This is a genomic window from Bacillus sp. MN7755 (assembly GCF_054771475.1).
This window is the reverse complement of record NZ_BTRL01000027.1, coordinates 57,672-109,563: the sequence shown is the minus strand read 5'-3', so window position 1 is coordinate 109,563 and position 51,892 is coordinate 57,672. Positions and strand designations below refer to the sequence as shown.

Genomic DNA, 51,892 nt, shown 5'->3' with positions numbered 1-51,892 from the left:
TAACAATTGGGGTGCAGTTCACTTTTACAGATGCTCTTCTTCATTACTTAATACGTAAATGTAATTGTCGCTAATGAATAATCTGCCATTGCACTATATGGTGCTACTTGATAAGATACACGCTTTGCACCTTTTGGCCAATTTATTTCATTTAACACTTTCTTTATATCTTGCATTGTTCCATCCATAGACTGCTTATATCGTACTTCTACCTTTTCTGGCTTAGAAGCGAATTGTTGCTGTAATTTTTTCTTAAATTCACTGTAATTGTCTGCTCCGTATTGTGCAGACAAATATTTTAAATTTGTTTCTTTTAACATTTGCTCATATGCTGCAGTTTTTGAACTACCAGCTTTTATTTTGTTTGTTAATTCATTAAAGTAACTTGTAGTTGCTGCTGGATATTTACTACGATCCCAGTCGTGATCTTTACTTAATTGCTCATCAGTCATATTAAAATATGAATATGTTACGCGCCCAGCTTTATCTGGTACTGGATCATCGAAAGTCGTATCAAGATGATACCATTTGTTTTCAATGTTCACCAAATTCCATGCATGAGCTTGTCCATTTCCTGTGCCTGTTACAATATGATTTTGGATACCCGCTTCTTTTAGCAATTCATATGTTAATAACGTATAGCCTTGGCAAACAGCAGAGCGATTCGCTAACGCTTCATATGCTGTATATGCTTGATAAGACGTGTCATACGATACATGTTTTACAACGTAATCATGAATCGCTTTTACTTTCTCATGCTCATCCATTCCTGGTTTTACAATCGAGCCGATAATTGCTTTTGCCTGAGATTTTACATATTGTGTTTGCTCTTTTGTTTCACGGTATTTCACTTGCAGTGTAAACGTATAGTTTCCTGGTAACCCTTTAATAGAATATCTAGTAGACGCTACATTATATTTTACATACTCATCCGCATCTACAATTTTATTAAACTCACCATACAATTGGTCCATAATATTTCTAGCATTTCTATCTTTTGTTTTATATGTGATTGTAATATTTTCTTCTCGATTATCAATCTGTTTTTTTAATTCTTTCCTAAAATCATTTAACAACTTTACATCTAATTGTGTTGTCACTGTAGTCGGATTCGTAGCTGCATAAGATACAGATGACGCCTGTAAGCCTCCCATTACTATAGTTGAACAAAGCAGGGTAGCTGTCACATACTTACTTGTCTTTCCCATCATGTCACTCCTTACATTCTATAACTATACGAAAAAGTATCGTATAGTTTCAGAGTATACAATACTTTTTCGTATAGGTCATATGAGATTATGCATATTTAACATTGTAAAAAGGTTGTTCTTTTTACAAGAACAACCTTCTTCATTAACAAGTTTGTAATACACAACATACATTTTCAAAACGTCGATTTTTCAAGTCTTCATTTCCTATACAGAAATAAAGCATCCCTAAATCTCCCCACATCATATTACAATTTTTAGTATCTGAATCAATTTGGAATAAAAGCGTCATTTGCTGCGGATCTATGTCCATATATTGTCCCGTCTCGTACAATACCTCATCTTGTACAGAGAATGGCTCACCAAACATTTGATGGTTATCGTAGTTATCTGGAATTAGCTCTTCAAGTAATTGCAAGAAACGATCTGAATCAGCCTCATCTTCAATGAAAAGCTCTGGCAATTTATACGTTAGTTCAAAAGTAGTTGCACACTGGTTATAATTCGTTTGCCATTCATCTGCTCTTCGTAATTGCTCTACAGGAACATCATAATAAAGTACACGCCCCGCTTCAGTTGGATTCACGTCTTCTTCAAAGTAATTTTCAATGCTGAAAAAGTATAACATTCCTGTCTTAGGTAGATTGTGATCTATACCAACATTTTGTAAATCATTTAAATTAAATTGAGCGATAAACTGTAACGGATTTCCTTTATGCGTTGGGTATTCAAATGCAGCTGGTAAATCAGGAACTCCTCCCATTTTTGAACTACCTATCGTAACGGTTTCCTCCTGCTTTGGCACAACTTTTATACAAGAAAATACAGTATTAATAAGTTCCTCTTTTAAATGTGTCAGCCCATATTTATCAATTAATACTTCAATTTGTTTATTCATAAATTCTCCTTATATTTACATACTTATTTGTATCATCGCACAAAAATTATACTCCATTCTTTGTAAAAACAACAAGCCTTCAAAAAAACGGGCTCTTCCTCCATACGCGAACAAGTTTAAAAAAGCATAGTATACATTGTTCCTACAAACACGATAGTTCATTATTTCTTCCAGTACATTTTCCCCTCGTTCATTTTTATTTTTAATTTAAGGAGGAATTCCACATGGGTTACGGATATAGTTGCTGTGGTTACGGATACGGTGGCGGCGGCGGTTGTGGTTATGGAGGTTTCGCTTTATTAATCGTTTTATTTATCCTTCTAATCATCATCGGAGCTAGCTGTTGGGGTGGCTTTGTAGGCTGCTAGTAAATTTAAAAACTATTGTAAAAAAGCACGTACAATACGTGCTTTTTTGCCATTTTCAAATTTTTTATTCGAAAGGAAGTATGATTAATGAAGATTGATGGTGTTTTTGAAGGAGGCGGTGTACGCGGAATTGCGCATGTAGGAGCAATTTGCGCGTTAGCTGAAAAAGGCTATGAATGGGAGCGTGTAGCTGGAACATCAGCTGGTTCCATTATTGCTGCGCTCCTAGCAGCAGGATATTCTTGTTCAGAGTTAAAAACGATTATAACTGATATTGATTATAATAAATTTACGAAGAGAACCTTCATTGACAGAATCCCGTTTATCGGAAAAGGATTAAGCGCATGGACTACTCTTGGTATTTACTCTAATATTTTTATAGAGGAATGGATTGAAGAATTGCTTCGAAAAAAAGGAGTTCACTTATTTACAGATTTACCTGATTTAAATAAGCTTAAAATTATCGCTTCTGATATAAGTAATGGTAAAATGGTTATCTTTCCTGATGACTTACCGAACTACGGATTTTTAAATTATCGCTTCTCTATTGCTAAAGCTGTAAGAATGAGTAGTACAATCCCCTTCTTTTTTGAACCAGTAAAATGGAGAACCCCTAAATGGAAGCAACCTTGTTATATGGTTGATGGAGGGATTTTAAGCAATTATCCAATTTGGATTTTCGACTCACCTACCTCTCCTCGCTGGCCGACTTTTGGATTTCATTTCGTAAAAAATGAGATCCAAGCTGACCCTGCCCACTATAATGAGCCTATCTCCATGTTCAAAGGACTATTTAAAACAATGATGCAAGCCCATGATTTACGTCATTTAGACAAAGAATCAAAAGCAAGGACAATTACAATTCCAACAGGGTCCATTACTAGTACAAACTTTGAGTTAACAAAGGAAGAAAAAGATTGGCTTTACAATTCTGGTTATAACGCCGCAAATAAGTTTTTACAATCGTGGAACTTCAGACAATATATTGATGAATATAGAAACGGAAATCAGGACCGAAAAACAAATCGGTATTTCCGTCAACTTGACTCATAATAATATTATTTTTCATACGAGAACACGTAACGCTTTCAAAAAAAATAAGCCTAGTAATATTATATATTACTAGGCTTATTTACTTCCTGTATAATTTATTATACGTTGGTTACGGATACGTTAACCCTTCAGTTTCCTCCGCAGTAATAACTGTGTATCGATTTCCTGTTCGTAATCCTAACAATTCCGCTTTTTCAATTGCCTCTTGCTTCGTCTCCGCATAAGCAGCTAAATATTTTTCTCCATTGATAATTTGGCAAATTACATATTGTTTCATTACTTTCTCCTCTTACTTTTTCATTAATTGTGCAAGTTTTTTTATACCTATTTCAATTTCTTCTAACGTTGCGTATGAATAGGATAGGCGCAAAAATTGATTTGCACTTCTATCATACAAAGTACCTGGATTTAATAAAATCTTTTCTTTCAAAGCTTTGTCAAATAAGCTACGGTTCGAAACGGGTACATTCATATGTAACCAAATATAAAAACCACCTGTCGGTTCATACCATGTTGCTATATCACGACAATATTTCTCTAACATTTGCAACATAAAATCTCTACTTTTTTTCAACTTAGTTCTTACAAACTGTAAATGTTCATCATACGATCCATCCGCAAACCATTCCGCTGCAATTTGCTGAGAAATAGAACTTGAACCATAATCTGTTTGCATTTTTATGTCTGCCAACCTTTGAATAACAGGCTCAGATCCAACAATCCATCCAATTCTTAATCCTGGACTAATGACTTTAGACATACTCCCGATATGTAGTACAATTCCGTTTTTATCATATGCTTTTAAAGGCTTTGAAACAGACTCATCAAACCATAAGTCTTGATATACCGCGTCCTCTATAATAGGCAATCCAATTTCATTACATATTTCCATCACTTCTATTCGTTTCTTCGCATTCATACTAAAGTTCGTCGGATTATGAAAAGACGGGATTGTATATAAAATAGATGCATTAAATTGCTTCTTATATTTTGTAATATATGATGTATTTAAACCGTTCTCATCCATTGGTATTCCAATGAAACGCATTCCTGCTGATTGAAAAACATTAAGCGAATATAAATAGGATGGTTTTTCTAATAAGATGGATGCCCCTTTTGGAAGAAGCCCCATAGAGATAAGTTGCAATGCTTGAATTGCTCCTGAAACAATTAATATAGAATCAGGAGTTACATAAATACCATGTCCTTTTAAATAGTCCGCAATCTTCTCCCTTAAAAAGAGATTTCCTTTCGGCTCTTCATAGCCAAGTGTCATCTTTGATCCTAAAAGCTTATTCATAATATCTTTCATCTTTTTTTCAGGTAAAAGACTTGGCGCGAGCTCACCTGTTCCTAAACGAATTACATGCGGACAAAATTCAGCTTGATTAATCTCTTGAATAGCAGGCAGATTCGGATAATGAAGTCCTGTTTCTACATAAGACTGCCAATTAGGTGGGGGTGCGTATGTTGAAGCATTCTCATTATTATTTACAACAATTGTTCCTTTTCTGCCATTCCCTTCAATGTATCCCTTTGCAACTAGTTCATCGAAAGCCATTACAATTGTGCTTCGATTCACACCAAATGTATATGCCAATTCTCTTTGTGAAGGTAATTTCGTTCCAACAGTCCATTCTCCATTAACGATTCTTTCTTTTATATACGTTTCTATTTGTTTATACAGAGGCATCGCTAGAGACATATTCGGTTTCCAAACGAATCTTTCCATCATATCACCTTATATTCTTTTTGGTTGGTAACCTCCCCAACCATATGGATGGATACAAATTTTCATTTCTTCTATACAATATACACTATCATAACGAATTAAAATAGGAGGTAATATGATGAGTGAAGCAATTATTCATGGTATCATTCTTGCATTTGGCCTTATCATTCCATTAGGAGTCCAAAATGTTTTCGTCTTTAACCAAGGTGCGAGCCAACCAAATATTTGGAGGGCAGCCCCTGTAGTATTAACTGCCTCTATATGTGATACGTTACTCATATTGATAGCGGTGCAAGGTGTCTCCCTTGTGCTTCTTACTTTTTCTTGGCTAACTAACTCGTTATATATAATTGGATTTTTCTTTCTCCTATACATGGGCTTTGTTATTTGGAGAAGTAACCCTTCCAACGATGTAAAACAAGAAAAAAGTATGCCCTTAAAAAAGCAAATCCTTTTCGCCGCATCGGTTTCGTTATTAAACCCACATGCAATTTTAGATACAATCGGTGTAATTGGAACAAATTCTATCCAATACATAGGAAACGAAAAATGGGCTTTCACACTTGCAACTATTATCGTTTCTTGGATTTGGTTTATAAGCTTAGCTTTAGCGGGGAAATTTCTAAAAAGACTAGACTCAACCGGAAAGACAATCGTATTATTAAATAAATTTTCTGGTCTCATCATATGGGGTGTCGCACTTTATATGTTAAAACAAGTTATTTATTCCTAATGAACGAAAGAGAATTGCATGTTACTGAAAACATCATGCAATTCTCTTACAAATTATGAAGTAGGTTCCGGTTTCTGTTTTACCGTCTTTGCATCTTTTGCTGGTTTAATCCAAATGATTGCTATAGCAGCACCGATCCCAGCGAATATACTTGTTAAATAAAATACTTCATGGTCAGCACCTTTCATGAAAAAAGAATATAGAGGTGGTCCAGCTGCTACACCGATAAATCGCATTGAACTATAAAATGACGTAACCGTTCCCCTTTGCTCCTTTTCAATTCCTTGTGTAATTAAAGCATCTAAACATGGGAGTGCCATACCAATTCCTATCCCCATAATAACGAGACAAAGAAGTAGTAAATAAATCCCTTTTATAAATAAAGGAATGATGACTGATGCAGCTGCCATTAAAAAACCAATATAAATACACTTCTTCATCATATTTTGATTATCTCCAATTTTTTTACCAGCCATATATGAACTAATTGACAGTACAAGTAACGGAATCGCAAGTAGACACCCTTTCCATATACCATGAATGTCATACTTTGATTCCAGTATAGTTGACAAATAAAAGAGAATTCCGAATAAAATAAGCATAATAATTGCACCTAATGCAAAAATGGCAATTAACCATCTTCCTTTTTCACGAAACGTAGCAAGAATTGATTTTATAAACTCTTTAAGTGGTGGTACTTCTCCTTCTTGTTTCTTTGCCTTTACTAGAACAAGTAATAAAACAATTGATACTACGCATAAAACTGGAATCGCCCAAAACGGTAAGAACCATACAATGGCAGCAAGAGCAGAACCTAAAATAGGGCTCAGCACTTTCCCAAATGTATTGGATGTTTCTATGATTCCTAAACCTGTACTAACTTGTTTTTCATCCTTGTATAAATCACCAACACACGGTATAACAACTGGCATTGCACCAGCAGCACCAATACCTTGAATCGCTCTACCAATCAATATCCAAGTGTAGGGATTATCAACTTTCCAAGATACCCAACCAGTTATCGCTCCTCCTATAGCCGCAATCAGCAAACTCGGAACCATTACCATCTTTCGCCCCCATCTATCTGATAAATAACCAGCAATCGGTATAAGTAAAATGGCTACAATAGAGTAAATTGTAATAATCATGGATACTTGAAACGATGAAATATGTAATTTTTTTTCGATAGTCGGTAGGATTGGAATGAGCATTGAATTCCCTAATGTCATAACAAGTGGAACTGATGCAAGCGCAATTAAACAACAGTTTTCTTTTTTTAACATGTCGGCTTCGGAACCTTTCATCATATATTTCTTACCATATAATAGCCCTGCTGGAACGTAATTGTTCATTCCACCAGGGCTATTACATCTTTACTACTTCCCATTTACAACAAAAGAAATTGGGGAAAATATAGTATTATTCCTATTCTTTGAATCCAGTTCGCAATATATCCATACCAATTAATTGAAAAAAAAAGAAAGGAAGAATCCTTCCTTTCTCCTATAACCTTCTACAATTAGCGAGTATATCCGCCACCAAGTTGTTGTTCTGCCATCGCTACTAGGCGTTTAGTGATTTCACCGCCTACAGAACCGTTTGCACGTGAAGAAGTGTCAGCGCCAAGTTGTACACCAAACTCTTGTGCAATTTCATATTTCATTTGATCTAAAGCCGCTTGTGCTCCATGTGATGCTAATTGATTAGAATTACGATTTCTAGCCATTACCAATCACCTCCTTATTTATATATAAATTGTGTTAAATTCGAATTAAGATACATGGTAATTTTTGGTTATTTTTCATTATAAAAAAAGAGTCTCTTAACGAGACTCTTTCACCATTTCACTTTACGAAGTTACTACTACCAAATTTCTATTTGTTAATACTTTCATTTCTTCTCTTAATATCTCTTTCGCGTTATGTCCAAACCATTCAAGTGAAGCGAAATGGTCAGTATCTCTCACTTCTTGAATAATCTCATCATAATTTACGATACCTTCAAATAATGGAACCATACCAGTACGACTTCCAGCTGCTGCATATACATTATTCGGTTCAAACACATGTAAATAATCTGCTGACGATATATTCTTAAAATGGTAATGTTGTATCCACGGCCTTAGTCGTTGGAAGCTGTCAACTGGATCTGCACCAGACTCCCATATATGAAGAAAATCAAGATTTATTTTCAAATTCGGATGATCTACTTCGCCTAATAGTTCCAAAGTAGAAGGCAACGTATCCGTTAACGTATTTGGATGTGTTTCTAAAAGTACATACATATTATGCTGAGCAAATAATTCACAAATCATGCGAATACGATTCACATACTCTTGTCTCTCTTGTTGCGAAAAATCTGCACTACCTTTTTGTCCAGCAAACGTACGAATTTTGTTCGTTTTAAACCAATTAGCTAGTATTGCAAGTTGTTCACATTTCTCTATCGTTTTTTCAAAATCTGCCGATAATGATATGTCTAAGTAATCACTTATCATCGTAATTTCTAAGGTTTTATCCTTTAAACAATTCAATTCTCGTTCTGTCGTTTCATACTCTTGTATATGCAAATTTTGCGCATGAGTCCCCCACAATTCAATTCCTTCAAAACCGTTTTCATATGCAAATTGAACAATATCAGTAAATGAAATTAATTGATGGCGAAATGAAATGGTACATAGTGAATATTTCATAGCTTTAAACTCCCTTGTCTTAAATTCAGTAAACTTTTTAAAGAGTTACGACAGACTGATTTATTTTTATAGCTTTCCAAGATAGAAATTGTTTCTCTAATTCCTCCTTAATTTGCAGTTCAATTGCATTCATTTCATCCAGCTTTTCAACAATTGATAATAACATACCTTTATTATTCGTCATTGCCATTTTAATTGCACGATACTGTACATTTGTAAATCCTTGTACAATATCTTCTACCCGATCACACCAATAATCAAATTCTCGCTCCGAATATTGCAACGTTTCACGGAAGTATGCAAAGGCATGTTCATAACTATATTTACGAATTGCAAGTACTGGTATTTGTTTTACTGCTGCTACAAGACCAGAAAGCGCATATCCATCTTCCTCATTTGCCATTTTTATAATTAAGTTTTTTAGCTCCATAGTCAGTTCATTGTCGTTCTTTTTGAATGTTTCTGTGAAATAACTAGCTACCATTTCTTGTGTTGGTTCTTTAATTCCTTCTACATCAATGAAATAGCCTCCACCAAATGGGTTATCTTGAACAGAGTGAAGCACTTTTTCTCTTTCCATATTCCCTTCCCAGCGAAAATCAGGATCTAGCATGAACCATTCTTCTTCTTTCTCTGTCTTCGATATCATTAAATAATGCGGAAATGGCTTTTGATGAAACTTATTTTCTCTCTCTGGTAATAGAGACATATCAACCATTACAATTACGAAACGATTTTCAGGCTTATTTTCTACTAATTCTAAAAACGTTTCTACATTGCTATCTTTATCTTTTGCATGATCATACCATTCGTTCACTTTAATACCGTATAATCTTTCATACCATAATAAATAATTATCATGGTTAATATTTTCGGAGTGATACGAAATAATGCCACCATCTGTTATATCAAAATCTCCATCCCATAAACCAAAATAAAATGGACGAAAATCTATATCACTTCGTCTTTTTATAATTTCACAAAAACAACTTACTAAACAATGCACTTTTATTGAAGTCATACTCTCATCCACTTTCCTAAAGGTTAGTTATTCACATTTATATCCTGTAACGGCTGTAACTCTTCCATAAAATCAAGCAAAGATCCTACAGTAAGAAATGCCTTTGGATCTACCTCATCCTCTGGAACGCATAGCTTTAAATCCATTTCTATGTATACAATGAGTTGTAACATCATTACCGAATCTATATATAAATCTTGATTTAAGTGCATCGTTTCTTCTAAATGCGTTATATTCTTCAGTTCCATTTTTTCTGTCATAATTTTTAATACGGCATTCTTTAATGCTTCCCGTCTCATGCTGTAACCTCTCCCATCTCTAGTAACTTTCTACTTACTTTTCCAGTTTTATTTTTCGGAATTTCAGTTACACTTTCAATTTCATGCGGAACTTTATAAGATGGTAAATGCTGCATACACCATTCTCTTATTTGCACGGGATCAATTTGAGAGATTACTTTCGCTTTAACAATTTCACCCATCACAGGATGTTTCCCTCGATATACAATTGCCTCTTGAACACCTTCCAATCGAAGCATTGTTTCTTCTACCTCTATAGGAAAGACTTTTAATCCTGAAACGTTAATCACATCATCCATACGCCCCATAAAATGAATGCCACGTTCAGATTTATACCCTAAATCTTTCGTAAAAATTTCCTTATCGTTCATTTTCACTACAATTTCTTCAGGCATATTTTCATCTGAACCTATGCTTATACTCGCATGAGATAGCGGATTTCCTAAATCTAAATGGCTTTTCATATCATGACATATACTAATACAACCTGCCTCAGAACAACCGTATTGTTGCATCATATATGTTGTCGTTTCTTTTAGTTTATAAAATAATGCTTCTGGTAAAGGCGCTCCGGATGTCATAATTTTATGAAACTGAAACGGTCCTTGCGGGAAACTCCCCATAATATGTAGCATAAGTGGTACTGCATATATGATATGTTTTTCTGTATTGCGAACGATATTTAATGCGAATTTAGGATTTTTATTCGTAATGATGATAGGCTTGCTTCCCCTCGTAATTGCAGATAACGTACCACATATTAGTCCGTATGAATGTGAAACAGGAGCCATAACAATCGGCACTTCATCCTCTTTGCAGTTTAAAGCTTCATTATAAGCAGTAATTTCTTTATCAACTTCCGTCCATGCTCTACGAATCAGTTTCGGTTCCCCAGTTGTTCCAGAACTATATTGCAATAAAGAAGGCTCTTCTAGTAAAAAATCCTCTACTTCTAGTTTTGTAAAATCTCTATATTCTTCATATAAAACCCCTATACAATTTGCACGCTTTGCCATTTCAATAGCCGTTTCTTTTGGCGTATCTTCATGTATAAGTAATACTGATGATTTCTTTTCTTTTAAGTAAAATACAAGCGTAATAATGTCAAATGGGTCCTTCAGACAAAGCGCAAATCTATTTCCTTCCGCTTCTTGAAATTGTTCCATTTCTTCGTAAACTTGTAATCTCAAATCAAAATCACTTTTGCTATACTCTTGTTTATTAACGATTAGCATAATTTCCCCCTGTAACAACTGATTTTTGTATGTTAAGTTGCCTTGCTCTATACAATGGATTTGGAACTTCATGAACTAGCGATTCCACATCCATATACAATCGACGCTTCGTTAATTGCTCCGCATAGAATGTAGGAGTGTATAGCTGAACACTTTCAAATCTATCTTTCAAATGTGGATATTTTCTAAAATGATTTTCAATTTCTTCAACCACTATCATCCAAAAACTTGCTTCTTTCCATTCATATTCATCCGCAAGTACGAAAGCTAATTCCCCTACATTAAATAAGAACAGTGCATCTAGTACCATCTCTTGTAAACATTCGATACGATCCATTTCAAAGAAATCATTCATTTTTCCATTCGCATACGTTTTATGCATTTTAGTAAAGTCCGGACATTTATTCATTTCTTTTAAGAATGGACGATAAAACTCAAGTCCTTCATGGAAATCCTTTAATGCAATACGGACAGGTAGCCCTTCTTTATGAACTAAAATCATATTTTGACCGTGTGATTCGAGTGAAATTCCGTGCTCTACAACAAGATGTAATACAGGTATTATCGCTTTTTGAATAAGTAATCGCAGCCAATTTTCTATCCCATATTTGTTTAACCATGCATCAATAACTGGTGTCCCATCTTTCTCTTTTGCATATAAGCCGTTAAAGGGAACTGCATCCTCTTGCTCATCTAAATAATTATGAACACTTTCACGCCAAATGCATCCTAATGAACCATATGTGGCTTTCTTATTCGTATCATACGTTACACTCGAAAATTCCTTTAACAAAATTACACGTGATTCATCCCTTAAATAAGAATCTTGACTTACGACATCACTTAACCAATTCGATATAGCTGGTGCACTCGCAACTGAATATGGTTTCAGCGTACGGAGTGTCGAAGTGTTAAGTATATTCAGCGATACCTTTACATATGGCCTCTTTGGATTCGTAACATTTCTTAACGTTCTCATAGATTGTTGCGCACAATAATCGTCCACTGATTCCCCTAAATAAATAATACTTTTATCCTGTATATACTCAGCGTAATTTGGAATGATGAAATTCTCCCATTGCCAAGGATGAACAGGTATAAACACGTACTGCTTTGGATCACATCCCGCACTGTGAATTCGTTCCTTATACGCTTCTAATTTGTGCTCGCCTACTTCATCTTTTAAAATTTTGTCATAAATCACTTCATTTTCATAACCTACAGCCGCATATTTCTTATGAGCTGCAATCCATATAAGTTTTATTGGCCTCATAAATTCATATCCATATTGAAAATTGTCACGATATTGAAACCCAATGCGTGCTTTATAGCTTGGATGATATGGGTGACCATCAATTAAATGGCTTTCAAAGTCATCGTATGATTTTTGAGTAAATTTCAACTTATTACGTCTTTCATATTGTGCAATCGTGTCTTTAAATATCGTTTGTTCTAATTCGTGAATAAAAGAATCTAATTTCGTTTGTTCTACGTTAACAACCCGAAAAACTTCTTCCAAAAATTGCGAAACTGATTGTATTTCTTGTTTTTCCTCTTGAACTCTTACTATTAATGAATCTATAGAGATACGTCCAAATGTCATTCGTTCTCTTCCGTAACATTCGTACGTGACACTTTTGTTTTCCTCATCAAGTCCTTGTATAAGAAAAAGAATTTGTTTTTCTTTTTCTATACGAACTGGTATAATGATCCCCTCATAAATTAACGACTCTACTAATTGACATAAAACTCTTCTTCGTACTGAAATGTAATCTTCTGACTCAAGCGCTTTCAATATTTTCGTATGATACATGTCCATTCTCATAACCTCCTCTACCTTACGAAAAATACCATTAATTGTATTACGTGAAATTTTAATACTATTTATGAACGAACAGCCACTTCTCTAACGAGCGGATTCTGTACCTGTACGTAAATTGCTTGTTCTAAAGGATTACTTAACTCGTCGACATCAAAAAATCTCGTTAATAAATTTGCTTTACATGCCAACTTATCCTCTTCCAACAATTCTCTTAAAAAGGTAGAAGGTTCACGATTATAAGGAAGGAACGATTCAAGTACAGATCTTAATTCCGTGAGAAGAATTTCCTCCTTAATTAATCCAGCTGTACCAAATCCGTTAATGAGTCCAAACATATGATTAAAAATTAAGTAGTAACGAAATCTTTCATCTACAATATAGTCGTCATACAAATTTCCAGTACGTTCTCCAATACCAGCTAACTCATTATTAAGCATTTCTTTCATTGAATTACAGAAATAAAAACCTTGATTATCACGGAAATAATATTTGACCGGATAACCGTCCTTTAGCTGAACAACGCTATTTTGCTGATGAGCTTCTAATGCAACACCATACTGTAAATACATCCATACCATCGGCTTTAAAGAAATATTCATATATCGTCTAAACCACTCTAAACTTACTTCTTCACAACTTCTACTTTCTAAATCTGCTAGGCGGTGAATAATATTTGATAAGCGAGTACGTTCTCCAGGTATAGCATCTTGAACTAGCCCAGCAATTAATGTAGCGTCATTGACATGTTCGCTATAAAAAGGATTCTCTCGTATAATTACTTCAAATCCTGATTCTTGTGTTCCATAATTTAATGTAATAAATGCTGGATCACAAATAAAATCAAAGCCGGGAAACTTTTCTAGTACTTCACCAATAGCCGTATTTAACATTTCCTTCCCTTCAAGACCACTCTCAAGTTCCTTCAATTTATTAATGCGCATTGAATTTGTTACTTTTACCGGAAATGAAAACTTAAGCATATACTTTGAATCGGGATGATATAACGTCCTAAGTGATGATGTTGCCATATAATACTTACCAGCAGGACCAATATATTCAAGTACTCCTTGATCTATCCAATCCTGGACGTAAGATTGGTGTAATAACCATTCTGCCTGAAGCGGATGAATTGGAATTAATGAATATTCATCTTTATTACAATACTTTAAGATAAATTCCTTACTAACCATCTCATCATTACGTAACTCTTCTTTTAAAATTACTGTTGTAGAATCTAATAATAATGATTTTTCATTCACTATACTTTTATGTGCCCGAAAATAATGCAGCTGGCATTCTCCTTTTAATTCTGGAGAATACATTGCACTTTTCCAATCCAATATACCTTGTCTACTCTTTGGTGTAGGGTGAGTTAAATGTCCAAATAATAAAGACTGCTCCGCCTCTATAAAAGTTGTATGGAAACCGTATAATGCAGATGTGTCTTCTATTCTCGCTTTTGTAAATCCCTCAATATTTTGACAACTACGAATAACTCGAAGCATAAGTTCAGCAGGATTCGTCCCTTCTCCGTAGTTGATAGACATCTCTTTTATTAAGAAAGTAATAACTGTTACGTAATCTGCTTTAATAACAGAATTACTATCTCCAATTTGATAATAAAATTGTTCTCCAAACAAATGGCGATCTGTTGATGATTTATAAATAACTTCTCCATACAAAGTAACGTTCTGTGCCGATAGCCGACAACATAAATATGTGGGGACTGTATCTCTATTCAACGTATTACTGAAGATACTTTCCATTCCTTCATCCTCTGTAATCCATTCTCCACTCCCTGTTTCTCTTAAATAACAGTTTAAAAAGCTTTGTAATGTTGCATGTTCTGCGATTTGTTTCGCATGCTGCATACTGGTCCTCCTCTTTATATTAAAGCTATCGAAATTTTATATAATAAACGATAATTGAATGTCGTTATCAATTATGATTCTAATTGATAATGATATTCAATTCAAGAGTATATTTCAGAATTTTTTTATGAAATTTAATTTTTCTTTTTTTCTTTCTTTTATTTAACCTAGTTAAAAATACGCTAAAAAAATTCTTGTTTTCAAACTAATTACCTACTATTTTTTATTAATCCATCAAAAATGGATTAATAAAAAGGTATACCTTATTTGGTATACCTTTTCTCGCGATTTGTTTACATAATATTATTATTTATATCAATCTATCTAGCTGTTCATATAACAAATTCAAATCTCTCCAACAATACGCTGTCTCTTCTATCTGTACTCTCTCTAAAAATTTCGTATCAATTTTTTCAGGATTAAATTTTTCATAAAACTTTTTAGAAGGATTATTCGTAACGACCCAAACTAAAAGGGATTGCATATCATTGTTTATACATTCCGATAATAAAGCTTGAAATAACTTTTGTCCTATTTGCATTCCTTGATACGTTTGTAAAAGGTAGATCGCATATAATTCCCCATCACAATTATATGTACCGCTTCTTTCTATTCCCCCATCAATGAATCCAACTATTTCTCCATTTAACGTCTCTGCTACAAATCTAAATTGATGATTACCTTCTTGTTGAAAAATGTTTTCCCACTGTTTTTCTCGTTGCTCATATGTTATATTCCCCAAAAATCCGTTAGGGAATATCCCTTTATATGTTGTTTTCCAGCTATCAACGTGTACCTTTGCTATACCCGGTATATCATCTTTTATCGCTCTTCTAATATGTATCTCCATCATTTCCCCCCTCGTTTACTCATCATTATATCAATTTACTTCCTTAAAAACCCAAATAAAAAAAGAGTGAATTGACTTCACTCTTTTTTCTTACAATTATCTACTTTCCACTTCAACTGAAACAACACGATCTATCTCTTTTAGTGAACTATATAGCTCAGTTGTATATAAATCTTCTGGAGCTAAAATGACCATCTCTAATTGTTGAAATGCTCCACTATCTATATCTTTAATCTTCACTCGTTTCACATGCATTCCTAAATTTTTTATCTGCTTAAATATACCATCTAATTCATGATGCTCTTTTACAGTAATTTTTATAGATAAGTCCTTTTGTCTTAATGAATACGGTCCTGCAATTTTCACAAGTTGCGGAAGTACATTAATTGCTAAAATAATTAAAACCATAGCAACCGTCGCTTGTAAATAAAATCCTGCCCCAATTGCTATACCCAAAGCTGAAGCAGCCCACACCATAGAAGCTGTCGTTAATCCAGAAATAACATCATTACTTCTTCGTAAAATAACACCTGCCCCAAGAAAACCAATCCCACTCACAATTTGAGCAGCTAGACGCATTGGATCCATATTTGTATGCCCTGGAACAGAATATACATGTACGGATTCAATTGAAACCATCGTAATTAAACAACTTGCTACAGAAATAACCATACTTGTTTTCACACCAAGTGGTTTATTCTTTAGCTGCCTATCTATTCCGATGAATAATCCTAAAAAGAGTGCTAAACCTAATTTGAGTAAAAATTCATATGACATATTTCAATCTCCTTACTTTACAATGTTTCCCTTGGAATAATTCACTATAACTCTTTTATGATATCAATTCCAGTCTTTTCTATTCATTTAACGTAAAAAACCGAAAAAACATTTGTGACGATGTTTCTCCGGCTTTTTATTACGCTTATTATTTCTGGTCTTTAATCTTAATCTCTGCATCTTTGTAAAATGCTAATTTACTGTCATTATACTCTTTTGTAAAATTGTTAAATTGCTCTTTTGATTTTTGTGCTTCCACATTTAATTCATTAACAGCCTTAACTTTTTCACCAATCTCTTTTAATTTCGTTTCTTTTACCTTTAATTTTTCATACAGTTCTTTTTCAGTCGCTAACGCCTTCGTATAATTTTCATTCATCTTTTGGAATGCATCATAACGATTTTTATACGACTCTTCTACTGCTTTCGCTTGTTTTTGTAACTTTTTATCTTCAAGCTTCTCTATATTTCCTTGAACGGATTTCGTTTCTTTCTGAGCTTTTTCTAGCATTTCTTTCTCATTTTTTAATACTTTTTCACGGTCATCTACATTTGCAGTAGCTTGCTCGATTTTTTTCATAACAGCTTCATTATGATCTTTACCTTCTTGTAAAATTTGAGAATATAGATCTTGACCTTCCTTCTCTAACTTCTCTAGTTTCTTTGCTTCATCAACTAAAGATTTTTCTTGTGTCGCTGCTGTTTCAAAAGCTGTATATAGATTTTCTTCTGGTTTTTCACCGAAACAACCTGTTAATAGTCCTACTGATAGTGCTCCAACTACTGCTACTTTTCCATACTTCAACGTTCATTCCTCCATTACATACGGTTATCATGCCAGAAGTTCACTGGGAAGTGACTCTCTTCATGATAAGCTTCAAACTCATAACCCTTTTCTTTTAACCCTTTTAAAATTGCTGGCACAGCAGCAACTGATTGCGGGTGGATATCATGCATTAAAATGACTTCCTGTGGTTTTGTTGCATTTGTTAATACATTTTGAGCAATTTGTGCTGCAGCTGCATCAACTTGCATTTTATTATATTTCCAGTCTAATGAATCAATTGTCCAATCCCACACTCTAAAGCCGCCTTCTACCACTTTATTTCGAAGACCTTCATTTAATCCAGGCATCGAACCGTATGGTGGACGTGTTAATTTAGGTGATTTCCCAATAATATTTGCAATTAAGCTTTGATCCTCTTTCATCTCATTTACATATTCGCCATTTTTATATAACTTTGCAAAATTATGCGTCATACTATGCATTCCTACATAATGACCTTCTGCATTTTCACGTTTTACTAAATCTGGAAATTCTTTTACATTTGCTCCAATTAAAAAGAATGTCGCCTTCGCATCATGTTGTTTTAACGTATTTAATAATTCAGCCGTATATTTCCCTGGGCCATCATCAAATGTAAGATAAGCAACTTTTCTTTCCTTACCATTAAAACGACTTGGTGCCGTTTTATTCATTTCTACTTTTGGTTGTTCACTTGCGAGTTGTACTACATTTTCTTGTTTTGCAACAGCCTTTGCTGGTGAAGTAATGGATTGAAACATGAAATACCCAATAGCTACCGCTGCAATCGCTATTAAAACGAATACTACTCGTTTAATTTTAAAAGCTTTTTCCATTCTATCGAATTCCTCTCCCTATTAATCTTATATATAAATCACCCAATATAATTATACATCTATTTATTTTATTAAACTATATAAACAGACTTTATATGTATTATAATGGGATTTTTATCATAATGGTTGTTCCTATTCCTTCTTTACTTATAATATTTACTGTACCTCCATGAAGCTCTACCATTTTTTTAACGATAGCTAAACCAAGACCAGCACCTGTAGCATGATTATTAATCTGGTAAAATGACTGTTCTATATATGGTAAATGCTCTTTAGCAATCCCAATCCCTTCGTCTTTCACCTTTATGACTGCTTGTCCTTCATTTTTGGTCGCTTCAATATATACTGTACCATTTTTATGTGAATATTTAATTGCATTTTGAACAATATTTAAGAAAATTTGCTTTAGCCTATTTCGATCTCCTATCAATTCAATTCGTTCTATAGTTTTGATGAATTGCATTTGCTTCTCTTCAGCGTTAGGAGTTAATTGCCAAATCGTCTCCTCTAGTATATCGTATAATTGCACCTTTTGTTTATATAAATTAAAATGATTTGATTGTAATCTTGAAAAATCTAGCAATTCTTCTACTAAGTGAATTAATCGGTCTGTCTCACCTGAAATAATTCCCATGCCTTGCTTGATCTCTTCTTCCGTTAAATAATCTACCGTTTTTAACGTCTCACTCCAACCTTTAATTCCTGTTAAAGGCGTTCGTATTTCATGAGAAATAGAAGCAATAAATTCATTTTTCATCTGTTCCGCTTTTTCTATTTTATCAGACATATGATTTAAACTGCGCGCTAACTCCCCTAATTCACCAGGATAATCCTCTTTAATTTTCTTCTTTAATGTGCCTTCTGCAATTTGTGAAGAAGCATGAATAATAGATTCAATAGGTTTCACAAACGAATTTGCTAATCGTCTACTGATTAAGAATACAATTCCTGAAATAACAATACCTACAGAAATAGTAAACATTATAATTTCAATAATCTTAGCATTTACATGTGTTAATACAGTCGTATATTTTAAAACACCGATAGTTTGTCCTTGATGAATAAGTGGACTAATCACTTCCAATTGTTTCACATTGTCTTTCGTAGTAGTGACTTGATGATACATTTCTCCTTCTAGTAACGAATACGGAATAACTACTTTACCTTCTACCTTTTGTCCACTTGAAGATTGTATAATTGAACCATGACGATCAATTAATTGTAATTCTGTTCCTTCTAATTCAAAACTACTAATGATGTCACCACTATATTCTTGCAAACGAATAAAATATAATGAATTGTATTCAGAGAAAAATCGTGTACTCGTCTTCGCATGAGATTCTACATATTGCACAATACCATTATAATAATATCGATAAATAGAGACTGAAAATACTACTTCAAATAATACAAGCATAAGTATAATGACCGTCATAAAATATAAAGTCACTTTCCGTTTCATCTTATACTTTCCTTCCACACATATCCTTTTCCCCACACAGTAAGAATAAATTCAGGTTCTGATGGATTACATTCTATCTTTTGACGTAGCCGTCTCATATTTACATCTACTACTTTCGTCTCCCCTACATAATTGTTTCCCCAAATCATATTTAAAATTTCATCACGCGAAACGGGCTTTGAAGCCTGATTCATTAAATACTGTAATATCATATACTCTGTAGGGGTTAAATCAATTAATTGTCCACCTTTATATACTCTTTCTTCAATAATGTGTAACGAAAACGGACCAGACATAATTATATTTGTTTTTTCTTCATGTACCTCTATTCTTCTTAATAAAGATTGTATACGTGCAGTTAATTCCACTGGACTAAACGGCTTTGCAATATAATCATCTGCACCAATCCCTAGTCCATGTACTTTATCCTCATTTTGTACACGTGCTGTTAACATAATAATGCCCATTTTTTTATTTCCTTCTCGGATCGCTTTACAAACTTGAAAACCATCAATTCCCGGTAACATTACATCAAGCAATGCTACATCTACAGTATGTTCACATAAAATTTGTAACGCCTCTTCTCCAGTACTAGCTTCTAACACATAAAATCCAGCACGTTTCAAATTTAAGACAATAAAACTACGAATAGGCATTTCATCTTCTAAAACTAAAATTGTTGGCATAATTTCCACCTCCTTACTCTTGTTGATAATCCGCTAGCGGTTTTATATATACTTTCACTTTTTCAAACTTTGGTTGTTTCGGTACTGCATATACGTGAGAAGCCGTTTTAACTGCTGCCTCATATCCTTTTATTTTGAACCATTCTTTTCGCTTAAAAATGTAGACTTCAAGCCATATGTCATTTTTACTTATATCCAAAAACTTTTGGGAATTTGATTCCTTTTGCTGATCTGGTATCGTAATTTTTCCTATTAACTCTTTAGGAATTTTTACATAATAGCCTTTTTCTATATCGATATATCTTTCTTCAATTGGTTTAATTCCAGATTCACTCCACTGTATGTAACGTTCAAAGAGCGGGCTATCACCATGTGGTTTATCTTCCCAACCTTTTGGACGTACAGTACGAACAAATTCAATAATGCCGTCTTCATTAACATCTTTACTTTCTACAACATATTCATTGAACAAATCTTCTTTCCCATCTATAGGTAGTACCTCATAATGATTCTCATCAAATTTTGCTACATACGTTATACCTGAATGAGCGCCAATTCCTGCATCAATTACAATCGCCTTTTGTGATTTTGAAATACGGCCCATTTGTATTCTTTGAATGCTATTTATAAATGGATCGAATGACGCTTCAGATAAAGTCTTAAATTGTTCAATGAATTCAACTGTCAACTTCTCATCTTTTTCATACGTAACAAGGCTTAAATCATTAAGACCGTTTCTATTTAGATCATCTATAAATAACTTTGTATAACGTCGATTATAAATCTCCTTCATATCTTCATTTTCTTCCGAAAAAACATACATAACATGTTCTAGCGATTCACGACTTACAGAGATTCCAATTAATAACTCTCGCTTCCCGTTCCCTGTGAAATCACCAACTTCAACGATATCTACATCTCCACCATCAAATTTTTGCGTAGACTTTATTTTCCACCCACTGCCGCTTTCCTCATATACAGTTAAATATACGCTATGATCTTCATTCGGTAATTTATAAAATATGATGGCTTCTTTTTTATTATCTTGTTTAAAATCCATTGACCAAATCATCTGTTTATCTTTATTAGACATTGGAGTAAGCAATCGATAATTAACAGGCAAATCTTTATCTATTTGCTCTTTTAGTTCATTAATCCATTTCTCATTGGCAGGAGCTTCCATTAAATTTGTTGGAGCTTCAGACATTTTACATCCAGTCAACATAAAAATGATTCCCATAATGCCTATCCATTTCTGCATATAATATCTTTCCTTATTACAGATTTTAATTATTTCTTTTTACTTTTTACTTCTCCAATATTCTCATACATATGAGTATAATTTTTCTATAATAAAAAATCGTTACAGAAAAGTTACAAATCAATTCCGATAAAAAAAGATTGGCAGAAGCCAATCTTTTTTATTATTCATTTCGAACTGATTTTGGTGTTACACCTAGATGATCATTTAATTTTTTCGAAATGTCTTTCACATTTTTTTCGTTTGGAATGTAATAATAAATACCACCGATACGTTTATCTGTACCTTCAATTTGCATTTTTTCCATTTCCAAGTTAGACCCTGCCATATTTTTCGTAATAGCAAGCATATCATCGAAAGTTAAGTTCGTTTTCATATTTTTATCAACTGCATCAAGTAATGAGCCCATTTTACTAATTGATTGGACAGACATTGCTTTTTTAGCAATTGCTTCAATTACAAGTTGCTGTCTTTGACCACGCATTGCATCACTGTCAATTTTACGCGTTCTTGCAAGCGCAAGTGCTTGCTCTCCATTTAAATGTTGATAACCCTTTTCTAAATGGATCATACCAGCTTGGTCTTTACTATCTTGTTCTGTGAAAGTAACTGGTACATCAATATCAATGCCACCAAGTGAATCGACAATTTGTACGAATGATTCAAAGTTAAACTTCACATAATAATCAACAGGAACATTTAAAAATCTTTCCACCGTATCCCGTGTACTTTCCACACCACCAAATACGTGTGCATGTGTAATTTTATCTAATTTCTTTCTAGATGGAATATATACACGTGAATCACGCGGAATACTTACTAATTTAACTGATTTATCATCTTTATTAATTGTTGCTAATAAAAGTGCATCTGTTCGAACAGCTTCTCCGTATTGACTTTTTCTCATTTCACTACCATCAACACCCATGATTAGAATTGAAATGTTATCCTTTAAAGGTTCAACTTCTTTATCACGCTTCGATGACTTATCAATTTGTGCATATGCATCACTTACCACTGCTTTTGCTTTATTATATATTAACGATCCATATCCTACTCCACCAAAAATAAGTAGGAAAAATGGAATTAAAATGAACCATTTTATTGACTTTCTTTTAGAACGTTTTTTACTGCTTCTCGTATTCTGTTCTAATTCAGAGCTCATATCCATTCGCCTCTCTTTCTCTTTCCCAATTATAATGCAAGTCTATTAACCTTCATATTGAATTTCCTTTCAATTACCTTACAATTTTGTAAGGTTACTGCATGAATCCAATATGTACTCCATTTCACATTATACTCTTGTACTTATTTTTGGCAAGTCACTATTTATATAAAAATACGATAAAATTTATATATTACAATTTTATTGGTTTGGTGTATACATAGTTTGCTTTCCATTATTAATAATGAAAGCTGATTTTGCTTTTATTTTCGTCTTTTCTATTTCCATATCTTCATTTGAGAAATTTACAATAATTTTAATATTTTCCCCATACGAAGCTGCTTGTACTAACTTATCTTCTGACAAATATGCAAAATTCGTCATCGCTTCTTTCACTGCCTTTTCATGAACTTCATTCCAAACTTTCAGATGCTGCGTAATTTCTTTTTTATGCTTATTCCACTCTACTTCATCTAAATGGTACAACGGAGGAACGTTATACAATAATTCGTATAGCATACGGTTTCCGACCTCATCTTTTACTTTCAAACTTCCCCATTCCCAGTGATGCGTTGTAATTACAGAATCATTGTATACTAATTTATATAACGGTACTGAATATACAGGATTTAAATACACTTGTTTATACTCTTCTTTTAACGGTACTTGTTTTGCATATTTTTCTGGAACATTTTGATTCGGTGACCAATATCCGCCCACATAATACGGACTTGTTTTGTTTTTCCTCATATCATCATCGTCCCATTTAATAACAGGCGTTTCAATGCCGTGGGCAAATGCAATCGTGCTACTTGCAAAATCATTTCCGCCCTCAGAGCCAACTACCATACCTTTTTCTTGCGCAATATAATCCATTCGTTGTAATCTTGCTTTTAAATCTTGTTCTTGTGTCGTTATATGTTTAGCCGAATAGTCATCATAAATTTCACCTGTTGCATCACAATCAATAAACCATGAATTGTATTTAGGTCCATTTTGTAATATATCGTTCATTCGTTCTTTTACACTAGGAAGAGATAAAGTTGGATTTAATTTTCGTCCTCTACCTAAAAACCCTTGCACCTTTTCTCCATTTCTCTTCGTCACAGTTGCCTCTTCATATAACGATGGATCAGTAAAAGAAGCTGTATTCCAATTTTTATCAGCTTTTTCGTGAATAGAATGGTAAGAATCATACGAACCAACTAAATATCCCATTTTCTTAGCTTCTGTCACGAAATCAGGCTGCATATACCCTTGTTCCCAGTTCGGTAACCCAATCCAAGCATTATCTATTCCTGCCGATTTCATTTCCTTTATAATATCCGTTCCATCTGCCTTACCCCATTTACTTACTTCTTCAACCGCATCACCGAGCACCGACTTTAATACATGCTTATTTAAGTTATATAATTCCATCTTCGATAAATGATCTACACCTTTGTTTAATAACTCACTAGCTTCCTGATCAACTTTTAGGAAAATGTCCTCTTTATACAATTCCTTCATTGATAATACTTCATTCATATAACGCAAAATAACATTTTTTTGATACTTATCAACAAAATCTTGTTTATTTACTTGCTCAAATACATTCAGCTCCCCAGGCTCTGAACTATTCTTTTGAATAAGCTCTTTTATATGACTGAACACAGGGCTATTTATTTGTTCTCTTAACTTTGGCCAATTTACATTACTTTCTGATAAGCCATTTTGATTCCAAAAATAAAAATGAGCTGCGCCGTAAAGCTTTTCTATCTCTTTATTTTTTCTAGCCTTTTCTTCTAATGTTTTGAATTCACCTTTTCGAGCGATATTGTCTTTATATAGTTTCGCAATACTAACTGCATCATTATTTGTCACGTATAACTGAAATCCATATGTTTTATTTTTATTTATACGCGGAAATTCATGTATGAAATCAAATCCTATTTTCGGATCCGAATGAAATTTCAATTCATTATTAAACATATTGTTCGCAATATATACAATGGAATATTTCGAACCATTTAATGCAAAAAACTTCATAGAAAATGATTCAGCAAATGAATATGCATCATCCTTTAAAAACTTTTTCCAATTTTCATCATTACTCGGAATTTGCTTCCCTTCCCATAACGGAAGTGTATAAGTTTCAGCTTGTACTTTCGGCCATGTAAAGCTTTCTGCACCAGTCGATTCCACCTCGATATTTAAGTGATCTTTTTTCTTTACTAGATTCACTTTTACTTTTTGATCTGGATATTCCCAAGATGTGCGACCCTTGTCTTTTTTTACATTCGACACCTTCATTTTCGGCAACGGCTGTGACGCCTGTTCCTTTACACCGTCATGTTCTACAATTAACGTGAAAGTCTCTGGATTTACATCGTAAGTAAACTCTTTATATGTCGCTTTCTTTATTTTAGACCTTTGTACAGCATTGTTATCTTTTACATCACACCCGACTAAAGTCGAAAATGACATAGTTGTAAGCAGACATATCGCTATCATTTTTTTCATCTTCTGCACCTCCACCACTGAATATACAGGGGCTTTGTTACAGGAATATGGCAAAAAATAGAGCCAGCATAACGCTAGCTCTATTTTGAGTATTAAAAATAAGTGTATATGAACAACTATTATCTGCTTAGAATATATATGTAGTACTCTAACCGTGGTTTTTTAGCCTCACTAAATATGAAAGCAAATCATTCAAAGTTTTAACATGCATTTCTTAACTAAAAAAATAAGTGTATATAATATATCCTAAAACTAGCACTAAAATTACTAGCCCTGTACCTTTCCAATTCATACCACCCGTCATATCAACTGGACTACCTGTTTCAGCTCTGTTAAGTCCATCCTTTAAAGAACCTGTAGGATTATTTTTCAATTCACTTTGCCTTATAAGTTCTCTTTTTTCTTCCGGTGACTCTTTCTTCATACGATCACCTCTAAATTAATACACTCTTTACTAAATTATACATTAATATTTTTCTTTTATATGCAAACTTAAAAGATATTTACAACATAAAGAAAGCTAGCGATGCTAGCTTTCTCTATAATCCAATATGTTCTTTCTTATTTACAGTAGTCCCTCTATGATCAATTTCTAACTCACACACTTTCATAGACGTAAATACTCTCGCTAATTGCTCAGCAATTTCTTGACGTTTCTCATACGGCGTTAAAATAAAAATAGATGGTCCTGCACCACTAAGTGCTGTGCCATATGCTCCGAATTCTTTTGCACATTTACGTATAGATGGTAATAACGGTACGAGCTCTAAACGATATGGCTCGTGAAAATGATCTCTTTCCATCATTTCTCCTACAACTTCCCATTTCTTTTGACAAAACGCAGCTACTAATACGTTGCTTATCGCACTAGCCTTTACTGCTTCATGAAACGGAAACATATCTGGTAATACAGATCGGCTTTCATCTGTATTTAGCTCTTCATTTGGAATAAGAGAAATTACGCCTAATTCCTTACTTTCAATTCTTACAACAGAAACATCCTTTCCATCAAGTGCTCCGATTACAATCCCTCCCAATATAGAAGCAGCAACATTATCAGGATGTCCTTCAAAATTTGTAGCAATTTGAACTTTTTGATTAGTAGTTAAGTTCAAATTGCCTAGTTGATTCGCAAGCTCTATCCCAGCTACAATTGCTGATGCGCTACTTCCTAGTCCTCTTGTTAGTGGGATATTACTAGTAACTTCTATTATATGGGGTGATAAAGAAGGACTAACTTTACATGCCGTGCTTACGATTAAATTTTTATCGTCTGTCGGAATAGACTCTTCAAAGGAATGGATTACTTGCCATTTATCAGCTTTTTCTTTTACTACTACATTTAAATATAATGACAAAGCTATTCCTACTGAATCAAATCCAGGTCCAACATTTGCTGTACTAGCAGGAACACGAATACTTAATGGTATCACGACATAATCACCCCTTTAATATGCTCCTTAATTTGTTCTAAATTATTTGAAACACTTGCAATATCTAATGTATTAGAAGAAATTGCGATATCAGGATCTTTCAAGCCATTTCCAGTTAAAACTGCAACAACTGTTTCTCCTTTTTTGATTTTTCCAGATTGAACATGTTTAATTACGCCCGCTAATGAAGCATTTGATCCTGGCTCAGCGAAAATCCCTTCCGATTTTGCTAATAATCTATACGCATGTAAAATCTCTTCATCTGATACCATATCTATTTCACCGTGAGATTGCTCGGCAGCCTCTACAGCATATGACCAACTTGCTGGGTTACCGATGCGAATCGCTGTTGCAATTGTTTCGGGCTCTTCAATGACATGCCCTTTTACAATAGCAGCTGCTCCTTCCGCTTCAAATCCGTGAATTCTTGGCTTTTTATAGCCTTTTTCTTTCTCATATTCACAGAAACCTTTCCAGTACGCTGTAATATTCCCGGCATTCCCAACAGGAATCGCTAAAACATCTGGTGCACTTTGCAATTGGTCACAAATTTCAAATGCTGCTGTTTTTTGCCCTTCAATTCGATAAGGATTTACAGAGTTTACTAACGTAATCGGCTCTTCTGCAGCAATATTTCTTACAGCCTTTAGTGCATCATCAAAATTTCCTTCTATTGAAATGATTTCAGCACCATAGGCAACTGCTTGCGCTAATTTTCCATGCGCAATCTTTCCTTCCGGTATTACGATAACACATTTCATTCCAAGGCGTGCCGCGTATGCGGCAGCCGATGCTGATGTATTACCTGTCGATGCACAAATAATGGCCTCCGAACCTTCTTCTTTCGCCTTTGCGACTGCCATTACCATACCACGATCTTTAAAAGAACCTGTCGGATTCGCTCCTTCGTACTTACCGTATAACTGAATCCCTAATTGTTTTGATATATTTAATAACGGAATAAGGGGTGTATTTCCTTCCATTAAGCTCACATCAGGTGTGTTTTCATTTACAGGTAAATAAGAAGCATATTGGTTTAATAGTCCTTTATACATATTGTTTTTCCTCCTCAATAATGTAGTAACTGTTTATTTCACTTGCGACATCTTCTATCGCCCCTAAAACTCGTTCGAATTGATACTTTGAAGTTTGATGTGTCACAACAACGACTTCTGCAAGTTCACGATTTAAAGGTAATTGAATAACTTCTTTTAAACTTACAGAACAATTAACGAAACATTCTGTTATTTTTTGTAACATCCCAGGTTCATCTCGTAATGAGATACGTAAGAAATATTTCGAAACGACTTCTTCATCCCCTTGTAATTCATATGGTTCTGGTTCTTTTAACGCACTTTTATTTTTCTGAACTTGATTCATATTTTTAACGATTGAAATAATATCACTTACTACAGCAGAACCAGTCGGCAATTTACCTGCTCCAGGTCCGTAAAACATTACTTCTCCTACTGCTTGACCGTGAACATATACGGCATTAAATTCATTATTTACATTTGATAATGGATGATGACTTGGTAAAAGAGTCGGTTCTACACTTAAATGAATGGCTGATCCTTGTTTCTCTGCTTTACCAATTAATTTCATAGTAAACCCTAACTTTTCAACCATTTGTAAATCTTCTTTTTCGACCTTTCGAATCCCTCTTACTTGCACATCATCTAAAGAAACATTCATCGAAAAACCTAAATTTGCAAGAATTGCTACTTTTCTCGCTGCATCTAATCCATCTACATCTGCAGTCGGATCCGATTCTGCAAAACCTAATTTTTGTGCTTCCTGTAAAGCCTCTTCATAAGACCATCCCTTTTGACTCATCTTTGTTAACATATAATTTGTTGTGCCATTTACAATTCCCATTATTTTTTCAATTTGATCTGAAGCTAATCCGTCCGTTAATCCTCTTAACACTGGAATACCACCCGCTACACTTGCCTCATAACATAGATCACAATCATTTTCATTCGCTAATTGGAGAAGCTCCGCACCGTATACAGCCATTAAATCTTTATTTGCTGTTACGACATGTTTCTTATTTCGTAAAGCCTTAACAATATGCTGTTTTGCTTCTTCAATTCCGCCCATTACCTCTACTACAATATCAATATTTGAATCATTTAGAACTTCATCGACATGACTTGTTACTACGATTCCATTGATGCAAACATCACGTTCTTTTTCTAAATCACGTACAACGACTGTCTTTACCTTTACTTCATATCCTGTATCAAGAGCGATTTTTTTATAATGTTCTTTCAAAATATGGACAACACCACTTCCGACTGTACCTAATCCTAACACCCCAACATTAATAACGTTATTCATCTTCTAATCTCCTCCTACAATTTTGTTTTTTATCTCTATCAATCACCTTGTTCTGCCTTTTAATTGTGCAGGTGGTGGTTATTTCCGTACGTACAAATCGTTTCATGTTACAGCACCTCCTTTCAAAGTAATAAAAAAACACACTCATCCCTAGGAAAGGGACGAATGTGTTTTCGTGGTTCCACCCTTGTTCCAATCTAGACATATTTCCCCCTAGATTGCTCAAGTTCAGATAACGGCTGATACCGTCAATAATTACTAGATTGCTCGTTCACTATTGAAGTTCAAAGGTGGTAAAACCATTTCTCGTGTTAGGAAGCTCACACCCTTGACTTCCCTCTCTGTAAACCGTAAAAATGATTTCTTGTCCTTATCGTTACTTTTTCGTTCATGTTTATTTGTTAACTCATTATACTCGCATAAGAAACAAAATCAATACTATTTTTTAATTATTTAAAATTTTCAATCTTAAAATCTATAAAAAAACACACTCATCCCTAGGAAAGGGACGAATGTGTTTTCGTGGTTCCACCCTTGTTCCAATCTAGACATATTTCCCCCTAGATTGCTCAAGTTCAGATAACGGCTGATACCGTCAATAATTACTAGATTGCTCGTTCACTATTGAAGTTCAAAGGTGGTAAAACCATTTCTCGTGTTAGGAAGCTCACACCCTTGACTTCCCTCTCTGTAAACCGTAAAAATGATTTCTTGTCCTTATCATTACTTTTTCGTTCATGTCTATTTGTTAACTTATTATAGTTATCAATTTTTTAAAAAGCAAGCCTATTTTTACTAACTATTTTCAAGACATTTTTTTATTATATTTCACAATAGCATTATGCAACTGCCACTCAATTTACCTATTTTGTTATTTCTCCAGTTTGTAAATCAACGATTCGTATATAAATATCCCATTCTAAAATACGTACATATTCACCTCACAAAATTATATCAATAAAATGTTTAATACAGTCTTTTCGTATAACTTTCTTCTAAAGAACGTGCAACATCTTCTTCTAAAGCATTCACTTTCGCATGCTCTAGCAACATTTTTGCTGCTGAAGGTAACTCTTTTTTATTCAACCAAGATTCTGGATCCCACATCTTAGAACGAATAAAAGCTTTTGCACAATGAATATAACACTCTTCTATTTCAACAACAATTCCAAGTAACGGATTGCGTCCATTCACCTGCATTTCTTGCAAAATTTCTTCGTCGTTTGTAATATACGCTCGACCATTTATTCTGAGTGTCTCCCCAAGACCTGGAATAAAAAAGATTAACCCTACACGTGGATTGGAAATAATATTCAAAATGGAGTCTATACGACGATTGCCTGGTCTTTCTGGAATGATAATTTTATTATTATTGAATACGTATACAAATCCAGGTGCATCTCCTCTCGGCGAAGCATCACACTCTCCTAATTTATTTGCCGTAGATAATACTAGAAAAGGAGATTTAGACAGAAAATCTACGCAATGGTGGTCTAATGATGAAATAACTTTTTTTAAAGCTCGTTCACTTGGTTGCCCCAATATTCCCCGTAATTCCTTCTCTGTTGAAATAATCGATTTTATTTCCTTACCCTCTATTCCCACTAATAACGACCCCTTTTTTCTTTATTTTCCCAAAATTCAATACAAATATTGTATAATAAAATTTGCAGAAAGGGGAATTTAAATGGCAGAGTGGTTAACTATATTTGATACTGAAAGAAACATACTTGGGAAGAAATTACGTGATAAAGTGCACCGTGACGGTGATTGGCACGAAACATTTCATTGTTGGTTTGTAGAAAAAGATGATGCAGATATGTTTTTATATTTCCAATTACGCTCTAAAAATAAGAAAGAAGCTCCACTTATATGGGATATTACTTCAGCTGGACATATTATGCATGATGAAGATGTACAAATTGGTGGTCTTCGTGAAATTGAAGAAGAATTAGGACTTTCCTTTCAAACTACTGATTTAGCATACAAAGGAATCTTTACAATAGATTATGAAATTTCAAATCTTACGGATCGCGAGTTTTGTCATATGTATTTTTACAATGTCATCCAGCCACTTCCATTCGCACCAGGTGAAGAAGTAGACGATGTAATGAAAATACATGCAACTTCTTTTCTACAACTATTAAAAAGAGAGATTTCATCTTTAACGACTATTTCAGTTTTAAACAGTAACCCGATTACGATAACATTTGAAGATATTTATCCGTATGATCTTGCGTACTATGAATTTGTTGTAGAACAAGGAAAAGAATTACTAAAAAATAATAGCTTGTAAATAAAATAGGACTCTCAGCGTACATTACTCAGGAGTCCTATTCTTTATCTTACTATTTGCGTGCGAGCAATAAGAATCTCACCTCAAATTTCTGCAAAGGCATGGTTCGCCCGTACAAGTCCAATTAACGAGAGCTTATACTCAATGGATAATTGACAAAACCCGACTGAATTAAATTCCACTTTATTTTCTCTCTTTCGATGTTTGAAACATACTTGGAAGTGTTACAAAGCGTGCTCCTTTCGTTTTTAACTGTGGAATAATTTTGTCTAGCGCCTCTACAGATCCTTGCAAATGCCCACCTGGAGTTGAATGTTGAAGTATGACACTACCAGGAAATGAGTTTCCTAACACATTATTTGTAATCGTATCAGCACTTACACCTTTCCAATCAACCGTATCAACACTCCACTGTACAATCATAAAATTTTGCTCAGTTGCCCACTTCAATTGATTTTCAAGTATTTCACCATACGGCGGACGTATAAACCTCGGTGCATAACCAATTAAACGATTTAATATTTCTTCCGTCTTTATAATTTGATTACGGTACTCAGGCTCATTTACTTTTGCTAAATTTGGATGGCTATACGTATGATTGCCAATTACATGCCCTTCATTCGCAATACGCTTCACTACATTTGGAAACTTTTCTGCATTTTCACCAAGCAGGAAAAAAGTAGCTTTTACATTATGTTGTTTTAACTTATCTAATATTCTTGGCGTGAATTCTAAATCCGGTCCATCATCAAATGTAAGAGCGACTTCCGCTTTATTGTACGGTCCTGAAAATGCGTACGCATATTTTTCGACCCATAAAAATGGTGTCCACGATCCACGCTCATCTGCTTTCATTTGTACTTCATAGTTTTGAGGGATATATTCGTATGGCAATGTGCTTATATAGTCTCCATAATAAAATGAGTTATATGGCATATACGCATACGAAACATCTCGTTCTAGTCCCCATTGATATGGAGCAAACATTTCTGGCGAATAAAAATAATACATGATAAAAAACCTCCCTAAATTTTCATATGTGATTCATCTGCACTTTGTTAGAGAAATTGTTATTCATAAACAAAAATAAGACTGTCCTTAATTAGGACAGTCTTACTGCTTTATATTATTAATAAATCGATGTACTATCTTTTGGCAAAGCTTTCACATGTTTTAAATAGTTCGTCACTTTATCATCATCATCTTGCGGATATTGATATCCATATGTGTTAGCAATTTCATTCGCCACTTCCCTAAATAAATCACACGTGACAAAGAATGATTCCCATATGTTTTCATATTCTGCATTAGAAAATGTCCTTTTAAATTGCACCCACATATCTTTTTCAATATATTGCTCGAAATGCTTTCCAAACTTCCCTGCATTAACTGTAAAGTCTTTTTTCATACCAATATGCCATTCTAGCATTACGATGAACATATCTCGCACTGGACCATCAATCATCCCTTTCGCATAAGAAAGTTCTTCTCTCCATAGTCCTTTCCCTACATTCGTACTACACCACCAAAATTCATTACAGCAATCCAAAAACTCTTTTTCTGTAGGCTTTTTTATTAAGTAATCCCTATCGCTTGCTGGTGGAAATTCATCCATACAATCATCTTTATCAAGAAGCAGTTTACTTAAACTATCGTGCCCTACAAATATATCTATTAAATCAACTGGAACTAACGTTAAATCGATTCGGTTCCCATCCATAAACTGCATTAAATACGGAAATTTCCCGTCTTCGTCCGCAGGAACTAATGACATTTCTTCTGGCATTTGTACAATCATTATTTCTCCAAATCTACGTATCCAATTATGATTAGACGTAAAAGAGCGTATATCTTTTACAACATACATAATATCATAGTCTTGAAAACAGTCTCTTTTCACATTTGGATTCACACGCGATCCATTCATGATGACAGCTCGAATTCTTTCATCCTCTTTTGCTGTATTTATAATTAAGTCTAACATTTCTTTTTCAGTTCTCATCTACTCACAACCTCCAATTTTTTCATATAAAATATAGTGATATATATAGGAGGTCCACGAGCTAACTGCGTTGTATACGATACATGTTATAATTTTCCAAACATCTTTTTCATTCTATTTATCTCCTTTCGTTATTCTTTTACGACCGCCATTATGAATCCATCGTACCCTTTACTACCGACCGTTTGAAGCGCTGTAGCACTTACACGCGGCTCAGCAGCTATTCGCTCATAGAAACGACGTATCCCTTGTACGCGAGGATCATTACTAGTATTGTCAATAACTTCTCCTTCACGTACTACGTTATCTCCAATAATTACAGTCCCCGGTCGTGATAATTTCAGTGCCCATTCAAAATAAGCAGGGTTATTTTGTTTATCAGCGTCTATAAAAATAAAGTCAAATGGTTCATACTTCTCATTTTCGATTTGCTGTAAAGAATCTAAAGCTAATCCTGTTCGCACTTCAATTCTATCATTCAAATTAGCACGCTCAATATTGCTACGCGCAATGTCAGCATGCTTTTCACTTGCTTCCAATGTAACAACTCGTCCTCCCGATGACAATCCCCTTGCAAGCCATATCGTGCTATATCCGCCTAGAGTACCAATTTCTAAAATGTTACGAGCTCCTTGAATTTGTACTAATAGTTGTAAAAACTTCCCTTGCGTTGGCGATACGTCATGTGCCGGTAAATTAGCTGTAGCGTTTGCTTGAAGAACTTCTTCTAATATAGAATCTTTCGGTATTAATACATCACTCACATATTGATCAACAGCCGTCCATTTCTCAACCATACTCATGAAAATACCATCCCTTCAATTTTTCAATGCATTTCTACTATTCACTTTTGATTATACCGAAAATTCTGTCTCGTATACAAAAAATAAAGAAGGGACATCTACTTCATTACAAAATAGATATTCCTTCTTTTGTTTATACATGTATCCCTTACGGATTAGTAGACCAAAGTCCTGCTGATTTAATAAATGTACGTTTATTTAATTTCAGCTGCGCTACGATAAACTCTGCAATATCTTCGGCTTGCATAACTTTATCCGGATTTCCATCAGTTAATCCTAAATCTACAGCCATATCAGTTGCTACTGTACTTGGTGTTAAAGCCGTTACACGAATGTTATGCTTACGAACTTCCATCGCTAACGATTCTGTTAAGCCAAGAACACCAAATTTAGAAGCACTATATGCACTTGTTACCGGTGCACCTTTTTGTCCTGCTGTAGATGAAATGTTAATGATATCACCAGATTGTTGTTCAATCATACTTGGTAAAGCTGCACGAGTTGCATAGTATACACCCATTAAGTTTACTTGAATGATTTTTTCCCAATCAGCAACGTCTAATTCTAAAAACTTACCAAATTTAGAAATACCAGCGTTATTAATTAAAATATCGATAGATCCTAAACCGCTTTTTAACGTCTCAATCGCAGTAGTCACTTCTTCATATGAAGAAACATCCGCAGTCGCAATAACAGCTTTTACGCCTTCTGCTTCTACTTCTTTTGCAACTGCTTTTAAGTTTTCTTCTGAACGAGCTAAAAGACCTACATTTACGCCCTCTTTCGCTAATGCAATCGCTACAGCACGACCAATACCTCTACCTGCTCCTGTAATTAAAGCATTTTTACCTTGTAATAATTCTGCCAAGTATAACACTCCTTAATGATCTCTGTTATGTATTATATTAAAATTGTATCTATGTTTATGTAAAAAGGCAATGATGCACTTTTATGTGCGTAGGTTACTTGTAGGTAACTATAGAAAGTTTTTATTTATAAGTCTCATCTTTTTGCCATTATTTATGTAAAATAAAAATAAATCCACCATAGGAGAGGATATGTGTATGAAAAGAAAAAAATGGTTCTTGTCACTAACTGCAGTCGGACTATGTATCATATTTTTGGCTATGTACTTTATATTTGGTAATCCACTACATTATAAAGTAATAGAAAAAGATACTAGCGATTATCTCCATACAATAAAAGGATATAAGCAAAAAGAAATACAAAGCATAACCGGAAAATATACTCCTCTTTATAATATCGGCTATTATGCAACAGTAGTATATAAAGACGAACCTTATTTTACATACTCTTATACATACGATAATAATAAAAAAATAATACAAGACAACGGCATTTTAGGAAGACATACTGAGTCCTTTGGAAATCTTAATTTAAACTGGTTATTGTTTGACGAGTTAGTAGAGGGTATTCATACAAACTTAGAAGAAAAAGGTTTAAGTGAAAAAAGAGATTATTCTATACGAAGCGTTCAATTCATTGATATAGACAATGATAAAAACGGTGCAGAAGCATACGTTAACTTTAAGAAAGATAAAGAATCTGATTACTCATACCGTATGAATAGCGAAGGAAAAGCTTATCAATATAACTGCAGCAATGGTAAATGTATTTATAAAGAGAAATAGTGTTAGAAGATATCCTCCTAACACCATTTCTCTTTATATTTAGGAATACACACAATAAATTCCGTCCCATTCCCTTCCTCACTTTCGACTTTTATTTCTCCTTGATGAAGGTCGAGTACTTTTTTTACGATGGCCAATCCTAAGCCACTTCCTCCATAAGCACGATTTCGTGAAGAGTCCGCTTTATAAAAACGTTCAAAAATATGTTGTTTCTGTTCTTCGGATATTCCAATTCCCGAATCACAAATACGCACTTCCACTAATGTCTCATATTCTTTTAACTTGATTGAAATCGCACCACCACTTGGAGTAAATTTAATACTATTATGAATTAAATTAATCCAAACTTGACTCATACTTTCTTGATCAGCAGTAATATGCACTTTGTCTAAATCAAGGTCTAACTCAATTTTTTTTTCAGCCCAGAGCGGTTCACTATTTAACACAATTTGCTTTAACTGTTGATCTAATCGATAAGTCGCTCTTTCTGGTGTATATTCTTCCGACTCTAATAGGGTGAGTTTCAGTAAGTTTTGACTTAGTTTAGATAATCTCGTCGTTTCTGTTTCAATAATGGTAAGATAATGCTTTCTTTTTTCCTCAGGAAGATTAATATCTTGTAGTGCTCTAGCAAATCCTTTTATAGAAGTTAATGGTGACTGTATTTCATGAGAAACATTCGATACAAATTCCTGGCGCATTTTCTCCATCGTATTCAGTTCATCTGTCATATCATTTATACTTTTTACGAGCACACCAATTTCTCCATCGTATTTCTCTTCATTTCGTATTTTTACCGAGAAGTCCCCTTTTGCAATTTTTTGTATCGGTTCAATAATAGTCCAAATCATTGCCTCTCGCTTCGGTCTCATTAATACCCCGATCAATACCCAGATAAGAACAATAAATATAAAGCCGACCATATCACTAATTAGAAAAGTAACAAAAGGCGATACTTGTATTTCAAGCGCATTCATTACACTTGATGATATATAAAAAGCTATAGACCAAATTATAGTGAGAAAAGAAAAAAGTGCTATTACCGCTCCAATTACTTTCAGCATCTTCAACTTACTCATTCGTTTTCTTTTTCTCATTTACTTACCTCTAAACGATACCCTAATCCTCTTATCGTTTTAATACTAAATTTCGACTTCTCTTCTTGGAACTTCTCACGTAACCGATTTATATGAACATCTAATGTACGTTCATTTCCTTCAAAATCATATCCCCATACCTCTTCAATTAATTGCTCTCTCGAACACGTTCTTCCTGCTTTAGAACCTAAAGTAAAGAGCAATTCGAATTCTTTTAACGGTAACGTAACCGTTTGTTCTCCAACTGAAACTTCAAATGTTTTACGATTTAACAATACATCTCCAACTTGAATCGATTGCGACACTGTAATTTGGTAACGTTTCAGTAGTGCCTTTACCCTCACTACTAGTTCTATCGGATCAAATGGTTTTACAAGATAATCATCCGTTCCAAGGTGAAATCCTTTTACTTTTTGAGATGTTTCCCCTTTAGCAGTTAGCATCAAAATCGGAATATCATAGTACTTCCTTAATTCAAAACATACATCAAATCCATCCATATTCGGCATCATGATATCAAGAATAACCATATCAACTTTTACTTCATCTATTTTCTGAAGTGCATCCAGTCCATCAATTGCCTCATATGTTTGAAAACCTTCCCGCTCTAAAAATACAGAAACAAGTTCTCTAATATGCGGATCGTCGTCCACTATTAAAATTTTAGGTATCAAAGGAACCATTTCCTTTCTACTTAACATCCTTATATTTTTTATAAAACAAATAATCAGTGGAGTATAAGCCCCACTGATTATTCATTTTATAATGCGCCCTCTTTAATTTTCAATTGTTGCGTTGCAAATTCACGATACATGTCATGTGTACGTAATAATTCATCGTGCGTACCACTTCCTGTAAGGTTCCCTTTTTCAATAAAGATAATTTTATCTGCATCTACAACTGTAGAAAGCCTATGTGCAATAACTAACGTTGTTCTGCCTTTCATTAAGTTATTTAATGCCTTTTGAACGACAGACTCTGATTTACTATCTAAACTTGAAGTTGCTTCATCTAACATAAGAATTTGTGGGTTTCGAAGTAAAGCTCGTGCAATCGCAATTCGCTGTCTTTGTCCTCCGGAAAGCTTCACACCGCGCTCTCCTACTTCTGTTGCATATCCGTTTGGTAAGTCATGAATAAATGCATCAACATATGCCATCGCTGCTACTTTTTCGATTTCTTCATCTGTTACTTCACCCTCAACACCGTAACAAATATTATCACGAATCGTTCCATCAATTAACGGACTATCTTGTGAAACGTAACCAATTTGACGTCGCCATGACTGTAATGAATAGTTCGTGATCGAGTCTTTTCCTAATTTAATGGCACCGCTAGTCGGCTCATAAAAACGTTCTAATAGTGAAAATAACGTCGTTTTCCCGCTACCACTTGGCCCTACAATCGCTGTTACTTTTCCTGATTCAATTGTGAAATCAATATTTTTTAAGACTTGCTCTTCTTCGTTGTACTCAAAATGTACATTTTCCAGAACGATTGGCTGCTTAGCGTTTGTAACCTTCACACCAGTTTCATGGTCTTCTACTTCATATTCTAAAATCGTATTAATTCTTTCCGTTGCACCAATTGCCTTTTGGAATTGTGTAAAGAACATAGATAATTGACTCATCGGCATGATAATTTGAACTAAATATAAAATAAACGCTACTAGTTCCCCTGTTGTTAACACACCGCTAGAAACACGCATTCCACCATACCCTACGATAATAACAAGCAGTGCCATTAAAACAAACGACATAACTGGTGAAATTAACGCTTGCACTTTTCCCTCTTTCAAACCAAATTGCAATAACTTTTGTATACCTGTATTCCCTGTTTCATATTCTCTTTTTTCTGTATTTGATGATTTCACTAAACGAATTTCTGATAATACTTGCGTTAGCACACTTGTAAAAGAAGCTGTTTCATCTTGAAGTGCTTTTGAAATCTTATACATTTTTCGTCCGAGTGGAACTAAAATTAGTACTGATAATGGGATAACCGTTAAAAGTAAAAGTGTCATTTTCCAATCTAAAACGAATAGTACAATTAATGATCCAACGATTGAAATACCACCTGTTAATAAGTTTGACAAATGCTCAGAAATTAATGTTTTCACAACTCCTGTATCATTTGTCATTCGGCTAATTGTATCGCCCGTTCTATTTTGGTCATAATAAGATACTGGCAATATAAGCACCTTTTTCCACAAACGTTCTCTCAGTCCAGCTACAATCTTCTGTCCTATATAATTTAGTAAATATATAGATAATCCTGCAGCTACAGTTTGCATAATAAAGAATGCAACTAGCCCAACAATTTGTCCTGTACTAATTGACGAAAGTGAAAAATTATCTACTAATCCTTTTGTTAACATCGGAATAAATAAACTTGCTCCCGTAGAAAGCAAACTCATTAATAACGCAAAAACAAGAATCCCTTTCGGAGGATTTGTATCTTGAATAAGGCGTAAAAACTGCCTCCAGCTCCCTTTTTTCTTTATTTCATTTTTAACTTCCATACATGTTCATCTCCTCGTGTTAAACCAAACTGTTCTTTCTAAGAGTAGAATACAATACGAATGTAAACTGAATGTAAACACACTTTTTCTGTTTTTACAAAATATACATAAAAACGCATCTTTACAACAGATATAAACATCTGATATTATTACCTGGTACTTAATATTATTCTATGCGAATGATAGATAACTAATTTACAATACTATATAAATCTCCAGTTATTGAAAGGAGTATCCTTTTTGCAAACAAATATACATTCCGAAAAGGAAACAATCATTTTTATTCATGGATTAGTCGGCAATCGTCGTGCCTTCAAAAAAGAGCATAAACGATTTTCCGCCTCTTACAACATTATTACTTATGACTTATTAGGTCACGGCGATGATAAAGGAGAAGCTATCGAATTTTCATTACAGCGTCTCGTGGATCAATTATTGAACTTATACGAAAAAGAAGGCATTCAAAAAGCTCATATTTGCGCTTTAAGCTACGGCTGTTATATCTCTACCATTTTTGCACAAATGCACCCAGAAAAAGTATTAAGCATTTGTCATATTGGTGGACATTATAATAATCCTTCCCTTTTATATAATGTATTTCAAAAGTTTTGGGAGAAGCGAGGAGACGATTACTCTAAATGGCTCTCTCAATACGCAAATACCATTTTTCCAAGTGGCATACTAAAGGCAAATCCGTTCGCAGTCATTTCAAGAAATATTTATTACCGTTTCGGATTGCAATTACACTCATCAATTATTGCCCAATCATTACGACACCGTTTAGAATTCGATTTAAAATCTAAATTAAAATCACTTCCCCACCCTATTCTATGGGTAATGGGCGAACATGATCATCTCTATAAATCTTGTCTTTTTGATTTAAAGTCCATTCTCCCTAACGTTTTATATAAAGAAATACCGTTAGCAGGACATGCAGCAAACTTATTTCGTCCCAACTACTTTCATGACCTATACGCTCGATTTTTAAATGGGAAGTTACAGTAAAAACTACTACATTCCCGATCTATTCAACTATAAAAAGGCTTCCCAAGTTTCCCTGGAAAGCCTTTTCTCTATACGAAAAGTATATAAAACTACTTTTTCTTAGTATGCTTTTGTGTAACCTAACATGTGCTTGCTCCAGTAAGAGTTACTTACAGAACTAATACGTACACCAGTTGCATCAGTTTCTGCACTAATGAACTGACCGTTTCCTAAGTAAACACCCATGTGAGAAGGACCTGATTTATAAGTATTTTGGAAGTATACTAAATCACCTGGTTGTGGATTGCTAGTTTTTGTTTTAGAGCTCCAGTATCCAGCAACTGTTTGACGAGCGCCTTTATGACCAGTTTGATTTAATACATAGTGAATGAATCCACTGCAGTCAAAACCAGCAGGTGTTGTACCAGCAGTTCTGTATGGTGAACCATTTAAAGATCTAGCAAATCCAGCGATTGAAGATGTATCTCCACCTGTTGTTGGTTTTTGTACATCTTTAACTGGTTGTTGAACGTTATTCGTAACGTTGTTTACTCCGCCTTTTACAAACTTAACGAAGTCTGCACTTACGTAACCTGTGCGACCGTTATGGTTAATTTTGTACCAACCATTTTCAGCGCCAGTAACGTTTAATACTTTACCGTTTGTTACGCCACCGATTACAGCGTTGTATGTAGCTGGACCTGTACGTACTTTTAAAGCACCAGTGTTAACAACATAAGAACCACCAGTTTGAACTGTAGTAGTATTGTTGTTTGTAGTTGGTTGTTGTGTTTGGTTAGATACAGCAGAACCACCTTTTGTTACGAAGTCTTTGCTTACGTATCCAGTTCCACCATTGAAGTTGATTTTAAACCAATCTTGTACTTCACTAACAACTTGTACTGTTTTACCTTTATTTACAGAGCCTAATACTGTATGAGATGTACTTGGGCCTGTACGTACGTTAAGTGAAGAAACGTTTACTGTGTAAGTACCTGTTCCTTGTTGAACAGTAGAAGTTCCTTTTTGATCACCAGTCGTTACGAAGTCACCACTTACATAACCAGTTTGACCGTTTACAGTTACTTTGAACCAACCGTTTTCTTGTCCAATTACTTGTAGTACTTGACCTGATTTCACTTTAGAAATAACATTATGCCCTGTACCAGCACCTGAACGAACATTTAATACATCAGCAGTTACTGTGTATTTTAAGTCAGATTTTGTTTCTACAGTTTTTGTTTCAGTTACAGTCGTTTGAGTTTGAGTTTGAGTTTGAGTTTGAGTTTGTCCATTAATTTCTTTTAGCGCTTCGTTTGAAACTTGTGCATGAGCAGAATCCATACCTGGAACTGCAACACCTACTACAGAAGCTGCTGCTAAACCTGCAATTACTTTTTTCATAAGTTGTCTTTACTTCCTTTCCCTACTATCCTCTTTAAAAACTTATAAACTTAATACTTTACAATATTATCAAAGTAAAATATTCATTAAGTTCCATTTTTTAACAAGAGTTTTATTTTTCACACAGAGTTCATTTTAAATGAATGAAGTGAATTCCGTGTGAACTTCATGTGAACTTTACCATTAAACTCAATGCTTTTGCAATGATTTTTTCAAATTCCTTATGTATTTCATTGAAAATTCGACATTCCATTCATTATCTTAATATATATTTCTATCCACTTTTAAAAACTCTCTTAATCTAATACAGTGCAATGAATGTATTTCCTAATAAAGTTCCTTCCATGAAGGATACTCTTATCATGACAAAAAATGCTTTTTTTATCAATAGTATAATATTTTCAGAAAACTATTTTTGATACTATCTATCGTTTTTAAAAGATTTGACGATTTGTAAGATTTAACACCAAAAATTCTATTTTAATTTGACGAAAAGGCACATTCTACTAAGTATTTTTCTCTATCTATGGAAGTTTCAGGATATTCATATTATCATATATATAGTGGTATTTTAATCCATACAAGTTTTATTGACCGCAAATAGTCGGATAAAAAAGGAGGTATATTTATGAAAAATATAATAGATAATCCGATAAATAAAAATATAGAACTGTACTATGCTTTTTTTCAATTCGCTTCATTTATCACCTTACAAAAAATATCAACTATTGAAACACGTAAAAGCGAATTAAAACATCAGATGAAAAATACCGAACAAAAAAATCCTTATTACGTATAAAAAAGGTGAACAGATTATATTTCTGTTCACCTTTTATCGTTTCTATATTATTTATAAATTTTCACACGGTTTTCTAATGGCTGAAATTCTTTTTCGCCTGCAGGTACCACTGGTTTACCAAACGGCATTTGCGCAGTAAGTTTCCAGGTTTCTGGAACTGCCCATTCTTTTCTCACTTCTTCATCAATTAATGGATTGTAATGCTGCAATGTAGCACCAAATCCTTCGATTTCTAAAGTTGTCCAAATTGCAAATTGTAACATTCCTGAGGATTGCTGAGACCAAATTGGAAAATTCTCTTTATATAATGCAAAGTTTTCTTGCAGTTCTTCCACTACTTGATTATCTTCAAAGTATAAAACCGTTCCATAACCACTTTTAAATGCATTCATTTTTTCTTCAGTAGATGCAAAGTTATTTTCAGGTACAATTTTTCGTAACGTTTCTTTCGTAATATCCCATAATTTATCGTGTTGTTCTCCTAGCAAGACGACAACACGAGCACTCTGAGAATTAAAGGCTGAAGGTGTATGTTTTACAGCATGATAAATCACTTCTTGAATTTTCTCATCAGAAACTACTTGCTCTTTACTAATCGCATAAATAGATCTTCGGTCTTCAATTGCTGAGTAAAAATCTTTTGCCATCATAATTCCCTCCACTTTTCATTTGAGGCTTTTTCATATGTATACTTCATATTACGCCTCTCAAAACTTATCATTAATAAGTTTCTAACTTTATACTATCAACAAACAATACTAAACTCAAATAATAACACTCACATATTTTACCTTTTTATTTCATAATGCTAGAAATAAAAAGGCAATTTATTGTTACCGATAATAAGTAACAACAAATTGCCTTTCTTATATGATGATCTAACTCAATATTTTACTTACTTAACTAAGCCAAATGCATAAGACATTAGCTTATTCGTCTCTGTAAAACGCTTCGTTTTACCTTTCGTTCCCATTACAACTGTAATAATACGAGTATCCCCTTGTTTGGCCGTACCCGTAAAACAATACCCTGCGCTATCTGTGAATCCTGTTTTTAATCCGTCTATTCCTTCTATATATAAAGCTTTATTATTTTTATTTAACATATCATTTGTACTTATAACATTAATATTATTAAATGCTAACTGACTTTGACGTAAGTGAGTCACTTCTAATATTTCTGGATAATCTTTTATAAGATGATATGCCAAGTTTGCTACATCAGCAGCTGTCATCTTCGTCTCACTTCCATCAGGTTCCTGTAGTCCTGATGCATTTGCGAATTTAGCATAATCCGACATTTTTAACTGTTTCGCTTTTGCATTCATAAGCTGAACGAAATCTTTCTCCGTTTTTGCCAGATGTTCCGCTAACGCCACAGCGGAATTATTTGCTGATTCAATCATTAATGCATGGAACAGATCTTTAACAGTCAATGTGTCATTCACTTGAACTGGGATTCTCGCACCTTCTGTTTGTGCCGCTTTCGCACTCATTTTCACTGGATCTTCCCAGCGAACTTTCCCGTTATGTACATTTTCTAATAAAAGGTACGCTGTCATCATCTTGGACATACTAGCTGGCGCAAAAGCTTCATTTTCATTATGTTGATAAATAATATCTCCATTACTCGCATCGATAATCATAGCTGCTTTTGCATCAATTTCCGGTGGGATGTACTTTGGCGGTACTACTTTTTCAGTTAATCCTGTTTCAGGTAGTTCTGCCACTTGTAAAGGTGGTCCCTCTACACTTGCTGTACTCTTTTGAGTTCCTTGGAATAAGAACCAACATACCCCTAAAATAATAACTAATAGGATCGTTATCCTTCCCCATTTTAACTGCTTCATTTCAAAACTCCTTTAGCAAACCTTTTATACACTCACACTCAACCATAACAACTTTCCCTTTATATCGTCAAGGTAAAAAGCATATTTATTCATCTACAGCAATTATTATTTCAATGTATGTATGTTACAATAATAATACTGAAATATAAGAATATTCAATGATAAAACCTCATAAATAAACTATTTAATAGAAGGGATTCATACAAATGATACTTCCAAAATCTTTAAAATACGGAGACACAATTGGGATTTACTCACCTTCTTCTCCAGTAACCTACACTTCTCCCAAAAGATTTGAACGAGCGAAATCTTTCTTACAACAGAAAGGATTTCACATATTAGAAGGTTCACTAACAGGTCGATATGATTATTATCGTTCAGGTAGCATACAAGAACGTGCTGAGGAACTAAACGCCTTGATAAGAAACTCTGATGTTTCTTGTATAATGTCAACAATTGGTGGTATGAATTCTAATTCATTATTACCTTATATTGATTATGAAGCTTTTCAAAATAACCCTAAAATAATGATTGGCTATTCAGATGCAACAGCTTTATTACTAGGGATTTATGCAAAAACAGGAATTCCTACATTTTACGGTCCGGCACTCGTACCTTCCTTTGGAGAATTTGAACCTTTTGTAGATGACACATACAAATATTTCTCAGAAACATTACAAAACGATCCGCCTCTTCCTTACAACATAAAACAACCGTTATTTTGGTCAGATGAATTTATTAATTGGGAAGAAAAAACGAAAGAAAAAGAACTTAGACCAAATAATTGGATTTCTGTAACAAATGGACAAGCTACTGGACGTGTTATTGGCGGCAACTTAAATACAATACAAGGAATTTGGGGCAGCTCTTATATGCCATGTATTCAAGAAGGCGATATTCTATTTATTGAGGATAGCTCAAAAGATGCAGCTACTATTGAAAGAAGCTTTTCATTACTTAAAATTAACGGTGTATTTGACAAAGTTTCAGGCATTATTCTTGGAAAACATGAGCAATTTGATGATTGTGGTACAAATCGCAAACCTTACGAAATACTTTTAGAAGTACTGCAAAACCAAAGAATCCCTTTACTAGCTGACTTCGATTGTTGTCATACCCATCCGATGATCACTATGCCTATAGGTGTTCAAGTGAACATGGATGTAAACAATAAAACGATACATATTTTAGAAAAATGGAACATATAAAGTGAAACTTTAATTAGCCCTCACCAATTGAGCCGTCCGGCAAATAGCGGAATTAAAAATGCTTATACTATAGGAAGAAAATATAATGGACTTTCCCATTAGACAACATAAAAAAGCTCCGTTATTACAAACGGAGCTTTTCATTATTGGCCTAAATTTTGTATCTTATCTTTCAAATCTCGAACTTGATCAACCGTCTGCATAAGCTCAGAGTTTTTAAATTGCTCTACATCCACTTTTCCTTCTTCTATCTTTGTCATCGCCGTATCAATTAACGTATTTAACTTTTCGTTATATCCGACGATTTGCTGATGAAGATCCTTCGCTACATCAGGTGGCGTTAATTCATTGAAAGCGGGTATATCTTGTTTAATTTCACTAAGCTTCGTTTCTAATTCTTTTCGAGCTTCGCTATCATTAACGGCCTTTTCAGCTAATGCTGGTGCATCATTTGCAAATGCACTTATTTCATTTACATAGTCCGTCGCTTTTTGCGCATAATCTAGGGAGTTCTTTCCTTCCTCTACTAGTGAACATCCCATTAATCCAATTGAGGCTATACATGCTAATAAAATTGATTTTATTTTCATTTTAGGCTCCCTTCGTCTTTATAATTGTCTGCAATTTTCTCTATCATAACTTCTAGCTAAATTACTTAAAACCTTTTTTCAAATAGCTATTTATCCTCTTACATGCCCGATTACAGTTACAACATCTATTTCTATATGTACGCTAATAATATCTTCAATTATATCCATATATCCTTGTCCTATAGCTGTTCCGTAGTGTAATGTAAGCCCCTTCTTTTCATACACTGACTTTGGCACTGAAAAAATAAATCTCCTCAAGTTCCTTTCATCAGCTGGTTCCATAATTAAAACAATTCCATCCTCATCAAACATATACGCTCGCCCTCCAACTTTACATTCACTATGGCTCAGTATTGCCTTGGTTAGCAAAATTTAAAACATAATAAGTTAAGATACATTCTGTTTAATCGTAAAGTGAAACTTTAATCAGCCCTCACTGGCAGCGAGGCCCCAACCTAACTTCTTTGCTTTCGCTCAATTTTGAGATGGGGTTTTACTGCCCGGCAAATAGCGGGATAAAAATAAAAAGCATTCATTCTTTTTTATTAAGAATGAATGCTTTTTAAAAAATCAATTTCTAACTCTAGCATCTTTTTTTGACGAGGTTTTACTTTTCTTACGGGAATTCCCGCATAAATATACCAATCATCTAAACTCTCTTTTACCATACTCATCGCACCGACTGCCGTGCCTTCTCCTATAGTTACATTTGGAAAAATAATAGAATCAGCACCAATAATCGCATGTTTTTTTAAAATAACTTTTTCTGTTTTCACATTCCTATATTGATTCGGGACGGTTGGCCCCATTAATGTATTTCCACTGAAATCATCAAGTACTGCATATATTAATGTTTTAGCTGAGATATTTGCAAAGTCATGCATTTCAATTCCAACTTCTCCTCCATATAACGCTGTATACGCTGATATATGCGAATAACTTCCAATTGTGATTTTGCCACTTAAAATGCAAAAATCATCAATTCTTACATGATTACCAACTGATATAACACCTGGATTATATATACTTGCTTTTTTACTAATCAATACATTTTTCCCAACAGACAAAAAACCAATTTTCTTTAGTTCTTCTAAACTATAAAAACTATTCATCTGCCCAAACCACCTTCTGCCCTAAACAGCTTACAATTTGTTCTACTATTTCTTTCGTCATTCCTTCCCATAAAGGTAAACTTACTATTCGTTTTGCTATTTTATTCGTTTTTGTTAAATCTGTAGATTTATAGTTTCTAAAAAGTACTTGTTGGTGGCAAGATGGTGAAAAGTATAATCTAGCTTCTATGTTCTGTTTTTTCAGTTCTTCTATTACTTGTATGTTGTGAACTTCTTCTGGACAAAGAATAGGCATAAATTGTTGAATAACTACTTCTGTCTTTTGGACTTGCCACCCTTTTTGCATTAACCTAGTATTTTGTAACAACTGTTTATACCATTCAGAAATACGGGTGCGTTCTTTTAATTTTTGATCCCATTTTTTCATAGTTGCAATCCCAATAGCGGCTGCATATTCAGACATTTTACAATTAAATCCCATCATCGTACATTCACGATTTTTATCAAATCCGAAATTCCCCATTCTTTTAATACGTTGTATATCTTCTTCATTTTTACTATATATAAGCCCTCCTTCACCAATTCCGAAAGGCTTTGTTGCATGAAAACTATATACGATCATTCCACTAAAATCCTGTCCATAATGCATACTTCCATTCATTAATCCGAATCCCGGTGCCGCATCTACGACAACCGGAACACCCCTCTTCTCTAATTCTTCATATTCTTCTAAGTTCATCCATGATCCAAAAGTTGCGTACGGGACAACAATCGCAATCTCTTCTTTTAATTCTTCAATCTTATCCAAAAGTACTGTTTTATCCATATACCAATCATCTATTGAAATATCAATAAAATAAGGTTCCAATCCACACCAAATAGCCGCTAATGGAGTCGCAGGGAATGTAAAACTAGGCATGAGGGCATACTTTCCTTTTTTTCTTTTCTTAAGTTGAATGGCCGCCATTAACCCTAACGTTGCGTTTGCTACTGTTGTAACAGCTCCCCTGTTCTGAAAAAAATCCGACATAATTATTTCTTCAAAACGTTGATTTATAGGTCCATAATTCGTATATATATGAGATGTATCAATTTCCTTCAATTCTTCCAAATACTCAATTACAGGTACAGTTGAAGCACGTAAAAAAGGAATATTCTCCATATCTATCTATTCCTTCCTATCATTTTCGGACAATATAGAGCATATCTGTTTCAGATAGTCCAAATTTCCTAGCACTTTTCATTCCTTGTTTTTCAGCTATGTTATATAATTCCACCTTAAATCCCGCATTTATTAATCGTTGAATGAATCCTGATTGATTATAAATTCTCACATGATCTTCTTGACCAAAAGCTAATTTCCTCAATTGTGGAGTTACAATTAATTCATTCTCTATAATAGAATCCACATTCATTACGATTGGTACTTGAATAATTCCCCATCCACCTGGCTTCAAAACTCTATATAACTCTCGCATTGCTTTGTCATCATCAGGAACGTGTTCTAATACGTGGCTACATAAAATTACATCAAAAGTATTACTATCATATGTAATTCTTGTAACATCAATTTCCTTCATTAGTGGATCCTTTGGCTCTAAATCCCCACATACATACGTAATATTTTTATACTCGTTAAACCAATCTCTTAAATTCGCTTCAGGTGCAATATGAAGTATAGTATATTTTCTACTTAACAAGTCCGTTTCTGTTTCAATGTACGCACGATACAATCTTTCACGATCCATCGAACTACAAACTGGACATATCCCTGTATCTTTATTCCACATCTCGAATTTATATTTCGGAAAATCATAATGTGCTGGCCATGGGGAAAATTTTTCAAATTGTTGATTGCAATATTGACAATAACAACATTCTTTCTCAAACATATGAGCAACTAGCTTGTTTAACCCTTTTTCTATCTTTTCATTATAAATTTTATCTAGTTCGCCATTTCTTACTGCATCCTTAACTATAAATCCCGCATTTTCTAAACAATAAGATAAGCTCTCTTTATAATCTCTTTCAGAACTTAAAAATCCACTATTATACGCATCTATAATTAATTCAATCCATTCTTCAATTGTCATTAAAATAAAGTGCATTTGTTTTTGATTTTGTCCACTATGTTGTCTAAAATAACTGAGAGGTTCTTGTATATAAACTACCTTTCCTCTCCTCATCATATCTAGCCATGTTGCAATATCGTTAATAGCAGAATACGCCTTCCCTTTAAAATACCCAAACTTCCCTTCAAACAAATCTCGTTTAAACAGAACAGTTGTCGGCTCACCAACTATATTTTTTAAGTTTTTTAATATATAATTCCCTAATTCTTTTCCTTCAAAAAGTGTAGTTTCTTTCGCAATTTTCATATTCAATGTTGTGGGTGGTAATATCTCCCCATTCTCATCAATCAGTTCACGATATGACGTCACAAATGAAATATTTTCTAACTTCAAAAAGTATTCCATCATTCTCTCGATTTTTTCATGGTGAAATAAGTCATCATCTAATAAAAAGTTTATATACTCTCCGTTCGCAAGTTCTATACACTTATTAAAGTTTTCAGCAACTAACGGCGTTTCATTTTTAACATATGTAATACACTCATATTCACGTAAATACGGTTGAATCATAGCATTGACTTCATTATTTGTACTGTCGTCAGAAATAACAATTTCAATATTTTCATATGTTTGATTCAGAGCGCTGTTGAGTGCCAATTCCAAGTAATAAGGTCTATTGTACGCTGGAATCAGTATACTTACTTTCGGTAATGAAGAATTATTATTTATATGTTGTTTTTTCTTTTCTATGTTTATTTTCTTTCCCCTAACTTTTTGATAATAGTCTAATGTATATAATATCGATGATGGAACTATCCTTCTTGCATAATCTAGAAAATTAGTTATCGCTTTGTCTAAATCTTTTTCGGTGGATAAGAAACCATACTTTTCTCCTGCTATAATACTATGTGAAAAATCTTCTAATCCATCCATCATTTTATTAGATTCATTTAGCTGTTGATCTTGATGTAATCGAAAGTAACTAAGTGTCTCTGCTATATATACTGCTTTTCCTTTACTTAATAAAGATAACCATGAAGCTATATCTACGTTGCATAGATACCTCCTCTTATCAAAAATCCCATACGGTTCTTGTAAATCATTTTTACGAAATAAAACTGTTGTCGGTTCTCCGATATAATTTTTTTGATCTATAATTACCCTATTCCCTAATTCTGTTCCCTCTATAATCATATCCTCTTCAAATAAACGAACAGTTGAATAAATATGGCGTAGTTCTTCTCCTTTATCATCAATTACTTGACGATGAGATGTTACAAGCTTAATTTCATTATCTAGATCATTGAAAAAATACTTCATCATTTTTTCAATTTTATTCACATGAAATATATCATCATCCATTAAAAAGTTTATATACTCTCCGTTCGCTTCATTAAATAACATTAGCGCATTTTCAAATTGTCCGAGAGTTGACCTGTTTTTTATATAAATAATATTTGAATGATCACATAAGTATTTTTGTAACACCTTTTCTGTTTCGTCATTCGTACTATCATCTCCAACTATAATTTCTATATTAGGGTACGTTTGTTCTAACACACTACATAACGCCTCTTCAAAGTAGCGAGGACGATTATATGTAGGAATTAAAACACTTACCAATGGAAGTTGATCTACCATCTCTTCAGTTCTTTCAATACGAGTTCTCATTTTACACTTTCACCTCTTCGCATATTATTTATATACGCGACACAAAAATCACATTACTTTAACTGTATGGAGCCTATATACTTTTATGCAAACATGAAATAAAATATCATACTTTTCGTTCCTGAATAAACATATTTAATAACGCAGACATTTTATTTGCACCTTTTTTATTCATATGATCACTATCATAAAAATCATCATCACAAAATAATGGTGAATCAAATAGATCTATAATCCGAAAAGAATATTGAGTTTGAAAATCATTTATAACTTTATAAAAATCTTCTTTTAATTTCTTACTACTACAATTGAAATAATGTGAAGTAACTGGGAATACAACAATTATTGGTTTTATATCATGTTTTAACAGTAGTTCTAAATATTTTTTAAAAATCGTTTTATTTTCAACTAAAGTATGAGGATATGACAACTTAGCATGCGAAGTTGCTCTTATTTTCCCGTGTTCTTCAAAAGGAATGTGAAGAGGAGTGGTATTCCATTCAGCATTTATCCAGGGCAGTATCAATGATTCATCTTTTAGTTCGTCTAATAAAACATATTCAAAATGCAAATTAAAAATAGAAAAAAGTGGTTTCGGGGTATCTAGATGTGCGAATCCATCAGTGGGTAGAGGAGAATGAACTACAGTATGATGACCGTCTTGAAACAATGGATAATATACTTTGTGAATTCTATATGATTCAGATGATAACGACATATCAAAGTAAAACGAGAAATAAGCTATTCCTATTAAACAATATTGAAATGAATGATCGTTTGATAGAAGTTGTGACGCTATTAAATAATCATAGTATAGAT

At 33.8% G+C, this 51,892-nt stretch carries 50 protein-coding genes and 2 other annotated features (1 of these 52 running past the window's edge); of the genes, 8 read left to right on the top strand and 42 right to left on the bottom strand.

The annotated features are described in order from the left end of the window. Positions 1-47 precede the first annotated feature (47 nt). Together ACYVEC_RS26885 and ACYVEC_RS26880 are read right to left on the bottom strand one after the other, a co-directional pair. Positions 48-1,208, bottom strand: coding sequence for a transglutaminase domain-containing protein (locus tag ACYVEC_RS26885; protein WP_275719592.1), 1,161 nt, complete (start codon positions 1,206-1,208; stop codon positions 48-50). Positions 1,209-1,353: 145 nt separating this feature from the next. Beyond that, positions 1,354-2,106, bottom strand: coding sequence for a YwqG family protein (locus ACYVEC_RS26880; protein WP_199678269.1), 753 nt, complete (start codon positions 2,104-2,106; stop codon positions 1,354-1,356). 224 nt (positions 2,107-2,330) lie between these two features. Here ACYVEC_RS26880 and ACYVEC_RS26875 point away from each other — a divergent pair, with 224 nt between their 5' ends. Together ACYVEC_RS26875 and ACYVEC_RS26870 are read left to right on the top strand one after the other, a co-directional pair. After that, a complete protein-coding gene (locus ACYVEC_RS26875; protein ID WP_000540420.1) occupies positions 2,331-2,474 on the top strand; it encodes a YjcZ family sporulation protein in 144 nt (47 codons plus the stop codon). Between the two features lie 87 nt (positions 2,475-2,561). Continuing rightward, positions 2,562-3,527: a patatin-like phospholipase family protein gene (locus ACYVEC_RS26870; RefSeq protein WP_063221722.1), complete on the top strand. Its 966-nt coding sequence runs from the start codon at positions 2,562-2,564 to the stop codon at positions 3,525-3,527. Positions 3,528-3,636: 109 nt separating this feature from the next. Here ACYVEC_RS26870 and ACYVEC_RS26865 read toward each other — a convergent pair whose 3' ends face one another. Together ACYVEC_RS26865 and ACYVEC_RS26860 are read right to left on the bottom strand one after the other, a co-directional pair. Beyond that, positions 3,637-3,804, bottom strand: a complete 168-nt coding sequence (locus ACYVEC_RS26865) for a DUF3933 family protein (RefSeq protein WP_063221723.1) — start codon at positions 3,802-3,804, stop codon at positions 3,637-3,639. A gap of 12 nt (positions 3,805-3,816) precedes the next feature. After that, positions 3,817-5,259: an aminotransferase-like domain-containing protein gene (locus tag ACYVEC_RS26860; protein ID WP_275719593.1), complete on the bottom strand. Its 1,443-nt coding sequence runs from the start codon at positions 5,257-5,259 to the stop codon at positions 3,817-3,819. Between the two features lie 118 nt (positions 5,260-5,377). Here ACYVEC_RS26860 and ACYVEC_RS26855 point away from each other — a divergent pair, with 118 nt between their 5' ends. Further along, positions 5,378-5,992: a LysE/ArgO family amino acid transporter gene (locus ACYVEC_RS26855; RefSeq protein WP_063221724.1), complete on the top strand. Its 615-nt coding sequence runs from the start codon at positions 5,378-5,380 to the stop codon at positions 5,990-5,992. Between the two features lie 53 nt (positions 5,993-6,045). Here ACYVEC_RS26855 and ACYVEC_RS26850 read toward each other — a convergent pair whose 3' ends face one another. From ACYVEC_RS26850 to ACYVEC_RS26745, 22 genes are all read right to left on the bottom strand, one after another. Then, positions 6,046-7,275, bottom strand: a complete 1,230-nt coding sequence (locus ACYVEC_RS26850; RefSeq protein WP_063221743.1) for an MFS transporter — start codon at positions 7,273-7,275, stop codon at positions 6,046-6,048. A gap of 236 nt (positions 7,276-7,511) precedes the next feature. Beyond that, complete coding sequence (locus tag ACYVEC_RS26845; RefSeq protein ID WP_000113545.1) at positions 7,512-7,718, bottom strand: alpha/beta-type small acid-soluble spore protein; 207 nt, start codon at positions 7,716-7,718, stop codon at positions 7,512-7,514. Between the two features lie 123 nt (positions 7,719-7,841). Continuing rightward, positions 7,842-8,684 (bottom strand): petrobactin biosynthesis 3-dehydroshikimate dehydratase AsbF, encoded by an 843-nt coding sequence (asbF, locus tag ACYVEC_RS26840; RefSeq protein WP_063221725.1) that lies wholly within the window; start codon positions 8,682-8,684, stop codon positions 7,842-7,844. Positions 8,685-8,721: 37 nt separating this feature from the next. Next, a complete protein-coding gene (locus tag ACYVEC_RS26835; RefSeq protein ID WP_063221726.1) occupies positions 8,722-9,705 on the bottom strand; it encodes a DUF6005 family protein in 984 nt (327 codons plus the stop codon). Between the two features lie 23 nt (positions 9,706-9,728). Then, complete coding sequence (asbD, locus tag ACYVEC_RS26830; RefSeq protein WP_063221727.1) at positions 9,729-10,004, bottom strand: petrobactin biosynthesis protein AsbD; 276 nt, start codon at positions 10,002-10,004, stop codon at positions 9,729-9,731. Beyond that, positions 10,001-11,239 carry an AMP-binding protein gene (locus ACYVEC_RS26825; protein WP_275719594.1) on the bottom strand — a complete coding sequence of 413 codons (1,239 nt, stop codon included), beginning with the start codon at positions 11,237-11,239 and terminating at the stop codon, positions 10,001-10,003. The genes asbD and ACYVEC_RS26825 overlap by 4 nt, the downstream gene beginning before the upstream one ends. After that, positions 11,226-13,064 (bottom strand): IucA/IucC family protein, encoded by a 1,839-nt coding sequence (locus ACYVEC_RS26820; RefSeq protein ID WP_275719595.1) that lies wholly within the window; start codon positions 13,062-13,064, stop codon positions 11,226-11,228. The genes ACYVEC_RS26825 and ACYVEC_RS26820 overlap by 14 nt, the downstream gene beginning before the upstream one ends. A 59-nt stretch (positions 13,065-13,123) precedes the next feature. Beyond that, a complete protein-coding gene (asbA, locus tag ACYVEC_RS26815) occupies positions 13,124-14,932 on the bottom strand; it encodes a petrobactin biosynthesis protein AsbA (RefSeq protein ID WP_275719596.1) in 1,809 nt (602 codons plus the stop codon). 310 nt (positions 14,933-15,242) lie between these two features. Next, complete coding sequence (locus ACYVEC_RS26810; RefSeq protein ID WP_142332788.1) at positions 15,243-15,782, bottom strand: GNAT family N-acetyltransferase; 540 nt, start codon at positions 15,780-15,782, stop codon at positions 15,243-15,245. Between the two features lie 96 nt (positions 15,783-15,878). Beyond that, positions 15,879-16,559, bottom strand: coding sequence for an MgtC/SapB family protein (locus ACYVEC_RS26805; protein ID WP_000119510.1), 681 nt, complete (start codon positions 16,557-16,559; stop codon positions 15,879-15,881). A gap of 148 nt (positions 16,560-16,707) precedes the next feature. Then, a complete protein-coding gene (locus ACYVEC_RS26800; RefSeq protein WP_098557437.1) occupies positions 16,708-17,364 on the bottom strand; it encodes a YkyA family protein in 657 nt (218 codons plus the stop codon). A 14-nt stretch (positions 17,365-17,378) separates the two neighbouring features. Beyond that, positions 17,379-18,200 carry a peptidoglycan-N-acetylglucosamine deacetylase gene (locus ACYVEC_RS26795; protein ID WP_063221733.1) on the bottom strand — a complete coding sequence of 274 codons (822 nt, stop codon included), beginning with the start codon at positions 18,198-18,200 and terminating at the stop codon, positions 17,379-17,381. Between the two features lie 100 nt (positions 18,201-18,300). Continuing rightward, entirely contained in the window at positions 18,301-19,662 is a 1,362-nt protein-coding gene (locus tag ACYVEC_RS26790) for a sensor histidine kinase (RefSeq protein ID WP_063221734.1), read from the bottom strand. Beyond that, positions 19,659-20,348, bottom strand: coding sequence for a response regulator transcription factor (locus ACYVEC_RS26785; RefSeq protein ID WP_063221735.1), 690 nt, complete (start codon positions 20,346-20,348; stop codon positions 19,659-19,661). Before ACYVEC_RS26785 ends, ACYVEC_RS26790 begins: the two co-directional genes overlap by 4 nt. A gap of 13 nt (positions 20,349-20,361) precedes the next feature. After that, entirely contained in the window at positions 20,362-21,609 is a 1,248-nt protein-coding gene (locus tag ACYVEC_RS26780) for a hypothetical protein (protein ID WP_063221736.1), read from the bottom strand. Positions 21,610-21,772: 163 nt separating this feature from the next. Continuing rightward, positions 21,773-22,774 (bottom strand): LCP family protein, encoded by a 1,002-nt coding sequence (locus tag ACYVEC_RS26775; protein ID WP_063221744.1) that lies wholly within the window; start codon positions 22,772-22,774, stop codon positions 21,773-21,775. 201 nt (positions 22,775-22,975) lie between these two features. Then, the gene (locus ACYVEC_RS26770; protein WP_063221737.1) at positions 22,976-25,276 is read right to left on the bottom strand and encodes a glycoside hydrolase; all 2,301 of its coding nucleotides are present in this window, start codon (positions 25,274-25,276) and stop codon (positions 22,976-22,978) included. A 214-nt stretch (positions 25,277-25,490) separates the two neighbouring features. Further along, positions 25,491-25,700: a DUF6366 family protein gene (locus ACYVEC_RS26765; protein WP_063221738.1), complete on the bottom strand. Its 210-nt coding sequence runs from the start codon at positions 25,698-25,700 to the stop codon at positions 25,491-25,493. A 115-nt stretch (positions 25,701-25,815) separates the two neighbouring features. Next, positions 25,816-26,709: a homoserine kinase gene (gene thrB, locus ACYVEC_RS26760; RefSeq protein WP_063221739.1), complete on the bottom strand. Its 894-nt coding sequence runs from the start codon at positions 26,707-26,709 to the stop codon at positions 25,816-25,818. After that, the gene (gene thrC, locus ACYVEC_RS26755; RefSeq protein WP_063221740.1) at positions 26,706-27,764 is read right to left on the bottom strand and encodes a threonine synthase; all 1,059 of its coding nucleotides are present in this window, start codon (positions 27,762-27,764) and stop codon (positions 26,706-26,708) included. Before thrC ends, thrB begins: the two co-directional genes overlap by 4 nt. Continuing rightward, positions 27,757-29,052, bottom strand: a complete 1,296-nt coding sequence (locus ACYVEC_RS26750; RefSeq protein WP_460509166.1) for a homoserine dehydrogenase — start codon at positions 29,050-29,052, stop codon at positions 27,757-27,759. The genes thrC and ACYVEC_RS26750 overlap by 8 nt, the downstream gene beginning before the upstream one ends. 154 nt (positions 29,053-29,206) lie before the next feature. After that, positions 29,207-29,438, bottom strand: a binding site (T-box leader). A gap of 115 nt (positions 29,439-29,553) precedes the next feature. Next, positions 29,554-29,785 (bottom strand) — a binding site (T-box leader). A gap of 233 nt (positions 29,786-30,018) precedes the next feature. Then, the gene (locus ACYVEC_RS26745) at positions 30,019-30,657 is read right to left on the bottom strand and encodes a pyridoxamine 5'-phosphate oxidase family protein (protein ID WP_063224184.1); all 639 of its coding nucleotides are present in this window, start codon (positions 30,655-30,657) and stop codon (positions 30,019-30,021) included. An 82-nt stretch (positions 30,658-30,739) separates the two neighbouring features. Between ACYVEC_RS26745 and ACYVEC_RS26740 the strand changes: the two genes are divergently transcribed. Continuing rightward, on the top strand, positions 30,740-31,348 hold the full coding sequence (locus ACYVEC_RS26740) for an NUDIX hydrolase (protein WP_063224185.1): 609 nt from the start codon (positions 30,740-30,742) through the stop codon (positions 31,346-31,348). A 183-nt stretch (positions 31,349-31,531) separates the two neighbouring features. Here the strand turns inward: ACYVEC_RS26740 and ACYVEC_RS26735 are convergent, their stop codons facing one another. The 4 genes from ACYVEC_RS26735 to ACYVEC_RS26720 form a co-directional block, all read right to left on the bottom strand. Next, entirely contained in the window at positions 31,532-32,359 is an 828-nt protein-coding gene (locus ACYVEC_RS26735; RefSeq protein WP_063224186.1) for a peptidoglycan-N-acetylglucosamine deacetylase, read from the bottom strand. A 118-nt stretch (positions 32,360-32,477) separates the two neighbouring features. Next, positions 32,478-33,350 carry an aminoglycoside 6-adenylyltransferase gene (locus tag ACYVEC_RS26730; RefSeq protein WP_460509161.1) on the bottom strand — a complete coding sequence of 291 codons (873 nt, stop codon included), beginning with the start codon at positions 33,348-33,350 and terminating at the stop codon, positions 32,478-32,480. 131 nt (positions 33,351-33,481) lie between these two features. Then, positions 33,482-34,153 (bottom strand): O-methyltransferase, encoded by a 672-nt coding sequence (locus ACYVEC_RS26725; protein ID WP_063224188.1) that lies wholly within the window; start codon positions 34,151-34,153, stop codon positions 33,482-33,484. A 148-nt stretch (positions 34,154-34,301) separates the two neighbouring features. After that, entirely contained in the window at positions 34,302-35,021 is a 720-nt protein-coding gene (locus ACYVEC_RS26720; protein WP_026591950.1) for a 3-ketoacyl-ACP reductase, read from the bottom strand. Positions 35,022-35,217: 196 nt separating this feature from the next. Between ACYVEC_RS26720 and ACYVEC_RS26715 the strand changes: the two genes are divergently transcribed. Further along, entirely contained in the window at positions 35,218-35,805 is a 588-nt protein-coding gene (locus tag ACYVEC_RS26715) for a DUF3139 domain-containing protein (RefSeq protein ID WP_063224189.1), read from the top strand. A gap of 17 nt (positions 35,806-35,822) precedes the next feature. Here ACYVEC_RS26715 and hitS read toward each other — a convergent pair whose 3' ends face one another. The 3 genes from hitS to ACYVEC_RS26700 all read right to left on the bottom strand — a co-directional run bounded on the left by hitS (position 35,823) and on the right by ACYVEC_RS26700 (position 39,423). Continuing rightward, positions 35,823-36,902 carry an envelope stress sensor histidine kinase HitS gene (gene hitS, locus ACYVEC_RS26710; RefSeq protein WP_063224190.1) on the bottom strand — a complete coding sequence of 360 codons (1,080 nt, stop codon included), beginning with the start codon at positions 36,900-36,902 and terminating at the stop codon, positions 35,823-35,825. Then, a complete protein-coding gene (hitR, locus tag ACYVEC_RS26705) occupies positions 36,899-37,576 on the bottom strand; it encodes an envelope stress response regulator transcription factor HitR (RefSeq protein WP_063224191.1) in 678 nt (225 codons plus the stop codon). The genes hitS and hitR overlap by 4 nt, the downstream gene beginning before the upstream one ends. Positions 37,577-37,662: 86 nt before the next feature. Continuing rightward, positions 37,663-39,423, bottom strand: a complete 1,761-nt coding sequence (locus ACYVEC_RS26700; RefSeq protein ID WP_063224192.1) for an ABC transporter ATP-binding protein — start codon at positions 39,421-39,423, stop codon at positions 37,663-37,665. Positions 39,424-39,663: 240 nt separating this feature from the next. Here ACYVEC_RS26700 and ACYVEC_RS26695 point away from each other — a divergent pair, with 240 nt between their 5' ends. Next, positions 39,664-40,428, top strand: a complete 765-nt coding sequence (locus ACYVEC_RS26695) for an alpha/beta fold hydrolase (RefSeq protein WP_001194292.1) — start codon at positions 39,664-39,666, stop codon at positions 40,426-40,428. A 99-nt stretch (positions 40,429-40,527) separates the two neighbouring features. Here the strand turns inward: ACYVEC_RS26695 and entFM are convergent, their stop codons facing one another. Continuing rightward, positions 40,528-41,811: an enterotoxin EntFM gene (entFM, locus tag ACYVEC_RS26690; protein ID WP_460509152.1), complete on the bottom strand. Its 1,284-nt coding sequence runs from the start codon at positions 41,809-41,811 to the stop codon at positions 40,528-40,530. A 628-nt stretch (positions 41,812-42,439) separates the two neighbouring features. On the opposite strand from entFM, the gene ACYVEC_RS26685 reads away from it, so the two are divergent. Then, positions 42,440-42,610, top strand: coding sequence for a hypothetical protein (locus ACYVEC_RS26685; RefSeq protein WP_063224194.1), 171 nt, complete (start codon positions 42,440-42,442; stop codon positions 42,608-42,610). A 47-nt stretch (positions 42,611-42,657) separates the two neighbouring features. Here ACYVEC_RS26685 and ACYVEC_RS26680 read toward each other — a convergent pair whose 3' ends face one another. After that, positions 42,658-43,260: a nitroreductase family protein gene (locus ACYVEC_RS26680; RefSeq protein WP_199677993.1), complete on the bottom strand. Its 603-nt coding sequence runs from the start codon at positions 43,258-43,260 to the stop codon at positions 42,658-42,660. Between the two features lie 245 nt (positions 43,261-43,505). Beyond that, entirely contained in the window at positions 43,506-44,459 is a 954-nt protein-coding gene (locus tag ACYVEC_RS26675; protein ID WP_063224196.1) for a D-alanyl-D-alanine carboxypeptidase family protein, read from the bottom strand. 206 nt (positions 44,460-44,665) lie between these two features. On the opposite strand from ACYVEC_RS26675, the gene ACYVEC_RS26670 reads away from it, so the two are divergent. Further along, entirely contained in the window at positions 44,666-45,667 is a 1,002-nt protein-coding gene (locus tag ACYVEC_RS26670) for a S66 family peptidase (protein ID WP_063224197.1), read from the top strand. Positions 45,668-45,810: 143 nt separating this feature from the next. On the opposite strand, the gene ACYVEC_RS26665 is transcribed toward ACYVEC_RS26670, so the two are convergent. From ACYVEC_RS26665 to ACYVEC_RS26640, 6 genes are all read right to left on the bottom strand, one after another. Then, positions 45,811-46,257, bottom strand: a complete 447-nt coding sequence (locus ACYVEC_RS26665; protein WP_063224198.1) for a DUF6376 family protein — start codon at positions 46,255-46,257, stop codon at positions 45,811-45,813. A 90-nt stretch (positions 46,258-46,347) separates the two neighbouring features. Next, positions 46,348-46,569, bottom strand: a complete 222-nt coding sequence (locus ACYVEC_RS26660) for a hypothetical protein (RefSeq protein WP_063224199.1) — start codon at positions 46,567-46,569, stop codon at positions 46,348-46,350. A 233-nt stretch (positions 46,570-46,802) separates the two neighbouring features. Next, the gene (locus ACYVEC_RS26655; RefSeq protein ID WP_460509145.1) at positions 46,803-47,369 is read right to left on the bottom strand and encodes an acyltransferase; all 567 of its coding nucleotides are present in this window, start codon (positions 47,367-47,369) and stop codon (positions 46,803-46,805) included. Next, on the bottom strand, positions 47,362-48,492 hold the full coding sequence (locus tag ACYVEC_RS26650; protein ID WP_063224201.1) for a DegT/DnrJ/EryC1/StrS aminotransferase family protein: 1,131 nt from the start codon (positions 48,490-48,492) through the stop codon (positions 47,362-47,364). The genes ACYVEC_RS26655 and ACYVEC_RS26650 overlap by 8 nt, the downstream gene beginning before the upstream one ends. Positions 48,493-48,511: 19 nt before the next feature. Then, positions 48,512-51,073 carry a glycosyltransferase gene (locus ACYVEC_RS26645; protein WP_275718792.1) on the bottom strand — a complete coding sequence of 854 codons (2,562 nt, stop codon included), beginning with the start codon at positions 51,071-51,073 and terminating at the stop codon, positions 48,512-48,514. 106 nt (positions 51,074-51,179) lie between these two features. After that, on the bottom strand, positions 51,180-51,892 hold the 3' portion of the coding sequence (locus ACYVEC_RS26640; protein WP_063224203.1) for a hypothetical protein. The gene runs 436 nt beyond the window's last position; 713 of the gene's 1,149 nt are visible here — the last part of the coding sequence; its start codon lies off the right edge, out of view — the gene reads right to left on this strand; its stop codon occupies positions 51,180-51,182.

Coding starts and splice junctions, on each gene's coding strand:
- ACYVEC_RS26885 (WP_275719592.1), bottom strand. CDS start 1,208: ATGGGAAAGACAAGTAAGTATGTGACAGCTACCCTGCTTTGTTCAACT.
- ACYVEC_RS26880 (WP_199678269.1), bottom strand. CDS start 2,106: ATGAATAAACAAATTGAAGTATTAATTGATAAATATGGGCTGACACAT.
- ACYVEC_RS26875 (WP_000540420.1), top strand. CDS start 2,331: ATGGGTTACGGATATAGTTGCTGTGGTTACGGATACGGTGGCGGCGGC.
- ACYVEC_RS26870 (WP_063221722.1), top strand. CDS start 2,562: ATGAAGATTGATGGTGTTTTTGAAGGAGGCGGTGTACGCGGAATTGCG.
- ACYVEC_RS26865 (WP_063221723.1), bottom strand. CDS start 3,804: ATGAAACAATATGTAATTTGCCAAATTATCAATGGAGAAAAATATTTA.
- ACYVEC_RS26860 (WP_275719593.1), bottom strand. CDS start 5,259: ATGGAAAGATTCGTTTGGAAACCGAATATGTCTCTAGCGATGCCTCTG.
- ACYVEC_RS26855 (WP_063221724.1), top strand. CDS start 5,378: ATGAGTGAAGCAATTATTCATGGTATCATTCTTGCATTTGGCCTTATC.
- ACYVEC_RS26850 (WP_063221743.1), bottom strand. CDS start 7,275: ATGTTAAAAAAAGAAAACTGTTGTTTAATTGCGCTTGCATCAGTTCCA.
- ACYVEC_RS26845 (WP_000113545.1), bottom strand. CDS start 7,718: ATGGCTAGAAATCGTAATTCTAATCAATTAGCATCACATGGAGCACAA.
- asbF (WP_063221725.1), bottom strand. CDS start 8,684: ATGAAATATTCACTATGTACCATTTCATTTCGCCATCAATTAATTTCA.
- ACYVEC_RS26835 (WP_063221726.1), bottom strand. CDS start 9,705: ATGACTTCAATAAAAGTGCATTGTTTAGTAAGTTGTTTTTGTGAAATT.
- asbD (WP_063221727.1), bottom strand. CDS start 10,004: ATGAGACGGGAAGCATTAAAGAATGCCGTATTAAAAATTATGACAGAA.
- ACYVEC_RS26825 (WP_275719594.1), bottom strand. CDS start 11,239: ATGCTAATCGTTAATAAACAAGAGTATAGCAAAAGTGATTTTGATTTG.
- ACYVEC_RS26820 (WP_275719595.1), bottom strand. CDS start 13,064: ATGAGAATGGACATGTATCATACGAAAATATTGAAAGCGCTTGAGTCA.
- asbA (WP_275719596.1), bottom strand. CDS start 14,932: ATGCAGCATGCGAAACAAATCGCAGAACATGCAACATTACAAAGCTTT.
- ACYVEC_RS26810 (WP_142332788.1), bottom strand. CDS start 15,782: ATGGAGATACATATTAGAAGAGCGATAAAAGATGATATACCGGGTATA.
- ACYVEC_RS26805 (WP_000119510.1), bottom strand. CDS start 16,559: ATGTCATATGAATTTTTACTCAAATTAGGTTTAGCACTCTTTTTAGGA.
- ACYVEC_RS26795 (WP_063221733.1), bottom strand. CDS start 18,200: ATGGAAAAAGCTTTTAAAATTAAACGAGTAGTATTCGTTTTAATAGCG.
- ACYVEC_RS26790 (WP_063221734.1), bottom strand. CDS start 19,662: ATGAAACGGAAAGTGACTTTATATTTTATGACGGTCATTATACTTATG.
- ACYVEC_RS26785 (WP_063221735.1), bottom strand. CDS start 20,348: ATGCCAACAATTTTAGTTTTAGAAGATGAAATGCCTATTCGTAGTTTT.
- ACYVEC_RS26780 (WP_063221736.1), bottom strand. CDS start 21,609: ATGCAGAAATGGATAGGCATTATGGGAATCATTTTTATGTTGACTGGA.
- ACYVEC_RS26775 (WP_063221744.1), bottom strand. CDS start 22,774: ATGAGCTCTGAATTAGAACAGAATACGAGAAGCAGTAAAAAACGTTCT.
- ACYVEC_RS26770 (WP_063221737.1), bottom strand. CDS start 25,276: ATGAAAAAAATGATAGCGATATGTCTGCTTACAACTATGTCATTTTCG.
- ACYVEC_RS26765 (WP_063221738.1), bottom strand. CDS start 25,700: ATGAAGAAAGAGTCACCGGAAGAAAAAAGAGAACTTATAAGGCAAAGT.
- thrC (WP_063221740.1), bottom strand. CDS start 27,764: ATGTATAAAGGACTATTAAACCAATATGCTTCTTATTTACCTGTAAAT.
- ACYVEC_RS26750 (WP_460509166.1), bottom strand. CDS start 29,052: ATGAATAACGTTATTAATGTTGGGGTGTTAGGATTAGGTACAGTCGGA.
- ACYVEC_RS26740 (WP_063224185.1), top strand. CDS start 30,740: ATGGCAGAGTGGTTAACTATATTTGATACTGAAAGAAACATACTTGGG.
- ACYVEC_RS26735 (WP_063224186.1), bottom strand. CDS start 32,359: ATGTATTATTTTTATTCGCCAGAAATGTTTGCTCCATATCAATGGGGA.
- ACYVEC_RS26730 (WP_460509161.1), bottom strand. CDS start 33,350: ATGAGAACTGAAAAAGAAATGTTAGACTTAATTATAAATACAGCAAAA.
- ACYVEC_RS26725 (WP_063224188.1), bottom strand. CDS start 34,153: ATGAGTATGGTTGAGAAATGGACGGCTGTTGATCAATATGTGAGTGAT.
- ACYVEC_RS26715 (WP_063224189.1), top strand. CDS start 35,218: ATGAAAAGAAAAAAATGGTTCTTGTCACTAACTGCAGTCGGACTATGT.
- hitS (WP_063224190.1), bottom strand. CDS start 36,902: ATGAGAAAAAGAAAACGAATGAGTAAGTTGAAGATGCTGAAAGTAATT.
- ACYVEC_RS26700 (WP_063224192.1), bottom strand. CDS start 39,423: ATGGAAGTTAAAAATGAAATAAAGAAAAAAGGGAGCTGGAGGCAGTTT.
- entFM (WP_460509152.1), bottom strand. CDS start 41,811: ATGAAAAAAGTAATTGCAGGTTTAGCAGCAGCTTCTGTAGTAGGTGTT.
- ACYVEC_RS26685 (WP_063224194.1), top strand. CDS start 42,440: ATGAAAAATATAATAGATAATCCGATAAATAAAAATATAGAACTGTAC.
- ACYVEC_RS26680 (WP_199677993.1), bottom strand. CDS start 43,260: ATGATGGCAAAAGATTTTTACTCAGCAATTGAAGACCGAAGATCTATT.
- ACYVEC_RS26675 (WP_063224196.1), bottom strand. CDS start 44,459: ATGAAGCAGTTAAAATGGGGAAGGATAACGATCCTATTAGTTATTATT.
- ACYVEC_RS26670 (WP_063224197.1), top strand. CDS start 44,666: ATGATACTTCCAAAATCTTTAAAATACGGAGACACAATTGGGATTTAC.
- ACYVEC_RS26665 (WP_063224198.1), bottom strand. CDS start 46,257: ATGAAAATAAAATCAATTTTATTAGCATGTATAGCCTCAATTGGATTA.
- ACYVEC_RS26660 (WP_063224199.1), bottom strand. CDS start 46,569: ATGTTTGATGAGGATGGAATTGTTTTAATTATGGAACCAGCTGATGAA.
- ACYVEC_RS26655 (WP_460509145.1), bottom strand. CDS start 47,369: ATGAATAGTTTTTATAGTTTAGAAGAACTAAAGAAAATTGGTTTTTTG.
- ACYVEC_RS26650 (WP_063224201.1), bottom strand. CDS start 48,492: ATGGAGAATATTCCTTTTTTACGTGCTTCAACTGTACCTGTAATTGAG.
- ACYVEC_RS26645 (WP_275718792.1), bottom strand. CDS start 51,073: ATGAGAACTCGTATTGAAAGAACTGAAGAGATGGTAGATCAACTTCCA.